General features: G+C 66.3%; 57 protein-coding genes and 2 pseudogenes. 38 read left to right on the plus strand and 21 right to left on the minus strand.

The features are described 5' to 3' along the window. Nucleotides 1–139 precede the first annotated feature (139 nt). The 38 genes and pseudogenes from Q0071_RS19940 to Q0071_RS20115 all read left to right on the plus strand — a co-directional run. Nucleotides 140–898 carry a hypothetical protein gene (locus Q0071_RS19940; protein ID WP_298173904.1) on the plus strand — a complete coding sequence of 253 codons (759 nt, stop codon included), beginning with the start codon at nt 140–142 and terminating at the stop codon, nt 896–898. A gap of 88 nt (nt 899–986) precedes the next feature. Beyond that, entirely contained in the window at nt 987–1,406 is a 420-nt protein-coding gene (locus Q0071_RS19945) for a hypothetical protein (RefSeq protein WP_298173905.1), read from the plus strand. After that, on the plus strand, nt 1,403–1,774 hold the full coding sequence (locus tag Q0071_RS19950) for a hypothetical protein (RefSeq protein ID WP_298173907.1): 372 nt from the start codon (nt 1,403–1,405) through the stop codon (nt 1,772–1,774). Before Q0071_RS19945 ends, Q0071_RS19950 begins: the two co-directional genes overlap by 4 nt. Then, entirely contained in the window at nt 1,771–2,082 is a 312-nt protein-coding gene (locus Q0071_RS19955) for a hypothetical protein (protein ID WP_298173909.1), read from the plus strand. The genes Q0071_RS19950 and Q0071_RS19955 overlap by 4 nt, the downstream gene beginning before the upstream one ends. Before the next feature lie 10 nt (nt 2,083–2,092). Continuing rightward, nucleotides 2,093–2,680 carry a phage protein Gp27 family protein gene (locus tag Q0071_RS19960; protein ID WP_298173911.1) on the plus strand — a complete coding sequence of 196 codons (588 nt, stop codon included), beginning with the start codon at nt 2,093–2,095 and terminating at the stop codon, nt 2,678–2,680. Further along, on the plus strand, nt 2,680–2,958 hold the full coding sequence (locus Q0071_RS19965) for a hypothetical protein (RefSeq protein WP_298173913.1): 279 nt from the start codon (nt 2,680–2,682) through the stop codon (nt 2,956–2,958). Before Q0071_RS19960 ends, Q0071_RS19965 begins: the two co-directional genes overlap by 1 nt. Next, nucleotides 2,955–3,260, plus strand: coding sequence for a hypothetical protein (locus Q0071_RS19970; protein ID WP_298173915.1), 306 nt, complete (start codon nt 2,955–2,957; stop codon nt 3,258–3,260). The genes Q0071_RS19965 and Q0071_RS19970 overlap by 4 nt, the downstream gene beginning before the upstream one ends. Continuing rightward, nucleotides 3,257–3,601, plus strand: coding sequence for a hypothetical protein (locus Q0071_RS19975; protein WP_298173917.1), 345 nt, complete (start codon nt 3,257–3,259; stop codon nt 3,599–3,601). The genes Q0071_RS19970 and Q0071_RS19975 overlap by 4 nt, the downstream gene beginning before the upstream one ends. A gap of 147 nt (nt 3,602–3,748) precedes the next feature. Then, nucleotides 3,749–5,305 (plus strand): hypothetical protein, encoded by a 1,557-nt coding sequence (locus Q0071_RS19980; RefSeq protein ID WP_298173919.1) that lies wholly within the window; start codon nt 3,749–3,751, stop codon nt 5,303–5,305. After that, nucleotides 5,305–7,011, plus strand: a complete 1,707-nt coding sequence (locus Q0071_RS19985) for a DUF935 domain-containing protein (protein ID WP_298173921.1) — start codon at nt 5,305–5,307, stop codon at nt 7,009–7,011. The genes Q0071_RS19980 and Q0071_RS19985 overlap by 1 nt, the downstream gene beginning before the upstream one ends. Before the next feature lie 4 nt (nt 7,012–7,015). Beyond that, nucleotides 7,016–7,573, plus strand: coding sequence for a hypothetical protein (locus Q0071_RS19990; RefSeq protein WP_298173923.1), 558 nt, complete (start codon nt 7,016–7,018; stop codon nt 7,571–7,573). Nucleotides 7,574–7,575: 2 nt separating this feature from the next. Continuing rightward, nucleotides 7,576–9,324 (plus strand): phage minor head protein, encoded by a 1,749-nt coding sequence (locus Q0071_RS19995; protein ID WP_298173925.1) that lies wholly within the window; start codon nt 7,576–7,578, stop codon nt 9,322–9,324. A 210-nt stretch (nt 9,325–9,534) separates the two neighbouring features. Continuing rightward, on the plus strand, nt 9,535–10,623 hold the full coding sequence (locus Q0071_RS20000; RefSeq protein ID WP_298173927.1) for a phage protease: 1,089 nt from the start codon (nt 9,535–9,537) through the stop codon (nt 10,621–10,623). 1 nt (nt 10,624) lies between these two features. Next, nucleotides 10,625–11,035, plus strand: coding sequence for a hypothetical protein (locus Q0071_RS20005; protein WP_298173929.1), 411 nt, complete (start codon nt 10,625–10,627; stop codon nt 11,033–11,035). A gap of 25 nt (nt 11,036–11,060) precedes the next feature. After that, on the plus strand, nt 11,061–11,951 hold the full coding sequence (locus tag Q0071_RS20010) for a Mu-like prophage major head subunit gpT family protein (protein WP_298173930.1): 891 nt from the start codon (nt 11,061–11,063) through the stop codon (nt 11,949–11,951). Then, nucleotides 11,948–12,526, plus strand: coding sequence for a hypothetical protein (locus Q0071_RS20015; RefSeq protein WP_298173932.1), 579 nt, complete (start codon nt 11,948–11,950; stop codon nt 12,524–12,526). The genes Q0071_RS20010 and Q0071_RS20015 overlap by 4 nt, the downstream gene beginning before the upstream one ends. A 70-nt stretch (nt 12,527–12,596) precedes the next feature. Continuing rightward, the gene (locus tag Q0071_RS20020; protein WP_298173934.1) at nt 12,597–13,019 is read left to right on the plus strand and encodes a DUF1320 domain-containing protein; all 423 of its coding nucleotides are present in this window, start codon (nt 12,597–12,599) and stop codon (nt 13,017–13,019) included. Beyond that, entirely contained in the window at nt 13,019–13,525 is a 507-nt protein-coding gene (locus Q0071_RS20025; protein WP_298173935.1) for a phage virion morphogenesis protein, read from the plus strand. The genes Q0071_RS20020 and Q0071_RS20025 overlap by 1 nt, the downstream gene beginning before the upstream one ends. Then, nucleotides 13,522–14,151: a phage protein Gp37 gene (locus tag Q0071_RS20030; RefSeq protein WP_298173937.1), complete on the plus strand. Its 630-nt coding sequence runs from the start codon at nt 13,522–13,524 to the stop codon at nt 14,149–14,151. Before Q0071_RS20025 ends, Q0071_RS20030 begins: the two co-directional genes overlap by 4 nt. Before the next feature lie 79 nt (nt 14,152–14,230). Beyond that, nucleotides 14,231–15,694, plus strand: a complete 1,464-nt coding sequence (locus Q0071_RS20035; protein ID WP_298173940.1) for a phage tail sheath subtilisin-like domain-containing protein — start codon at nt 14,231–14,233, stop codon at nt 15,692–15,694. Between the two features lie 75 nt (nt 15,695–15,769). Then, nucleotides 15,770–16,135 carry a phage tail tube protein gene (locus Q0071_RS20040; RefSeq protein ID WP_298173942.1) on the plus strand — a complete coding sequence of 122 codons (366 nt, stop codon included), beginning with the start codon at nt 15,770–15,772 and terminating at the stop codon, nt 16,133–16,135. Next, nucleotides 16,132–16,446, plus strand: a complete 315-nt coding sequence (locus Q0071_RS20045) for a phage tail assembly protein (RefSeq protein ID WP_298173944.1) — start codon at nt 16,132–16,134, stop codon at nt 16,444–16,446. The genes Q0071_RS20040 and Q0071_RS20045 overlap by 4 nt, the downstream gene beginning before the upstream one ends. 38 nt (nt 16,447–16,484) lie before the next feature. After that, entirely contained in the window at nt 16,485–16,562 is a 78-nt protein-coding gene (locus Q0071_RS22545; RefSeq protein WP_366886863.1) for a hypothetical protein, read from the plus strand. A 3-nt stretch (nt 16,563–16,565) separates the two neighbouring features. Further along, entirely contained in the window at nt 16,566–18,041 is a 1,476-nt protein-coding gene (locus tag Q0071_RS20050; protein WP_298173946.1) for a tape measure protein, read from the plus strand. Beyond that, a complete protein-coding gene (locus Q0071_RS20055) occupies nt 18,038–19,279 on the plus strand; it encodes a DNA circularization N-terminal domain-containing protein (RefSeq protein WP_298173949.1) in 1,242 nt (413 codons plus the stop codon). The genes Q0071_RS20050 and Q0071_RS20055 overlap by 4 nt, the downstream gene beginning before the upstream one ends. Further along, the gene (locus Q0071_RS20060) at nt 19,276–20,343 is read left to right on the plus strand and encodes a phage baseplate assembly protein (protein WP_298173951.1); all 1,068 of its coding nucleotides are present in this window, start codon (nt 19,276–19,278) and stop codon (nt 20,341–20,343) included. Before Q0071_RS20055 ends, Q0071_RS20060 begins: the two co-directional genes overlap by 4 nt. Next, nucleotides 20,340–20,867, plus strand: coding sequence for a phage baseplate assembly protein V (locus Q0071_RS20065; protein ID WP_298173953.1), 528 nt, complete (start codon nt 20,340–20,342; stop codon nt 20,865–20,867). The genes Q0071_RS20060 and Q0071_RS20065 overlap by 4 nt, the downstream gene beginning before the upstream one ends. After that, complete coding sequence (locus Q0071_RS20070) at nt 20,864–21,343, plus strand: phage GP46 family protein (RefSeq protein ID WP_298173955.1); 480 nt, start codon at nt 20,864–20,866, stop codon at nt 21,341–21,343. The genes Q0071_RS20065 and Q0071_RS20070 overlap by 4 nt, the downstream gene beginning before the upstream one ends. Continuing rightward, a complete protein-coding gene (locus tag Q0071_RS20075; RefSeq protein ID WP_298173957.1) occupies nt 21,340–22,389 on the plus strand; it encodes a baseplate J/gp47 family protein in 1,050 nt (349 codons plus the stop codon). Before Q0071_RS20070 ends, Q0071_RS20075 begins: the two co-directional genes overlap by 4 nt. Beyond that, complete coding sequence (locus Q0071_RS20080) at nt 22,386–23,048, plus strand: putative phage tail protein (protein ID WP_298173959.1); 663 nt, start codon at nt 22,386–22,388, stop codon at nt 23,046–23,048. Before Q0071_RS20075 ends, Q0071_RS20080 begins: the two co-directional genes overlap by 4 nt. A gap of 12 nt (nt 23,049–23,060) precedes the next feature. Beyond that, nucleotides 23,061–23,750, plus strand: a complete 690-nt coding sequence (locus Q0071_RS20085) for a hypothetical protein (protein WP_298173961.1) — start codon at nt 23,061–23,063, stop codon at nt 23,748–23,750. Nucleotides 23,751–23,774: 24 nt separating this feature from the next. Then, the gene (locus Q0071_RS20090; RefSeq protein WP_298173963.1) at nt 23,775–24,230 is read left to right on the plus strand and encodes a phage tail assembly chaperone; all 456 of its coding nucleotides are present in this window, start codon (nt 23,775–23,777) and stop codon (nt 24,228–24,230) included. Between the two features lie 141 nt (nt 24,231–24,371). Continuing rightward, nucleotides 24,372–24,521 (plus strand): Com family DNA-binding transcriptional regulator, encoded by a 150-nt coding sequence (locus Q0071_RS22550; protein ID WP_366886852.1) that lies wholly within the window; start codon nt 24,372–24,374, stop codon nt 24,519–24,521. 21 nt (nt 24,522–24,542) lie between these two features. After that, nucleotides 24,543–25,022: pseudogene (locus Q0071_RS22555) on the plus strand (DNA cytosine methyltransferase); the annotation flags it as partial. Between the two features lie 91 nt (nt 25,023–25,113). Continuing rightward, the gene (locus Q0071_RS20100; RefSeq protein WP_298173967.1) at nt 25,114–25,485 is read left to right on the plus strand and encodes a hypothetical protein; all 372 of its coding nucleotides are present in this window, start codon (nt 25,114–25,116) and stop codon (nt 25,483–25,485) included. Further along, nucleotides 25,475–26,269 carry a DNA adenine methylase gene (locus Q0071_RS20105; RefSeq protein WP_298173969.1) on the plus strand — a complete coding sequence of 265 codons (795 nt, stop codon included), beginning with the start codon at nt 25,475–25,477 and terminating at the stop codon, nt 26,267–26,269. The genes Q0071_RS20100 and Q0071_RS20105 overlap by 11 nt, the downstream gene beginning before the upstream one ends. A gap of 9 nt (nt 26,270–26,278) precedes the next feature. Further along, nucleotides 26,279–26,569 carry a hypothetical protein gene (locus Q0071_RS20110; protein ID WP_298173971.1) on the plus strand — a complete coding sequence of 97 codons (291 nt, stop codon included), beginning with the start codon at nt 26,279–26,281 and terminating at the stop codon, nt 26,567–26,569. An 84-nt stretch (nt 26,570–26,653) separates the two neighbouring features. Then, nucleotides 26,654–27,019, plus strand: a pseudogene (locus tag Q0071_RS20115) (ArdC family protein); the annotation flags it as partial. Here Q0071_RS20115 and Q0071_RS20120 read toward each other — a convergent pair. The 21 genes from Q0071_RS20120 to Q0071_RS20220 all read right to left on the minus strand — a co-directional run bounded on the left by Q0071_RS20120 (nt 26,959) and on the right by Q0071_RS20220 (nt 56,524). Continuing rightward, nucleotides 26,959–27,141 (minus strand): hypothetical protein, encoded by a 183-nt coding sequence (locus tag Q0071_RS20120; protein ID WP_298174042.1) that lies wholly within the window; start codon nt 27,139–27,141, stop codon nt 26,959–26,961. The pseudogene Q0071_RS20115 and the gene Q0071_RS20120 overlap by 61 nt on opposite strands. A gap of 31 nt (nt 27,142–27,172) precedes the next feature. Continuing rightward, complete coding sequence (locus Q0071_RS20125; RefSeq protein WP_298174044.1) at nt 27,173–28,003, minus strand: molecular chaperone; 831 nt, start codon at nt 28,001–28,003, stop codon at nt 27,173–27,175. Nucleotides 28,004–28,102: 99 nt separating this feature from the next. After that, the gene (locus Q0071_RS20130; RefSeq protein WP_298173973.1) at nt 28,103–28,606 is read right to left on the minus strand and encodes a DUF4402 domain-containing protein; all 504 of its coding nucleotides are present in this window, start codon (nt 28,604–28,606) and stop codon (nt 28,103–28,105) included. 313 nt (nt 28,607–28,919) lie between these two features. Next, complete coding sequence (locus tag Q0071_RS20135; RefSeq protein WP_298173975.1) at nt 28,920–29,837, minus strand: NAD-dependent epimerase/dehydratase family protein; 918 nt, start codon at nt 29,835–29,837, stop codon at nt 28,920–28,922. A gap of 45 nt (nt 29,838–29,882) precedes the next feature. Beyond that, nucleotides 29,883–30,599 (minus strand): carboxypeptidase-like regulatory domain-containing protein, encoded by a 717-nt coding sequence (locus Q0071_RS20140; protein WP_298173977.1) that lies wholly within the window; start codon nt 30,597–30,599, stop codon nt 29,883–29,885. A gap of 16 nt (nt 30,600–30,615) precedes the next feature. After that, entirely contained in the window at nt 30,616–34,035 is a 3,420-nt protein-coding gene (locus Q0071_RS20145; RefSeq protein ID WP_298173979.1) for a right-handed parallel beta-helix repeat-containing protein, read from the minus strand. Between the two features lies 1 nt (nt 34,036). Next, nucleotides 34,037–36,262 carry a hypothetical protein gene (locus Q0071_RS20150; RefSeq protein WP_298173981.1) on the minus strand — a complete coding sequence of 742 codons (2,226 nt, stop codon included), beginning with the start codon at nt 36,260–36,262 and terminating at the stop codon, nt 34,037–34,039. A gap of 8 nt (nt 36,263–36,270) precedes the next feature. After that, a complete protein-coding gene (locus Q0071_RS20155) occupies nt 36,271–38,607 on the minus strand; it encodes a hypothetical protein (protein WP_298173983.1) in 2,337 nt (778 codons plus the stop codon). After that, a complete protein-coding gene (locus Q0071_RS20160; protein WP_298173985.1) occupies nt 38,607–41,054 on the minus strand; it encodes a baseplate J/gp47 family protein in 2,448 nt (815 codons plus the stop codon). The genes Q0071_RS20155 and Q0071_RS20160 overlap by 1 nt, the downstream gene beginning before the upstream one ends. Next, entirely contained in the window at nt 41,051–41,431 is a 381-nt protein-coding gene (locus Q0071_RS20165) for a GPW/gp25 family protein (RefSeq protein WP_298173987.1), read from the minus strand. Before Q0071_RS20165 ends, Q0071_RS20160 begins: the two co-directional genes overlap by 4 nt. Nucleotides 41,432–41,444: 13 nt before the next feature. After that, on the minus strand, nt 41,445–41,786 hold the full coding sequence (locus Q0071_RS20170) for a hypothetical protein (RefSeq protein WP_298173989.1): 342 nt from the start codon (nt 41,784–41,786) through the stop codon (nt 41,445–41,447). A 12-nt stretch (nt 41,787–41,798) separates the two neighbouring features. Then, nucleotides 41,799–42,362: a phage baseplate assembly protein V gene (locus Q0071_RS20175; RefSeq protein WP_298173991.1), complete on the minus strand. Its 564-nt coding sequence runs from the start codon at nt 42,360–42,362 to the stop codon at nt 41,799–41,801. Between the two features lie 3 nt (nt 42,363–42,365). Continuing rightward, a complete protein-coding gene (locus Q0071_RS20180; protein ID WP_298173993.1) occupies nt 42,366–43,430 on the minus strand; it encodes a contractile injection system protein, VgrG/Pvc8 family in 1,065 nt (354 codons plus the stop codon). A 13-nt stretch (nt 43,431–43,443) separates the two neighbouring features. After that, nucleotides 43,444–43,722 carry a hypothetical protein gene (locus tag Q0071_RS20185; protein WP_298173996.1) on the minus strand — a complete coding sequence of 93 codons (279 nt, stop codon included), beginning with the start codon at nt 43,720–43,722 and terminating at the stop codon, nt 43,444–43,446. Nucleotides 43,723–43,739: 17 nt separating this feature from the next. After that, nucleotides 43,740–44,531 (minus strand): hypothetical protein, encoded by a 792-nt coding sequence (locus tag Q0071_RS20190; protein WP_298173998.1) that lies wholly within the window; start codon nt 44,529–44,531, stop codon nt 43,740–43,742. 4 nt (nt 44,532–44,535) lie between these two features. Beyond that, the gene (locus tag Q0071_RS20195) at nt 44,536–51,294 is read right to left on the minus strand and encodes a DUF4157 domain-containing protein (RefSeq protein WP_298174000.1); all 6,759 of its coding nucleotides are present in this window, start codon (nt 51,292–51,294) and stop codon (nt 44,536–44,538) included. Beyond that, nucleotides 51,291–53,177 (minus strand): ATP-binding protein, encoded by a 1,887-nt coding sequence (locus Q0071_RS20200; protein ID WP_298174002.1) that lies wholly within the window; start codon nt 53,175–53,177, stop codon nt 51,291–51,293. Before Q0071_RS20200 ends, Q0071_RS20195 begins: the two co-directional genes overlap by 4 nt. After that, on the minus strand, nt 53,174–54,469 hold the full coding sequence (locus Q0071_RS20205) for a Pvc16 family protein (RefSeq protein WP_298174004.1): 1,296 nt from the start codon (nt 54,467–54,469) through the stop codon (nt 53,174–53,176). Before Q0071_RS20205 ends, Q0071_RS20200 begins: the two co-directional genes overlap by 4 nt. A 5-nt stretch (nt 54,470–54,474) precedes the next feature. Continuing rightward, a complete protein-coding gene (locus Q0071_RS20210) occupies nt 54,475–55,266 on the minus strand; it encodes a hypothetical protein (protein ID WP_298174006.1) in 792 nt (263 codons plus the stop codon). Then, on the minus strand, nt 55,263–56,027 hold the full coding sequence (locus tag Q0071_RS20215; protein WP_298174007.1) for a hypothetical protein: 765 nt from the start codon (nt 56,025–56,027) through the stop codon (nt 55,263–55,265). Before Q0071_RS20215 ends, Q0071_RS20210 begins: the two co-directional genes overlap by 4 nt. Further along, entirely contained in the window at nt 56,024–56,524 is a 501-nt protein-coding gene (locus Q0071_RS20220) for a phage tail protein (RefSeq protein ID WP_298174010.1), read from the minus strand. Before Q0071_RS20220 ends, Q0071_RS20215 begins: the two co-directional genes overlap by 4 nt. Between the last annotated feature and the right edge of the window lie 4 nt (nt 56,525–56,528).

A 56,528-nucleotide genomic window follows, 5' to 3' on the forward strand; every position in this document is an offset into this window, starting at 1 on the left:
CCTCCGACCTGCTCACCAGCAATACGGACAGTACCAAGACGCACCCCAACGACCTCGGTCACGAGGTGCTGGCATCCTACTTCAACAACGTGATCCGCTCCGTCGTTCTGCGGTCGAACTCCATCTAAAGGACACGAACATGCCCGGTCTTCAGATCAAGATTCCCGGCTCTGGCTCTGCTTTCGCAGGATCAGCCCTTGGCCGTCTGTTCATCCCGCCTGACTTCAACAATTCGCTCTATGCGGGCTACCTGTTCGGCACGGACTATGGTGCCAAAGCTGGTCTCAACGACATCACCGGCTACTCCCGCACTGCGACGCTCGCGTCGGGCGCGATTGGGGCCAAGGGCATCCAGTGCGGCGCTGGCGTTTCGGTCAATCTGCCGTTCCTCGATACCGACCTGTTCAACACCAACGGCGAGGCGACACAGATCGTGATCGCAAGGCTTCCCGCTACGCCGCCGCAGACCCTTCTCTCAGGCTCCTATGCCGCTGCAGCGGGCGGGCGGTTCCTGCTGGTCAACTCCACCGGGACTGGTGCCGCAAGCGCATGGACGAAGGGTGACGCTTCGACGATCAATACCACGACCGGAGCCGATTCGGGCGTGAGCACCGTCGCACGCATGTACGCCTCGGCGCATACACGTACGTCGGCCTTTGCGTACGTAGCCGGCACCGGGCGCTCGAACCTGGTCAACACCGCGACCGGGGCTTCGAACGGCGCGCTGACGGGCCGTCAGATCAGGCTCGGCGACCAATTCGCCGATGGCACCTTCAACAACGGCGCACCGCTGATCCATGGCGCGCTCTACTACAACCGTGCGCTTACGGAGGCCAACCTCGACAGTGTGCGGGCATGGTGGACCGCGATCCTTGCCGGCTACAGCGTGCCGCTGTGATCGCACGCGCAAATCCTGATGGGAAAGCTTTGACCATGAGCACCCTTCTTCTCGGCATGCGCCTCACCACGCGGAATGCGTTCAGCTGATGCTTCATCCAATTTCCTTCGGAAAGTTCTCGGCGGCCTGGTTGTCAGCACTGACGGTTACGTCCGTGGCGGATCCTGCTCCCAGACTTGCGGACGCGTACGTCATCCCGATGGGCGGTGTCGCCGTGCCGCTGGCGACGTGCGCACTCGGCGCACTCGGTGTTGCCCTGGCGCGGCCGCTGGCGCGGAGACAGGAAAACACGTTGCCGCTGCCGCTATTTCTCGTCGTTTCCGCGATCATGCTGCTGACCGTCGAGATCTGGATCATCGACAGCCGGCCGCCAGCGCTCTTCGCGTTCGTCATCGCGATCGGGCTGGGTTTCTCCGGTTTCTCGCTCATCGAGCTCGTGGGCAACCAAGTGCGCGAGTTTGCCGCGCGGCTGATCACATCGTTTACCAACAAGGACCGCACACCATGAGCGAAAGCTGGCTTGAGCTGGCCATCATCGGCTTCATCATCGCGGGCATCGCGGTCGCCATTTTCAAAGGCGGTGCGGCCAACCCGGAAACGACCGGATCACTCGGCAGGCAGGTCCGCGATGTGAAGACCAAGGTCGGCATCCTGACCGGCAAGGTCGACGAAATCGAGCGCCAGGTTGTCGGCCTCGAGAGCTCTTCGGCCAAGACGTTCGACCTGCAGCGAATGGAAAGGGACGTGGGTGAGCTGAAGCGCGAGGTGGGCAACCTGCGCGAGAGCGTCGCGGCCCAGCATGCCGATATCGAGCACACGCGCCGCCAGGTGGACCGGCTCTACGACTTCATCGTTGAAAGGGGCATGAGCAAGTGAGCATCTCCCAGGACTTCTCGGCCGTGCACGATGGCCATGTCCGCCTGGCAATCCTGCGCTTGCTGGATGAGCAGCCGGGCTACTGTGCGAATGACAGCGTGCTTCACGACGCCGTGAATGCCGTCGGCCTCAATGCTACCCGCTCGCAGATCCGTGGCCATATCGAATGGCTGCAGGAACAGCGGCTGGTGAAGTACCAGGCAGCGGGGAGCGGGCTGCTCGTGGTGACGCTGTCCGAGCGCGGCAGCGATGTTGCCAACGGGCGTTCGGTCATTGCGGGCGTGCAGCGCCCCAGCCCGAGCCGCTGAGGCGCCGCGCATGGTCATGTCTCCCGCCGCTGCCAAGGCGCGCCGCAAGCGGACGCCTTCGACGATCGACCGGCTCGATCCGGAGATCCGCGAGCTGATCAGCAAGCTGCGGATCGATCAGGGCTGGACGATCGATGAGATCCGCGAGCAGCTGGTGAAGCTTGGCCAAGGCCATGTCAGCCGCTCGGCGCTGGGGCGGCATGTCCGGTCGATCGAGGATGTCAGCGCGGACCTGCGCGAGACGCGGATCTATGCCGAGGCCATCGCGAAAGAGGCGGGCAATGCGGATCAGAGCAAGATGCTCGATCTCAATTCGCAGCTGCTGCAGGCGAACATGTTCAAGCTGATGCTGGCGGCCAAGGACGGCGAAGGCATCCAGCTGGGGCCGAAGGATGCCAAGGACTTCGCCGACGCGCTGCGCTCGATCGCGCTGACCCGCAAGACGGACATGGACCTGATCGAGAAGGCCGAGAAGCGCGCGGCCGAGAGGGCGACGAAAGAGGCGGCTGAGAAGGCTGTCAGCGCCGCCCGGACCAAGGGCCTGTCGCGCGATACCGTCGAGGCGATCCGCTACGCCGTGCTGGGGAGTGATGGGTGATGGCCCGCAAACCTTCCCAGAAGCTCGTGCGCTTCAAAATGGCGGCGGACGAGGAGATCGTGAGCTTGCTCAAGCAGCTGGCTCCGGTGGGCGACGACGCGGTTCTGTCCAGCCTGATCGGGTGGCGCGATGGGCGCGGCAATCCGCGCCGTGCGCGCGGCGTCTACGACAACGGTTGGATGGTAGAACTCTTCTTCACCCAACCCCGTGACGGGAAAATCAGGCTTTCTTCCTACCGGGTGAACTGGCGCGGCGAGATCAAAGGCAAGGCTGCATGATCGATCCCGACTGCACCGATTGCGTCCACCTGCAGGGCAAGGTCCAGTGCGGCCGCCCTGTGGCCAGCAACTGGAACCCGGCGCGTAACCAGCGTCGGTCGCGCGTCGCAACGTTGATCGCGATGGAGCGCACCGATCGCAAGGTGCTGGGCAGCAAGCGCGTGCGCTGCGGCACCGCCGGCATCTACTTCGAGCCGAAGGTCCCGCCGATCGGCGGCAAGTCCGGCACGGTCATCATCGACGAAGCGGCTAGGTTCGCGCGTGTCCACGACACCAAAGGCGACGGGGACGACGGAGCGTGAGGGCCAGCTTCATCGCCTTCGCTTCGCGCAATGCCCGTCTGCTGATCGGGCTGGGCATCGTGCTGCTGCTTATGTGGGGCCTGCAGCGCTGGGTCGCGGGCGCTGTCGCGGAGGATCGCCTGCAATCCGAAGTCGCCGCGCGCCGGGCGGACAGCGCGGCGGATGACCGCGCCGGCACCGTTGCCGCCACACAGGCCGCCCAGATCGAACAGGAGAACCGCGATGCGAGGGAAGCTGCTGCCGGGTCTGATGATCCTCTCAAGTCTGTCACTGATCGGCTGCGCGCCCAAAAGGCTGGAGATCGCCGCGCCGCCCGCCCAGCTGCTGACTTGCGCCGATGAGCCGCTCGCCCCCGACCTGCCCGGCCGCGATCAGCAGTCCACGCGTGACGCGTTGATGATCGAATACACGCTCGCCCTGCGCTCTGCGTGGGGATCTTGCCATGCGGCTGTGGACGGCGTGCGCGCCTGGGCGGAGGCAGTGCGCAAGTGAAGCTTTCCCCCGAAGACCAGGCGAAACGCGATGCGCTGATCCGGGCGCGCGAGATCCAGGGCGATCGCGCGGCTTCGGAAAGCGCGATCATGCGCCTGCCGAAGGGGGACCTGCTGCTCGGCTACCAGCAGCGCGCGGTGAACATGCTGTTCGCCGGGACCGCGCTGCTGGTGATCGAGAAGTCGCGCCGCATCGGGCTCACCTGGGGAATGGGCGCCTATGCCGCGCTCAAGGCCGCGAGCTCGGTCGAGGCTGGCGGCCAGAACGTCTGGTACATGGGCTACGACAAGGACATGACCCTCGAGTTCATCGAGGTTTGCGCCATGTGGGCCAGGGCGTTCGGCCACGTCGCCGGCGACGTCGAGGAAGAGGAAGTCCTCTACACCGACGACAACGGCAAGGAACAGGGCGTCAAGGCGTTCTCGATCCGCTTTGCTTCCGGCTTCCGGATTACCGCGCTTCCCAGCGTGCCGCGCGCGCTCCGCGGCAAACAGGGCATCGTCATCATTGACGAGGCGGCGTTCCACAAGAACGTCAATGAGGTCATCAAGTCGGCCATGGCGCTGCTGATCTGGGGCGGCCAGGTCGTGGTGATTTCCACGCACGACGGCGTCTCTAACCCGTTCAACGTGCTTCTCGACGAGATCAAGGCGGGTAAGCGCAAGGGCGAAACGCTGAAGATCACTTTCAGCGATGCCATGCAGTCCGGCCTCTACGATCGGGTCAGCCTGGTCGCAAAGACCAAGGGCAACGAGCTGCCGCCCGCGGCCGAGTGGGAAGCCGACATCCGCGCCGCCTATGGCGACGATGCGGGCGAGGAACTCGACTGTGTTCCCAAGATGGGCTCCGGCTCGCTGATCAGCCTCGAGGACATTCTTGCGGCCGAGCACGCCGACTGCGGCATCCCCGAGCTTTACCAGGGCGGGCTCTGCTACATGGGCCGCGACGTGGCGCGCCGGCGCGACGGACAGATCCAGATCGTGGGCGAGCTCCTGGGCGATGTGCTGTGGGAGCGAGACGGCTATCGCGAAGTTGGCCAGACATTCGCGCATCAGGACGCCTGGTTCGACGCGCGCTTTCAGGATCGCCGCATGGTGCAGGCGCGGGTCGACCAGACCGGCATGGGTGAAAAGGTCGTCGAGGATCAGATCCGCAAGCACGGCGCGACACGCGTCGTGGGCGTGCTGCTGACCGGCCCCAATCGTGTGGACCTCGCCCTTGGCCTCGCCCGGCGCTTCCAGCAGCGCAAGATCCGCACGCGCATGGACCCTGTGACGCGCGCCGATCTGATGGCGATCAAAAAGATCGGGTCGGAAGAGTCGGGTGGCATCCGCATCGTCAACGACGGGACCGTCCACGCCGACGAATTCTGGGCCTATGCCCTGATGAGCCAGGCCTGCGACATGGCGGGCGCTCTGTACGAGTACCGCGGCATCAGCGTGGGTGGCCGCTTCGAGGGTGGGCCGAAGCGCGGCCAGCCCGGCTGGGTTCATCCCGACGATATCGGCCGCGAGATGCGCGGTACCCGCTTCGACATTCCGGGAGCTTGGTAATGGCCAGTAATCCGCCGCCGCTGGTCGACCCGTACGGCCGGCCGCTCATCAGCGAGGCGCTCACGCGTGAGATCGCCGCACCTTCGCGCGCCTCGGTCCGGACGATCCAGTCCGGCCATCCGGCACAGGGCCTCGATCCGGGCAAGCTGGCGTCGATCCTGCGCGCGGCCGAGGACGGCAGCGCGATCGCGTACTTCGAGCTCGCCGAGGAAATGGAGGAGAAGGATCTCCACTATCTGTCGGTGCTGGGCACTCGCAAGCGTGCGGTATCGCAGCTGCCGATCGAGGTCGAGCCGGCAGACGACAGTCCCCAGGCCGCAGAGGATGCCAAGCTGGTCGAGGAATGGCTCGACCGCGATCTGCTCGAAAGCGAGCTGTTCGATATCCTGGACGCGATCGGCAAGGGCGTGAGCACGGTCGAGCTGATCTGGCAGACGACGTCATCGATGTGGACGCCGCGGCTGCTCAAATGGCGCGATCCGCGCTGGTTCGAGTTCGACCGGGTAGACGGCGAGACCCTGCTGTTGCGCGGCGGCGAGCAAGGCATCGGCGAGTCCACGCCGCTGCCGGCAGCCAAGTTCATCACGCATTTCCACCCTGCCAAGAGCGGCCTGCCGATCCGCAGCGGCCTCGCTCGCATCGCGGCCTGGGGCTACATGTTCAAGAACTTCGCGATCAAGGACTGGGTGACGTTCCTCGAGGCCTACGGGCATCCTATCCGGATCGGCAAATACGGACCGAATGAGAGCGAGGAAAACAAGAGGATCCTGGAGCGCGCACTCTACCAGCTGGGTTCTGATGCGGCAGCTGCGTTCCCTGAGACGATGTCGGTCGATTTCGTCGATCGCAAGGCTGGTACCGCGCCGAACGATCTCTGGCGCAGCCACGCCGAGTACTTCGACCTGCAGATCAGCAAGGCCGTGCTTGGGCAGACCAACACCACGGACGCACAGTCCGGCGGGCTCGGATCCGGCCAGGCGAATGTGCACAACGATGTGCGCGGCGACATCGAGCGCGCCGACGCCAAGCTGCTGGCTGCAACACTGAACCGCGACCTGGTCGTGCCCCTGGTCATGCTTAACCGCGGCATGCGCGACAAGTATCCGCGCCTCAAGATCGGTCGCCCCGATCCGGTCGACGTCGACAGCATGGTCAAGTCTGCCAGCGCGCTGGCCGAAATGGGCGTGGAGATCGATGCCGAGGAAGTGCGCGAGCGGGCTGGCCTTCCTGGCGGCAAACCGGGGGGTAAGATCCTCATGCCGAACGCCGGGACGAAACCCGATCCGGCACCCTCAGCAGATCGCCCGGCAGCGCCCTCAGGAGCGCCTGCAGGCGCTGACCCCGCCGGAAGTGGCGAAGGTGCGCTCTCAAGGCCTCTTAAACCGGCTGACAGGGCAACTGAAGCCGCACTGCAGAGTGCCACTGGCGGTGCTCGAGGTGGTGGAGCCGATCAGGGTAGCCGAGAGCCGGATGCCATTGCCCTCACGACTGAAGAAGCAATCGGCGACTGGGAGGCTTTGATCAACCCCCTGCTCGACCCGGTCGAGACGCTGATCGCGGACTGCGGCGATCTCGGCGAGTTGCAATCGCGCCTCGCTGAAGCGCTCGGCGAAATGGATGTCAGCGCCTTCGCAGATTTGCTTGCCAAGGGTCAGTTCGCTGCCCGCATCGCCGGGCTGGCAAGCCCACAGCCTGCGGGGGATTGAGCTGGTGGGAGCTTCCAACCTGCGGCAGGCTGACTTTGATCTGGTCTTTGCTTTTGGGAGGTCGGAACCGGCAGCCTATCGCAACGCCTCGGGAGTATCTGCAACCGCTGCAGCGGATACGCCGCGCTTCGATTATGATGCCACACGGGCGGCGCGCGGACTGCTCGTCGGCGCCGGTGTTGAACTTGGCGGCGGCGATCGCGTCCAGCTCGAGCCGGAGATACTGCCGACCGCGCTTTTCGACTTCGTGACGCCGACAGCGTGCGATGCCACGGTGTTCCACTGTTTTGCGCCTGCCGTCGACAATGACGCGGACTGGCTGCCGGTTCGCCGCGCCTGGTACACCCGCAACGCCAAGGCGTGTGTCGATGCCATCGCAGCTCAGGCCGGCCATCATCTGGCGATGGGCGTGGTGGCCGGCTTTCGAACGAACGTGCTGGGGGTAGTCCAGTACCGCGGCTATGCTTGGACAGTCGCTGGCCTGTTGCTCGCCGGAGATGCGGTGATCGCCGACGCGCTCGGCAGGCCGCTGATCTCTAGCGGCGCGAGCAAGCGGAGATAGGCATGTCTGGCGCCGCCGAGCCGCTGCCGCGCCTGGACCCGGCGGAGGCGATCGCGTTCTTCCGCGCAAAGGGTTGGGAGATCGCATTCGACTGGCGTGACGTCTGGGCGGAGGAGAACATCCGCGCCTTCACCGTCGCCAAGGCGATGAGCCGTGATCTGCTCGAAGATATTCGCAGCGCCGTCGACACGGCACTGGCCGAAGGTCAGACGCTGCAGCAATTCGCCAAGGATCTCGCCCCCCGCCTGTTTGCGAAGGGATGGTGGGGCAAGAAGCTCATGACGGACCCAGCGACGGGCGAGCAGAAGGTTGTCCAGCTCGGCAGCCCGGCACGTTTGCGGACGATCTACGAGACGAACCTTCGCACGAGCTACATGGCCGGGCGCTGGCAGCGGATCGAGAAGGGCAAGGCGCTGTTCCCCTTCATCCGCTACGTGTCTGTGCTGGACGGTCGCGAGCGCGAGCAGCACCACGCCTGGCATGGGACGATCCTGCCCGTTGATCATCCGTGGTGGGACACACACTTCCCGCCATGTGGCTGGGGCTGCCGATGTGACGGGCAGCCGGTCAACCGGCGAATTATGGAACGGCGCAAGTGGAAGAGCGAGGCACCGCCCCGGTTCACTCAGCGCAGCTATGTCAACAAGCGCACCGGCGAGGTCACCCAGGTCGAGGCCGGGATCGATCCGGGCTGGGGCTACAACGTGGGCAAGGCGCCGCTTGACGGGCTTGCGCCCGCGCCGCGCTTGGGTGGCGGCATGGGCGAGCTCAACGCCGCCGTCTTCTCGGATGCCGAGTTCGCCCGGGTGAAACCATTTTTCGAAGCCTTTGGTCTCGGCGACAAGGCGGCGGCGATGAGAGGCAAAATCTGGCAGGACGCGACTGGCTGGCCGATGGTGATCTCGCTGGGGCTGCTGCGCGGCCCGACCGGACGCATGGTGAAGCTCAAGTCGGGCGATCTGCGTGCGCTCGAGTCGGCGGCCAGTGTGCTGCTACAGCCGGACAGCATCGCATGGCTCTGGGTCATGGGTGAAGACGGGCGGCCGCTCATGGTCCAGCGCTATGTCGCGCCCGGCGGTGTGGTCGATATCGGCGGGAGCTTCTGGCGCTGGCGGGCGGGCAGTGCCCGCGGGCTTGCGCAGGGCAAGCTGGTCTGGACGGCCGAGCAGGGCGAGATCAACGCTGGGCGCAGCTACAGGCGCGATCGGCGCGGCAGGTTTGCATCGACTGGCGGGAGCGGGAGCGGTCTGGCGCGCGAAGGCCGGGCTGCAGCACGCGTGGCCATGGCCGGTGCGACATCCGGCGCAACGGTCAAGCCATTTGCCACGTTCGAAGTCGGCGTTGTTTCCCGCAAGGCCGGCAAACTCGCCAAGGCATCAGGCATCGATATCGCCGGCAGGTCCATCATGCTCGAGCACCACGCGGCGGTTCACATCATCGAGCGGCACGGCCCGGAGGTTGCCGCGTTCTCTGGCGAGCTGCCGATCACCGGCAAGCTGCTGCTGGATACGCATCGCCTGTTCAACAGTGCCAATCTGATCGAGCCCAGCGGCGTCGGCCGGCTCGGGATGAAGCGACTGAAGGCGTCGATTGCCCATGGCAGCGCAAAGCTCGATCTGATCGCGGACGTTTCGCCCGCAAAGCTGTTCATCGTCTCGCTGCACGAGACCCGGCCGGACGGCAAAAGGCTCAATCGCGAGGCCATGGCCAAGGTGCGCAAGGCGCGGGCCAAGGCTATGCGGAAGGGGTGAGGTTCCGCTGCCTACATGCTCAATGGAGCCCAAGGCCTCACGTCCGAAACGTCGTGCGGAGCATCTTCAATACACCCGCCTCGGTCCCCAATCAACCGGCTTGGCTAAACCGCTGATCTGTGCGTAAGCATGGGGCGCTGCTCCGCGTCGTGACGTCTATGTCGGTCGGCATGTAACGGCGCCGCGCAGGGCCTCGGTACAGCCGGTTTCATGACCCGGCCCGCGCATCCTTCCCTGGCGAACGAAGAGACCGCTCTTGCTTCGATGCAGGAGCTGATCGGCGCCGACGGGCAGGTCAAGCGCGAGTTCCTGGTCCTTCCCTACGGCAATCCCTTCTTCGGCCGCGACGGCCGCGGCCCCTGGATCATGCGCGACAAGGCCCATGCCGAGCGCGTGTTGAACTTCACCCGTCAGACGCTGGGCGGCGTGGACATGATGGTCGATTACGATCACGCCTCCGAGCTGGCAGCCCCCGAGGGCAAGGGTCGCGCCTTGGCTGCGGGCTGGGTCAAAGGCCTCGATATTCGCGATGACGGTATCTGGGCCAGCGTTGACTGGACGCCGCAGGCCGAAGCGGAGCTGGCCTCGCGCCAGTATCGCTACATCAGCCCCTATTTCCGCGTCGACAAGACGTCGCGCGAGGTGACGCGCCTGGTCAACGCCGGCCTCACCAACACCCCGAACCTCGATCTTCCAGCGCTTGCCCACGTGCGGGCCGGCGCGCCTGAAGGAGTAGTCCCTACCATGACCATGATTGCCCTGGCGCCGCTCGTCGCGGCGCTGGCCCTGGCAAGCTCGGCCGGCGAGACGGAAGTCCTCGCCGCGATCGGGAAGCTCAAGGCCGAACGCGATGGCAGCGAAGCTGCCCTCAACGCCGCGCGCACCGTACTCGGCCTTGCCGCCGATGCGGGGAGCGAGGCAGTTCTTGCCGCCGTCCAAGCTGCCAAGGCGGCAAAGCCGGATCCGGCGCAGTTCGTGCCCAAGGCCGGGTACGATCAGCTGCAGGCGCGGCTTGCGCGGCTCGAGGAGGATCGCATCCTCGCCTCGGTCAATGCGGCCGTCGAGGGTGGCAAGCTGCCGCCGGCGATGAAGGAGTGGGCGATCGAGCTCGGCAAGAAGGACGAGGCGTCGCTCAACTCCTACCTCGCCGCCGCCGTGCCGTTCCCGGCCGGGGCGGCGATCACCGGCGAGCCCAAGCCCGTCAAGGGCAAGCTCACCGACGAGGAAAAGGCCATCTGCTCGATGACCGGTGTCTCCGAGGCCGATTACCTCAAAATCCGCGATGAGGAGGGCGCCTGACATGGCAGCACTGACTGAAGGCCGCACCACGGCCAAGCGTGACGGCAACAGCTATGGCCGCGCCGTCGCAGCGGCGAAGAAGATCTACGAGGGCTCGATTGTTTGCCTCTCGGCGACCGGCTTTGCCACCCCTGGCGCAACTGCCACGACCCTGGTGGCCGATGGCCTTGCCACCCAGACGATCGACAACAGCGGCGGCGCGGACGGCGCGGCGATGATCGTCGTCGAAAAGGGCGTATTCCGCTTCGCCAACAGCGCTGCGGGCGACGCCATCACCAGGGCCGAGATCGGCGACGATTGCTACATCGTCGACGATCAGACCGTCGCCAAGACCAATGGCAGCGCCACCCGCTCCATCGCCGGCAAGATCATGGACGTCGATAATCTCGGCGTCTGGGTCAAGTTCGCCTGACGTCGCAGAACAGGACAGCACAGCAATGATCATCACCGGAACCGCCCTGCAGACGCTCGGTCGCAGTTTCAACGCTCTCTATTCCGCCGGCCTTGGCACGGTGCAGGCGCAGCGCGATGCGATCGCCTCCACCGTGCCGAGCACAACCAAGACCAACGAGTATTCCTGGCTCGGAGAACTGCCTGGGATGCGCGAATGGATCGGCGATCGCCAGGTCCAGCAGCTGAAAGGCCACGGCTACTCGATCGACAACCGCGACTTCGAGCACACGATCGAAGTTAAGCGGACCGACATCGAAGACGACAACATCGGCCAGTACAGGATGATGTTCACCGCACAGGGTCGCGCAGCCGCTGCGCACCCGGAGCAGCTCGTGTGGGGTGCGCTGGCCAACGGCCACACCAGCCTGTGCTATGACGGCCAGTACTTCTTCGACACCGACCACCCGGTGCTCGACGTGAATGGCGCCGTTCAGACTGTGTCGAACTCCCTTCCGGGCGGCGGCACGCCCTGGTTTCTGATCGACGACATGCAGCCCGTGAAGCCGATCATCTTCCAGGAACGGCAGAAGATGCGTTGGATCCCGCAGGATGACCCGACGAACCCGGACGTCTTCAAGAAGAACAAGTTCGCCTACGGCATCGATTACCGCGCCAACGTGGGCTACGGCTTCTGGCAGTTCGCAGTGCGGTCTACCGCTACCCTTGACAGTGCGGGCTATGAGGCGGCGCGTGTGGCTCTCGCCAACATGACTGGCGACTATGGCCGCAAGATCGGTGCGCGCGGGCGTCTGCTGGTCGTGCCGGCTTCGCTCGAAGGCGCCGGCGTGCGCCTGCTCAACAACCAGATGAACGCGGCGGGCGCATCCAACGAATGGGCAGGCACCGCTAAGCTGCTCGTGAGTGACTGGCTGTGACCGTCCTCCCTGCCGAAGGTATCATCCTGGTCAAGGCGCTGCAGGCACGGCGGTTCCGGGCTGGGCTGGAGTTCGGCCGCGAGCTTCGCGAACTTGCGGTTGCCGATCTCGGCGAGGGCCTCGAAGGGCTGTCGAAGCTGGTTATGCTCGCCGAGGACCCGTTGCTCGCAGTCACGGTTGTCTTCGGCGACGAGGCGCGGCCTATCGGGCCTGACGAACTTGGCGAACTGCGGGCGGTTATCGAGGCGGAAAAACTCCGCGTCGATCCGGCCAATCCGCCGGAGCCGGTTGCTGACCTGATTACAATACCGGGCGGCGGCACGACCCAAGCCGCTGGCTTGGATGCCGCCGGGCCGCTGTTTGGCGAAGCATCGCCGCCACCGGTTCTGGCCGCCGAACCGCAAAGCGCATCCATGGGAAACGACACCCCGTCGGATGCCCCTGCATCGGATGCTGGGCCGACTATTGCTGATAACCCCGCGAGCGAGAGCCAACCGGCCGGGGAGCAAACCGGCTCCCCGGCCGCCGAGGCCAAGCCGCGGACCAACACAAGGCGCGAAAAGGCCAAAGCCTGACCGCGCTGCCGGGCGGCACCACCAGGCGCGCCGCCCGGCCCCTTTTCTCTACCAGCGAGGAAGCTGAGCCGTGTCCACCTTTGCCACCGTCGCAGACATGCGCGCGCGCTTCGAGGAGCCGGACCTTGTCCAGCTCACCGACGTGGCAGGCGTCGGCGCGGTGGACGAAGAGAAGGTCGAGGCCAAGCTCGCTTCGGCCGATGCGCTGATCATCGGCTACATTGCCGCGCGTTACCGCGACGTGAGCACCTTCGCCGGCAACTCGATCCTGAAGGATGTTGCCTGCGACTATGCCTTCTCACTGCTGTGGAAGACCGACCTCCCCAAATGGGTTGAGGACCGCCGCAAGCTCGCGCTCGATACGCTGAGCCGGATCGCGGCCGGCAGCATCAAGCTCGACCAGGGCACCGAGGAAGCTGAGCCGCGCCCGGGCCAGATCCTGACCAGCGGGCCGGAGCGGCGCTTCACCCGCGACAGCTTGGGCGGCTACTGATGTCCGTCTCATTCCGCGTCACGTCCGAAGGCGGCCTCGCGATCGAGCGCAAGCTTGCCGGCCTGGTCAAGGCCTTCGGCGATCTTGAGCCGCTGATGCAGGGCTTCGGCCTCTATCTCGAGAGCGCGACGATCGACCGCTTCGAAAATGAGCGCGGCCCAGATGGCCAGCGCTGGAAGCCTTCGCTGCGCGCCCGGCAGCAGGGCGGGAAAACCCTCACCGATCGTCCACAGCTGAGGTCCTCGATCACGTCGCAGGCTGGCCCCGACAGTGTCGAGGTCGGTACGAACAAAATCTACGGCGGCATTCACCAGTTCGGCGGCACGATCCGCGCCAAGAACGCCGAGTATCTGACATTCCGTCTTCCGGGCGGACTGGGCGTGCGCCGGGTGAAGTCGGTCACCATGCCGGCGCGGCCGTTCCTTGGCCTTTCGAGCGAGGATGAGAACGAACTGCTTGCGCTGACCGCAGATTACACGCGGCAGCAGCTGGGAGACGGCGCATGATCGGCGCGCTCGAGAACGCCATCATTGGCGCGCTGCGCGCCCAATCCGAAGCTGGCGCGCTGGGCTACCAGTACCGGTTGCTCGATACCTATCCTGACGATTTCGACCAGTATTTCGCCGACAAGAAGGGCTTGCTGCGCGCGCCCGCAGCCTGGTGCACGTTTCTGGCGCTCGATGATTGCCAGGATCTGGGCGACGGCCAGGGCGTGCAAGGCGTTGGCCGGTTTGCCCTGATCCTGGCCGCGCAGAACTTGCGCAACGAGGCTGCAAGCCGCCACGGCGGGCCAGACGGCCAGAGCGAGCCCGGCAGCTATCAGCTAGCTGAGGACGCCGTGCGGATCCTGTCCGACAACTGGCTTGCTGATGATCCGGCGGTGAGGCTGATCCGCCCGCTCTCTGTGGCCGGCATCCGGCTGATCCAGCGCACTGAAATGATGGCGAAGAACAACCTTTCGCTCATGGCTGTCGAGTTGCGCTGCACTTTCCCGCTCGGCCGGTTCACCGGCGACGACGAAGGTTTCGAGCAGCTGCACATTGACTGGGATGTGCCGCCGATCGGGAATGTCGCGCCGCCGCTCCCCGCCGCCCGCGCCGATGCCCGCGACGATATCGCGGTGCCGCAATGAGTAGGCACCTTGAGTTCACCTCCAGTTTCGCCCGGCTGCTGGCCGCCGGCGATGTCGTTTCCGGAAAGAGGAAGACCGCATGATCAGCTTCAACACCATCCCGGCGAGCACTCGCATTCCCGGCCAGATGATCGAGTTCGACGCCAGCCGCGCCGTCTCCGGCATCTCGCCCATCGACAACCGCGTGCTGCTGATCGGCCAGCGCCTTGCCTCCGGCACTACGCCCGCTCTGACTGTGCACGCGATCGCAGATGCCAGCGAGGGCATTACCCGCTTCGGCCGCGGCTCGATGCTCGCCCGGATGATCTCCGTTTATCGCAAGGTCGACCGCTACTCGAAGATCTATGCGATCGCGCTCGATGATATCGGTGGCGGCGCGGCTGCGACGGGGACGATCACGGTAACCGGAACGGCAGCGAACGCCGGCACAATCTCGCTCCTCGTCGCCGGCGTACAGATCGATGTGCCTGTTCCGGCTGCGTCCACCGCAGCCAACGTTGCCACGGCGATCGTTGCGGCGATCACGGCCAATCTTGATCTGCCGGTCACTGCAGCGGCCGCCGCAGGTGTTGTGACCCTGACCTGCCGCCACAAGGGCACTGTCGGCAACGCGATCGACGTGCTGCAGAACTATCTCAGCCGGACGCAGCTTCCCACCGGCATCGCGCTGGCGATCACGGCGATGGCGGGCGGCGCGACTGATCCCGATATCGACGGCGTGTGGCCGGTGATCGGCGACGAACCTTATCGCACGATCGTCTCTGCGCTCAGCGACGCAACCACCTTCGGAAAGATCAAGGCAGAGCTGGACAGCCGGTGGGGCGCACAGCGGATGCTTGAGAGCGTCGCCTATCTGGCGAAGAGCGGGAACACAGCTGCGATGACTGCATTCGGTGCTGCGCGCAACAGCGAGCTGGTGACAATCCTCGGCATCGGGGACAGCCCGACGTGGGAGCCTGAGGCAGCAGCCATCTATGCCGCCGTTTGCGGCTTTTACACTGCGATCGATCCGGCCCGGCCGCTGCAAACGCTGCCGCTCACCGGCCTGATCCCGCCGGTGGAGTCCACACGCTTCAGCCGGGCCCAGCGCGAGCTGCTTCTGGCCGACGGTATCGCAACCTACACGGTAGACAGCGGCGGCACTTGCCGCATCGAGCGTTCGATCACGACGTTCCAGACCGATGGCCTCGGCATTGAAAGTGTCGCTTATCTCGATCTTGAGACGGTAACCACGCTTGCCTATCTGCGCGCCACACTGCGCGCGCGGATCGTGAGCAAGTTCCCGCGGCACAAGCTTGCAGCCGATGGCACCAAGTACGGCGTTGGCCAGGCGATCGTGACGCCGTCGGTCATCCGGATGGAGATCATCGCGCTTGCCCGCGAGTGGGAAGAGGCCGGGCTGGTCGAGAACCTCGATCAGTTCATCGCCGATATCATCGTGGAGCGCGATGAGACCGATGTGAACCGCGTCAACGCGCTCGTGCCGCCCGACATCGTCAACCAGTTCCGGCAGTTCGCAGCCGCAGTCCAGTTTAGGCTTTGAGGCCAGTTCCGCCTCAGAGGCCGCGCAAGCGGCCTCTGAGAGCCTTCTCATCCCACTTTCAGAAAGGCACCCACGATGTCCAATCCCAATCAGGTGGTCGGCCAGGTCTCGCTCAAGATCGATGGCGCCACTTATCCGACCGACGGCTCTTCCAGCATGGAAATCGGCGGCACGATGCGCGAGCCGGTCGAGGGCGACAATGACGCGAGCGCGTTCAAGGAGTCGACCAAGCCCGCCAAATGCGAAGCCAACATCCTCTACAAGAAGGGTGTGAGCCTTTCCGCGCTGCGCGCGATCGACAATGCCACCGTGATCCTGGTGACCGACACCGGCACGACCTGGCTGATGCGCAATGCCTATGTCTCCGACGTGATCACGTGGAGCCAGGACGGCAAGGCGAAGGTCGTCTTCCAAGGCCCGCCGGCGGAGGAAGTGCTGTGAAGGCCCCGATCACCTACACGCTCCAGTACCCGATCGTGCTGAATACGCGCAGTACCGATGGCACCGAGCGGGAAGAGGAACTGCGTTCGGCCGGCGCGACGATCGTGCTGCGCCGGCCGAAGGGCAAGGACATGCGCGTCGTCGACCAGTTCGACGGCCAGGACGTCGCGATCACGCTGGCGCTGATTGGCAAGCTAACCAATCTCGATGCGCAGGAAGTCGAAAACCTGGATGCGGAGGACATGGCCGGCCTGGGGGAGCTTGTCGGCGGCTTCGTGACGCGTGGCCGAAAAACTGGCGGGACCTCCTAGCCGATCTCGCGATCGCGTTCGGCTGGCCGCCTTCGGAGCTGATGGCGCTCACGGCCGACGAACTGGAAATGTGGCTCGGCCAGGCCGAGCGGATTGCCGCAATGCGGGGAGGCTGACCGATGTCCCTCAAGTTCTCGATGATGCTGCAGGCGATCGACCGGGTGACCGGTCCGGCGAAGCGCATCCAGAACTCGATGAAGGGCATCGGCCGGCAGGCAAAGGAAATGGCGCGCGACGTCGGCCGCGTCGGGCGGGAGGCATCGCAGATCACGCGGCTCGACCGGGCATCGCGAGCGCTGGTCGGTGCGATCGGCGCCGCCGGCCGGGCGGCGAAGCACTTCGCGGGCAAAGCGGGTCTCGGCAGCTGGGGCGATGCGGCCGAGCTGGCAGGGTTCGGTATCGGACGGCTGGTCAAGAAGGTCGGCGGCTTTGCGCTGGACGCCGCGAAATGGGCGGGCGCTGCCGGCATCGGTGCGGTTACGTTCTCGCTCTATGATCTGTTTAGGACTGCAGGTGAGTTTGAGGCATTTCAATCCCAATTGAACCGTGAGTTCGGGTCGATCGCCAAAGGTAAAGCGGCGATGGACTGGATCAATAAGTTCGCCTTCGACACACCGTACGAGCTTGATCAGGTGACGGAGTCGTTCCTCCGGCTGCGGAGCTACGGCATCGATGCCATGGACGGCTCGCTGCGTAGTGCGGGCGATGCTGCATCGGGAATGAATACGGACCTGATGTCAGGGGTCGAAGCGCTGGCCGACGCGATGACCGGTGAGTACGAGCGTTTGAAAGGTTTCGGGATCACCGCCAGCCAACAGGGCAAGAAAGTGCGGTTGAGCTGGAACAAAGACGGCAAGGCTATGTCTATGGGCGTAGCCAAGAATGCGCTCGACATGAAGAAGGCGATAACCGGGATCTGGGACTCCAAATTCGGCGGGGCCATGGTCAGGCAGAGCACTACCTTCTTCGGGATCATCTCCAACCTCAAGGGTGCTTGGACCAATTTCCTTGTCATGGTCGCACAGGCCGGTGTGTTCGACATCGTCAAGGGAAAGCTTCAACAGCTCCTTGATTGGGTCAGCAAGCTTGCCGCTGATGGCACCCTGCAGAAGTGGGCAAAGCAGATTTCAGACTGGCTGGAGGTTGCCGTCCAGAAAGCAGACGATTTCGTGAACAAAACCGACTGGAATTATGTGCTTGGCCAGATCGAGCAGATCGCAACGGCGGCAAGCCTTCTTGCTGACGCGGTGATCACGATCGCACAGTATAGCGGCAAAATAGGCTCCGTTCTCAATTTTGGGCACCAGATTGACGATTGGCTTTGGAGCTTCACCAAGGATAAGCCCGCAAACGCCACATCATCTGCGCCGGCCGCGCCGCCCAGGCTCAACCGTCCCTCGCCACTCCATCAGGGTGCTAGTGGCTACTCGAAAAAGGATTTCGAAGCCGCGCCACCCGTGAAGGTGGGCGGCGCGGTCAAGGTCGAGCTGGTGGCGCCGAGCGGGTGGAGCGTGCGCACGCGCGAAATGAAGTCTGACAATCCCCAGGTGCCGGTGCTGCTGCAGTACGGCCGCTCGATGGGAGGCGCAAAGTGACTTGGCGCGATGAATACCAGGCGGGCTCGTTCCGCGGCGTCGCCTTCCGGACGCAGTCGCATGAGCGCAGCGGCGGTCGACGCAACGCCGTGTTCGAGATGCCCGGCCGTGATGAGCCGTTGGTCGAGGACCTTGGCCGCAGAGCGCGCCAGTTCTCGCTCGAGTTCCATGTGATCGGCAGCGACTATCGGTCGCGGCGCGACGCCCTGATCGATGCGCTCGAGGCGGAAGGGCCGGGTCTGCTCGTGCATCCCTGGCATGGCCAGATCATGGTCGCGGTGATGGACTACCGATCGTCCGAAAGCACGCAGGACGGCGGCATGTGCTGGTTCACGGTGACCTTTCAGGAGGCCGGCATCGAGGTGTCCGCTCCGATCGCGGTCGAGAGCGGCCAGCTCGGTGTTGCAGAGGCGGACAAGGTCGTGGCGGACATCCCCGGCCGGCTGGCCGGCTCGTTCTCGATCGAGGATGCCGCGGCCTTCGTGGAAGACGCATCGGCCTCGCTGGTGACAGGCATGGCACAGGTGACGCAGATCGCGGCCAGCCTGCAGGGCGGCGTTGGCCCAGCTCTTCGCGCATTCGAGGCTGGCCTTTCGCTTCTGCCGGCGAACATGCAGGGCCTGATGCGTGCGCCGCTTTCGCTCGGGCTTTCGATCGTCGGCCTGGTCTCGACCGTCTCCGTGCTCAGCACCTCGCCGCGCCGCAAGATCGCGGCTCTGACGATCATGCTCGACTGGGTACCGTTGGGGCTGAACACGTTCGCGCCCACCGGCAACCGCAAACGCGAGGCTGCGAACCGCGATGCGCTGCTGGCTGCGTTCCGCCTCACCACAGCGGCCGAGCTGGCGCGCGCAGTCTCCGCCAGCAGCTTTGCGAGCTATGAGGATGCGGTCACCGTGCGCGATGCCGTGACGACGCGGCTCGACGTGCTGGCGATCGCGGCAGCCGATGCCGGCGACGATGCTACCGCTGCGGCCTTTGACGGACTTCGCCGCGCGGTGACGCGTGATATCGCAGTGCGCGGCTCCAACCTGGCGCGTACCTATGGCGTGCTCCTGCCGCAGAGCGAGCCGGCGTTGCGGCTTGCCAACCGCGTCTATGGCCGCATCGGCGTGGAGGATCGGGCGGCCGAGCTGGTGGCGCGAAATGCGGTTCTCCATCCAGGCTTCCTGCCGGTCGGCGTGGAGCTGCAGCTTCTGACAGCTGATTCGGCACGCCCGGATGCGGTGGCACCATGAGTGCCCGGTTCGACCGCCTGGCGCGCCATGACGTGACGCTCTGGCTGGATGGCCAGGGATGGTCCGGGTGGACCAATGTCAGCATCGAGCGCGGGATCGATACGGTCGCCGGCGGCTTCGCCGTAAGCTTCACCGACAAGGTCCGCACCGGCGATCGGGCGTGGTTCGTTTCAGCCGGAATGGCCTGCAAGGTGACGCTTGGCGAAGAGACGCTTGTGACAGGGTATCTCGATAGCGTGAGCCGCGCGATCGACAGCGAGAGCGTAACGATCAATCTTCGCGGGCGGGACAAATCGGCCGATCTGGTAGACTGTTCCGCTCTTAACGCACCCGGCATGTGGCGCGGCCAGAAGCTCGAGGCGATAGCCCGCGAGATCGCGGCACCGTTCGGGATCGATATCGTCGTGACTGGTGACACCGGGAAGCCATTCACCCGCTTTGCGCTCCAGCAGGGAGAAACCGGCTGGGCCGCCATCGAACGCATGGCCAGCTACCGCGGCCTGATCGCCTGGTCGACGGGGGATGGTTCGATCAGGATCGGCAATCCGGACAGCGGCGATGTTTCGGGACAGATCGTCGGCGGTGTCAACGTGATCTCGGCGGAGTGCGATCAGGACCATGCCGAGCGGTTCTCGGTCTACCTTACGAAGGGGCAGGCATCCGGCGATGACAACCGTCATGGCCGCGCAGTGGCCCAAGTCAAAGCCGAGGCCCGCGATCCCGGCATTGCCCGCTATCGGCCCATGCTGATCGTGGCGGAGGAGCAGGCCGACACGGCCAATCTGCGCGAGCGTGCTGCATGGGAAGCCCAGACGCGTGCGGCGCGCAGCCTCCAGCGGCGCGTGACCGTTCCGGGCTGGTTTGCGGCGAATGACGGGTCTGGTCCGGCCTGGCGGCCGGGCGCGCGGGCTTATGTCCGCATCCCATGGTGCAACGTCGACGAAACCTTGTTGATCGAGCGGGTGCGCCTGGTCCGCGATAGCGAGGCAGGCACCACTTCAGAGCTGACGCTGGTTCCACCCGAAGCCTGGGCGAAGCTTGCCGAGCCGGAGCCGAAACAATGAACCTCGCCGACCAGATGCGGCGGGTCATGGCGCCGATCGAGGGCCGCGTTCGGCTGATGCTGGCGCGCGCGATCGTCAATCTGGTCTCGGATGCGGCGCAGGCACAGGAGCTGCAGATCGATTTGCTTGCCGACGAGACACATGACGCGGTGGAGCGCCTGCAGGATTATGGCTTCACGAGCGTGCCGCACGCCGGTGCCGAAGCCCTTGTGGCGTTCGTCGGCGGCCTTCGCAGCCACGGTGTGGTCATCGCCGTGGCGGACCGGCGTTATCGCCTGCGCAGCCTCCAAGCCGGTGAAGTCGCGCTCTACGATGACCTCGGCAATGTGGTGAAGCTCGGCCGCGAAGAACTGTTTATCGAGGCGGTGGCCAAGGTGCGTGTCATCGCGCCGATCGCGGTAATCGAAGCGGATGACGTCCGGCTCGGCGGGGACGGCGGCGCAGCAGTCGCTCGTGTGGGCGACGATGTGAACCTGACAACGGGCAAGATCATCAGCGGCAGCGCGAAGGTGACATCGGCATGATCGATCTCGCTCTTGAATGGGATAAAGAAGCGTCGATCGCCGATCTCGTACTGAGCGGCGGAACGCTGCAGACGCATTCTGGCCTTCGCTCGGCCATCCTGATCTCGCTGTTCTCGGATGCACGCGCAAACGAGACGGCGACCCTGCCCGAAGAGGGCGGCGATCGCGGAGGCTGGTGGGGCGATGACTTCGGCGGGGATGTCAGCTCCGGCGCTGCGGATCGTGATTATCGCAACACGCTGGGATCGCGCCTCTGGCTGCTGCGCCGATCGAAAGCCATGCAACAGGTCCTTCGGGACGCGCGCCAGCATGTGCAGGACGCGCTTGGCTGGCTGATCCGCGACGGCATCACCAGCGCGATTTCCGTCGAGGTCGAAGCACAGGGTGAACGCCTCGCGATCGCTGTCACGCTCGATCGACCGACCGGCCCTGCACGGGAGCGCTACGACTTCACCTGGGAGGCATCCGTATCATGACGCTGGTCCGTCCGACCCTTTCTGCCCTGATCGAGCGCGCCCGTTCCGACATCGAGTCGCGTTTGCCCGGGGCTGACAGCCGACTGCGCCATTCGGTGCTCGACGTCCTTGCCCGGGTCCACGCCGGCGCGGCGGCAGGGCTATATGGCTACCTTGCCAATGTCGCCGAGCAGCTGATGCCCGACACGGCATCGAGCGAGTTTCTGGTCCGCCACTGTGCGGTGTGGGGCCTTCGGCGCAAGGCGGCAGTCGCGGCGGTCATTTCGGCCACTGCCACTGGGACGAACGGCTCGGTCATCCCAGCAGGCACGCAAGTGGCGCGGAGCGACGGCGCGATCTACTCAGCGACGGAAGCCGCGATAATCAGCGGCGGGACAGCCATGATCACGCTGCAGGCGTTGGATGCGGGGCTTGACGGCAACGTTACCGGCGGGACCGTTCTCACGCTGGCGGCGCCAACTGCTGGCATCAACGCCACAGTCACCGTCGTGGCGACAACGAAGGCAGGAGCCGAAGAGGAAGACGACGAAGCTCTGCGAGCGCGCCTGCTGCAGCGGATCCGCACGCCCCCGAAAGGGGGCACGGCATCCGACTATGTAGGCTGGGCGCTGGAGCAGGCCGGTGTGACGCGCGCATGGTGCTACCCGGGGTGGCTGGGTGCCGGGACCGTAGGGGTGACATTCGTCATGGATGGCCGTGTCGATCCGGTACCGCTCGCTGCCGACGTGCTGGCGGTCCAGCAGGCCCTTGATCAGCTTCGGCCCGTGACCGTAGCTCTCACGGTCTTTTCGCCGATGACGCTACCGGTGAACTTCACGATCGCCGCGACGCCGCCCACGCTGGCTGTCCAGACGGCGATCGCGGCCGAGTTGCAGGACTTCTTCCGGCGCGAGGCCGAGCCGGACGGCACCATCTATCTCAGCCGCATCAACGAGGCGATCAGCCAAGCCGAGGGTGAGTTCAGCCATATGCTCAGCGCTCCGGCTGGCGACATCATTTCAAGCCCGGGTGTTCTGCCCGTGCTTGGGAGCATCGCGTTCGCATGAGCGGCGAAATGATCTATCCGCGCGGATCGAGCGCCTACTTCGAGCAGCTCCGAGCTCTGCTGCCGCGCGGCTCGGCGTGGATTGCCGATGCCGGGACGACGCTCGGCAAGCTCCTTTCCGGCCTGTCGATCGAGCTGGCCCGTATCGATTCGCGCGGCGTCGATCTGATCGAGGAAGCCGATCCGCGCACCGCCTACGAGCTTCTGCCGGATTGGGAGCGCGTTGCCGGCCTGCCGGATACGTGCACCGGCGCGCCCGAGACTGCACGTGAGCGACAAGCCGCGCTGCACCAAAAGCTCACATCGACCGGCGGCCAGACAATCTCCTATTTTATCGAACTGGCCGCCAAGGCGGGCTTCCTGATCGAGATCGATGAACACCGGCCTGCCGCCATCGGGGTAGCCTGCGATGCCGAACTCTATGGCGATGACTGGGCGTTTGCCTGGACCGTCCGTGTTCTCCCTTTCAACGGAACGCAGCAAGGGGAATTGCCCGTTGCGGTCGCGGAGGCCGGAGACCCGGTCGGGATCCCGCTCCGCGGCTGGGGTGCGCTCGATCTAGAGTGCCTGATCGGACGCGCGCGCCCAGCCCATACCACAGTCCTGTTTGCCTACGAGGTCGAGCCAGAGCCGGCCCTGTGGTTCGATTTCACGCGATGAGAAGGATTTGACATGCACCGCATCGACACATTGGGGAGCGTTGAAGGAAAGTTCGACGAAGGCAATCCCGCCACTGGCCAGCGCGCTACGCGGATCTCGGCGGACTGGATGAACGACGTCCAAGAGGCGCTCTGCTACGTCATTGAACAGCAGGGCATCACGCTGGAAAAGGGCGATGAAACCCAGCTTCGTGCGGCCATACTCGACCTGATTTCCGGTGTGATCGGCGCGGGTGGCGGGGCTGTCCCGACTACGCGACAGGTCAATACGTCGGGGCTTGCCACTGGCGGCGGAGACCTCGCGGCGAACCGGACGATAAACGTACCGAAGTCGAGTTCGGCCGAAATCACCGCGGGATCGGTCGACACCAAGGCGATCACGCCCGCCGGCCTGTCAGCGGCTTTCGCAGGCGTGACCGGGTTGAACGGCTATGTACCGCTTCCGGGCGGATGGTTGCTGCAGTGGGGCTACCTTCGCGGGGCCTATAGCGAGGGCAGTGTGGCCGTGACCTTCCCGACGACCTTCCCGACCGCATGCTACGCGGCGATCCCGGTTGCGGTGAACCTGCCCGCCAACAATTCGTATGACGTGTGGTGCCAAGGGGTGAGCAAGTCGCCGAGCGGCGCCAGCTTCTATTTCAACTTCGACGGGGACGCGACGAACTCGATCAGCGGCCTCGACTACATCGCGATCGGCAAGTGATCGCCACAACACGGAGATTTGGACATGGGTAAGTTCTGGAGTGCTGGCGCAGGCGGCTTCTTTGATGAAGACATTCACGGCGCAAAGCTGATCGCAGCTCCGCAGACCGCACGTGAGATCAAGGCGGGCAAGCGACCCAAGATGGTGCCCAACCCGGATTGCATCATCCCGACCGACGCTGTGGCGATCAGCGTTCAGACTTACAACCGACTGCTGGATGAGCAGTCCGCCGGGCTTGAGATCGTCGACCTCGGCAATGGCCCACTCGCACGAACACGCGAGCTGGATCCGGAAACGCGCCAGACCATGCGGCAACGGCAGCGTGATCGGCTGCTCGCCGCCAGCGATTGGACCCAGCTCGGCGACACACTGGTCGATGAACCTCAGCTCAAGTCCGCTTGGGCTGCCTATCGGCAGGCGCTGCGCGATCTCGACATGGATGCCGAGGATTGGCCTGCAGCGCCTGTGGCGGCTGACTGAAGAATGTGCCGCTCCTTAACGGGGGCGGCCGAGGCGGTAGCAACGCCTCGAACCGCGAGCTGTAACTCGCACCTTGGGGCTGGCGCGCCAGCCCTTCAGCTCCCCCGGCCGTCACGGCGGAGCATGGATAGGTGCTCGAAGATGAAGGAGTCGTTTAGGTGCGGCGCTTGCAACGCGCTGCTTTTCAAGGCAGATAATGGAGCGCTGGCGGGCACGATCGAAATCAAGTGCCGGCGGTGCCGCCAGATCAATCAATTGAGGCCTGTGAGCCCTCCGAGAGCGCGAGACTGAGCGCCGACGGAGACCTCTCTTGTGGTTGTTCATTCCCGAGATGCCGGCCACCTCGCCGGAAGCATCAATGGCTTATCCCTCTGCGCTGGTTACGGCGGTCTCGAGCTCGGTCTCGCGATCGCCGAGCCCGCCTATCGCACTGTCTGTTTCGTCGAACGGGAAGCCCACGCTGCGGCCACTCTCGTGGCCAGGATGGAAGACCAAGCCCTGGATCACGCGCCTGTCTGGGGCGATCTCAGATCCTTCGACGGCAAGCCTTGGCGCGGCAAGGTTCATATCCTCACTGCCGGATATCCCTGCCAGCCGTTCAGCAGCGCGGGCAAGCGACGGGGCAAGGCCGACCCTCGGCACCTGTGGCCCGAAGTCGAGCGGATCATCGACGAAGTCCGTCCTGGCGCTGTCTTTGTCGAGAACGTCGAGGGGCACATCGATCTGGGACTTGCCGATGTCGTCGGAGGGCTTCGCCGCCTGGGCTACAGCGCAAAAGCGGGCCTGTTTACGGCGCGAGAAGTGGGCGCTCGCCATAGGCGTCGCCGCCTCTTCATCCTGGCCTACGCCGACGGCTTCGGACGCTGGCTACATGCCAGATGTGATGATCGGAGCGGGCGATCTTGTGATCGGCAAGCCATTCGACAAGGCGCCGACCAGCTCGGGCCAGTTCTCGCTGACCAATGCGGCGCGGGCCTGGACGAAGACATGGGCAGCGCTGACCGGCATGGGCTGGAAACCGGTGCCAATGCCCCGCTCTTCGCCCCAGGTCCGGGTGAGCTTCAGGTTTGGCACCGGCTCCTATATCGGCGGCCTGATTTCCAACCCGCGCTTCTTCGAACACGTGATGGGATGGCCGATCGGGTGGACCGCACCAGGGGAGCCGGTAACGGAGTTTGCAGCCTGGCTGCAGCGCTCGCGTACCGAACTCTCAAGGCTGATTTCGCTGCGGGAGGGCGTGAGCCATGACGCTTGAGTCCATCAAACCGGTGAAGCCGGTGGCGCCCTGGCAGGGCGGCAAGCGCGCGCTGGCCAGCCGTCTTGCGGAGAGCATCGCGGCGACGCCTCATGTCCGCTATGTGGAGCCCTTCGTCGGCATGGGCGGGGTATTCTTCCGACGCCGGCGTCGGCCGCAGATGGAGGTGATCAACGATATCAACAGCGATGTCGTGACGCTGTTCCGGATCTTGCAGCGGCACTACCAACAGTTCCTCGACGTACTCAAATGGCAGGTGTGTAGCCGCGCCGAGTTCGAGCGGCTGACCCGCGTCGATCCCGACACGCTGACCGATCTGGAACGCGCCGCACGCTTCCTCTACCTGCAGCGCGCAGCGTTCGGCGGGAAGGTGGCAAAGCAGACGTTCGGGATCGACTTCCAGCAGGGCGCGCGGTTCGATCTGACCAAGATCGTGCCTATGCTCGAGGACGTGCACGAGCGGCTCTGCGGCGTGGTGATCGAGCGCATGCCATTCGCCGCTTGTATCGCCCGCTATGACAGCCGGCCAGGGACGCTGTTCTACCTCGATCCGCCCTACTGGGGCTGCACCGACGACTATGGTCTTGGGCTGTTCTCAGAGGCTGATTTTGAGGTTCTGAGAGGGCTCTTAGCAGGGCTTCAGGGGCGCTTTATCCTGTCGCTCAATGACACGCCCGAGGTGCGGCGGCTGTTCGCTGGATTCGACATCGAGGAGGTCTCGTTGCACTATGGCGTCGGGGGTGGGCAGCGGCCCGCTAAAGAGGTGATCATCACCGGCCCGTGAAAGGGGGCGATGTTGGAACTGGAGCATTTGGCAGCCATCCTGACAAGGAAGCTGCACGTCGATATTCCGGGTCTGCAGCAAGTCGTGCTCGCAGCCGTTCTCGAAGCTCATCGCCGGTCAGATATTCCTAGCCAGCGTGCAGAGCACGTTGTCGTCGGCATCATCGATGCACTTGCCCACCGAGGGACACCCGTTGAAGACTATGTCGATAGCCGAGCTAGGCAAAGCTGGGAGAGGGATCTTCGCACCGCTTACCTAGAGGCATTTCGTCGCGCTTCACGCCCGGATACGATCTATTGAGTGCTCCAGAATGTCTTGTCCGGAACTCCAGAACCTCTTGTCGCGCTTCAAGCGCCCACGGGGATACCGTTCAGGAGATGTACCATGACCAAGTACCGTCCCCGCGAAGGCAGCGCACTCTCGCCTGCGGCCCGCATTACCCAGGAAATCATTGCCTGGCTCGAAGCCGGAACCAAGCCATGGGTGCAGCCCTGGCGGGGTGTTCCCGTCTCGCGGCCCTTGCGGGCCTGCGGCATCCCTTACCGCGGCATGAATTGCTTCTGGCTCTGGATGGTCGCCGACATGTGCGGCTATGCTTCGCCGTTCTGGATGACCTATCGCCAAGCGAAGGAGCTTGGCGGCCAGGTCCGCAAGGGCGCCAAAGCGACCATCGCGATCTTTTACAAGAGCTACACCAAGGAGGTGGAGGCACCGGATACCGGCGAGAAGACCGACGAGGCGCGGCGGGTGCCGGTTACCCGCGCCGGTTCGGTGCCGAACAGATCGTCAAAGACCTTGTCGCTGTCCTGCGACTGGGCGTGCGCCGGGGCGGCCAGCAGCAGTGCTGCCAGCAAAGCGAAGAGAAATCGCATGGCCCCGCACCGGTCGCTCGTTCCAGTCGGTTCAGAGCTGGACGCGGCGCGTGGCGATCAGCCCCGGCGCCTTGGGATCGGACGAGACGTAGTCGATGCGCACGTCATGGCCGATCAGCTTGGCCCTGATGTCCGCCGGCAGCGGCAGCATCACGTCGCGGTCGGTGTTGGGGGTATAGATGGCGATACCGCGCACGCTGTAGACCGGGTTGGCCTCGCCGGCGATCGTCAGCCGCAGGTCGCCATAAGTCGAACGCGTGCCGGCGCGGGTCAGCTTCACGACGAGCATGTTGTCGCCCTCGCGGGAAAGCGCCGCATTGTCGACCGTCGCGGTGGCGTCGAGCGTACCGATCCGCACGATGACCGGGATGGTGACCGAGCGTACGGCGATGAGCTGGATCGACAGCGAGCCGTCGTTGGCGTCTTCGGCGGGCGCGGCCGTTGCCGTTCCGACATTGGTCGGCGCAGCCATGAGCCGCAGATGGCTGCGATATTCGCCCGGAGCGAGGCCTGCTGGCGGCGTGACCGACACGCGCAGCGACTGGCGGGCGCCGGGCTCGAGGATAACGCGGCGCGGTGAGAAGCGGATCATGTCGGCGGCGAACAGCTCGCCAGTGCGGGTGTCGGTGGCGGTTTCCAGCGCACCGTCGCGGCGCATGCGGCGGTTTTCGACATCGATGCGGTAGGCGGTCTGGGCGTCGCTCTTGTTGACCAGGATCAGTTCGGTGCTGCGTTCGGCACCGGCGAGGACGACGCGGCTCGGCGCGACCATCAGCTGGGCGGCGGCAGGCGTCGGCAGCGATTGAACGGCGAGCGCCGCAAGCAACGGCGCGATGCGCGCAAAGCGGGTAGAAAAGTACATGGCAGGGGACTTTCCTTGGATGGGGCAGGCGCGGCTGGACCGGGTCGGAGCCCGGAGCGCCTTGCGGGCGATCCGGGCTCCTTCCCCTGCCAGAGACGATTACTGGTATTCGACGGCGACGACGAAGCGGCCGGTGTACTTGCCGGCGGCCTGGCGGACACCAACGTCGAGCGTGCCGCCGACGGTGAAGCTGTCTGCGCCCTTGACGAGACGGCCGTTGTCCTTCGAACCCGTGAAGTCGAACACCTTCATGCCATCACCCTTCTCGTTGGTGATCTCGATGCCGCCCGGAAGCGAGATCGTGTAGACGGCGTCGGCTTCGCCCTTCACGTCGAAAGAAGCGGCGGTGTGGTCGGCGGTCAGGCAGGTCAGCGCAGCGCCGCACTTCTTGTCACCGGCGGGGGTCACGACGACCTTGTCACCCTGCGTCAGCGACGGAGCGATGGTGCCGAAGTACAGCGACGAGGTGTTGGCGATTTCGAGCGGGGCGATGATCTTCGCACCGGCGCCGGCTTCGGCGGTGACGGGCGCAGCGTTGGCAGCGGTCGCGCCAGCAATGGCGAGGACAGTGCCGAGAGCGAGGGGCGAGATGAAGTTGCGCATTCGTGTTCTGCGTTAAAGTTGCCATCTGGCAGAAACGAGCGTCGGAACCGTTCCGGCTCTGCCCCCTGCTTTTCAAAGAGCGTGCTAAGTGGGATTTCGCGGGAGAAACGCGCAGAAAAGCGCCATGCTATTCAGAATAGCTGCTGGTTTTTCGCCAAACTGCAAAAATGAACTTTGCAAACTGCGAGGACGCTGCAGCTTGCGAAGCGCTGACGTCGAAGTCAGTGGCATGGATACGCAAAAGCGTCTGGCTGATGCTGCCAGGGCTGCCGGTCGGCGCTTTGCCTTCTGATCCGGCCCGTTTCGCCGGCCTTCACAACGCGGCGAGCGCGCTGGCAACGAGGAGAGCCAGGTCGCCATCATGCGCAAAACCGGCGCGCTCGGCCGCCGGGGTTTCTAGCGGGGGCTGCGTGCCGAACATGGCTTCGAGCGCTATGTCAGGCTCCCAGGAAACGAGGTTCGGCTCTACGCCGCATTGCCGCGCGATTTCGGCGGCAAGATCGCCCATCGCGATGCGCAGTGCCGGCAGCGTGACCGCACGCGTCGGCGGCAGGAGCGCGGCATCCAGCGCCAGGGCGTGGACGAGGTTCGCGGCGCAGCACGTGATCGACTGCGCCCAGATCGTGGCTCCGGCGGAGACCGGGCAGATGAAGGACTCGCCTGCCTTCAGCGCATGGAACAGGTCGCTGATGAACGCCGATTTGAGGCCCGAGGGGCCTTTGGGGCGCGCGAGAATGCCGGGGAGGCGCACGGTTACCCCATCGATCAGGCCGCGATTGGAGAACATCGCCACCGCCTGCTCCATCATCGCCTTGTGCCCGCCATAGATCATCTTCGGGACAAGCGGGGTCGCATCATCGACATGCGCGGGCAGGGGATCGCCGAAGACCGCGATCGAACTGGCAAAGACCACGCGCGGGCGCCCGCCCGTCTCCGCCACTTCGAGCAGCAGATCGTACATCGCATCGACATTGATCCGGCGCGAGGCAGCGGGATCGGCCTCCGCCGCGCCGCCGGGCACCGTGGCGAGGTGGATCAGGGCCTTGCAGCCATCCGCCAGCGCGGCGGCGCGAATTGCGGCATCACCCAGATCGCCGGCAATGGCGCGGGCGCCAGCTGGAATGTCGCCCGCTGCGGTATCGATGCCCACCACCCCATGGCCCGCCGCAAGAAGCTGCCGGACGAGCGCTCGCCCGACAAAACCGCCTGCACCTGTTACCACGATCGTCATGTCCGGCCTGCTCCTCGCGAAAAATGCTGCGAGACGCATGCCACATCATCGGAACTGGTGCGCACCGGATTCCGCTGCGCGCATGTCGAGCAGGGGATAGAAACGGAACTCGGCGCCTCTGCCCGTGAAGCTTGGCGGCGCGGGATCGTGGAATACGACGGTTCCGGCTGAGTCCAGCACTTCGACATCGAGCCGGGCGGAAGCCTCCGTGTAAGTGGCGCCGACCACCGAGTAAGTGTCGTCTTCGGTCACGTGCATGGCGCGATAGTCGTTCACTGCATCGAACTCGAAGCGAAAGTAGCCGCCCGCATCGGTCTTGGCCGTGCGCCGCGCGATCTGCGCCAAGCGCGGATCGGTGGTGCCGTCTCCAACGATCCGGACCACATGATCCGGCGCAGGCTCGCCATCGGCATCGAGGACATAGCCGTGGAATATGGGCTTGCTGCCAAGGCCCTCGGCAAGCTGACCGGCGAGCCTGGCAAAGCTTGCCACCTCGCGTTGCAGATCGTGGGCGCGACGGGCCCGCTGCTCGGCGAGCGAGGCTGCGGTCTCGTCGCTCTCGGTTGCTGCCAGCCGCTTTGCTTCGCGCCGCTGCGACTGGGCGAGGCCGGTGATCAGCGCCTCCTGCAATTGCAGCATCTGCGGGGCAATGCGGGCAATCTGGCCGAACACGCTGTCGATCGCTGCCTGCTGGTCTGCGGCGGTATGGCGGGGGCCGGATTGCGAAAAGGCCTTCATGCTCTCGGCGTTGAAACGCGCCATGATCGTTCTCCGGTGGTCAGGGTTGGGGCATGAACGCCTTCTTGGCGCCCGTCGCGAGGTGGCTTTCGATGCCGTGATCGTCGCCGCACAGTTCCTTGCAGAAGGCGGTGCCGAGCACGAGGTTGTGCGCAACCGCCCGTTCGATGCCGTTCGCCTTGAGGCAATGGGTCGATTGGTTGCTGTCGGCCGTATTGAGGATCCCGAAGCTGAGCACCGAGAAGAACGCGCGGCCCCAGGTTTCTGCGAGGCGGTTGTCGCTGGTGCGCACCGACGATCCGGCGGCGACCAGACCGGCCACGGCAACGCGGCCATCGACATGGTATTCGAACTGGTTGTCGCAAGCGGAGACATCATCGAGCGAGAGCAGCAGGACCGAACTCAGGTCCGCGCCCTTGGGTGCCGAGCGCATCAGGAAGCTCACCTGATTATCATTGAACGCCAGCTTGCCCGTGGGCAGGCGCGGCCAGATGCCCTTGGTGAAGACGCCAAGCCGCGCCACGGTGCAAGCATCGACGCCGAGGTTGTAGCCCATCGCTTCGGCCACCTTGAGCACGGCCGCGAGCAGCAGGCCGAGCGTCCATTCGCGGCTTACGCCGAAGTTGGCGACGAGAACCGTGCGGGCCATCGGGTCGGTGACCTTCTCGGCCATGGCTTCGCTGAGGAAGCGGTTGTCGGTGATCGCCATCGGCCCGGCGCCGAGCAGGAACAGGGCCCGGCCGAGCGGTTGTTCGACCTGATTGCCGTGGATGCGCAGCTGGCCACCAGCTTGGCGAGCGCGCGCTGCGCCTTCGGCCATCATTGCCTTTGCATGGCCGTACCTGGCCGTGCCGGGCAGATTGAGCGTGAGCGCGAGCCAGACGTGAATGCCCGCGCGGATGCCCTCCTGCGCCGCTTCGGCGGGCTCCTCGCCGGGCACGCCGTTGGAGCGGATCACGTTGCGTTCGATCGTGAGGCCATCGGCCACCAGCACGAACACCCCGCAGACCGGCGTGAGCCAGTCCCGGCCGTTGTGTTCGATCACATTGCCTTCGATCACCAGATCGGTGGTCAGCGCGAGCGATATGCCGCCATAGCCGAGAAACAGGATCATCGCCGATTTCGGCTGGGCGACCGTGTGGCGCAGGCAGTGGGCGATGCGGTTCCCGGCAATCCTGAGATCGTGAACAGTGACCAGTTCAAGGCCGGTCTTCAGGCTGAACCCGAAGAAGCGGACCACCGCGATCCCGTTTGCGCCGTGCCGAGCAATCACGTTGTCGGCAATCTCGATCTCGTAGAGGTCACCCGCCGATACGAAGCGCACGGGGCCATCGCCGTTGTCCGGCGGGACGCTGCTGTCAGTGGGATCGCAGGGGGCGCAGGGGTCTTCCAGGTCGATATCGGGAATGTCGGAACCATCCGGGTACTGCTCGTCGATCCGACGGATGCTGCCGAGCGTGATGCCGTTGCCCATTCCGCCAACGATGACGTTACCGCGCACCAGCACGTTGACGCTACCGCCGCCGAGCTGGATGCCGCCGCGCGCCGCATCGGCGTCCTCGGCCCGGTCCGGCGCGGCGCGCTTGTGGAAGATCCGCTCGAGCGCAGCGGGGAGCGGTTCGATGATGTTGTCCTCGATCTCGATCGCCTTGCCTTCGGCATAGACGGCGGTCCAGGGCGAGAAGTCCTCACGCGCATCGCGGAACTGGATCAGGCAATCAGCAAGGCGCACCGCCTTGCTGGAGCGCACCGCGACCACGGGGCCGTTGCCGCCTTCGAGTGCCAGCGCTTCAACGCAGATGTCTTCGCTGCGGGTGATGGTCACCGCAGTCGATTTGTCACCGGTTTCATCGGGCGCGACGATGCGCGAGCGCGGGCCGCAGCCGTGGATGGTCACGTTGTGCAGGCCGTCGATCACCACGGCCTCGCGGAATGTGCCGGGCAGCACGCAGACGGCCCCGCCAGCGGGCGGCAAGGACGCAAGCGCGGCGGCAATCGTATCGAACATGCCGAAGCTCTCGATCCCGTCGCCGACGGTGACCGTGCAGCAGCCGCGAATGCGGGTGAGCGGCAGGAACGGCGGGCGGCAATCGTCGATCAGCACGCCGGTTGCGCTGCCGGCGGCCGAGCCGGTCCATTCGATGAGGCCCAGCGGCGCGCGGTAGCGCCGGATGCCGTTCGGCGCCGCGCCGCTCGGCAGCGCCAGTTGCCACGGCACGATCGCGGCAGGGGCCGCCAGGCGGGCCCCGATGATCCAATGATCACCGGGGCGCAGCGGCGCGCCATTGAAGGTCACGCTAAGGCCGGTGTTGCCAAGCTTGGTGGTCGCGACGGGAATCGCGGCGGGCGAGGCAAGGTCGTCGCCCCGGTCCCACACGCGCACATAGAGGAAGTCGTCGTCGGGATCGGCTGGATCGTTGAACTGCGCCTTGTCGCCGCGTCCGGTCCAGTTGGCAAAGCCTTCGGAGGCGAGCAGCGGGGTGTCGATCTCGAAGGTCTGATTATCAGGATCGTAGCTGACGAGGACCTTGCACAAGTGCCCGGCCACTTCGGACACGCGCTCGCCGTTGGGCAGGGCGGCGGACCACGGCAGCAGCTCGACGACCATGTCCTTCAGCGGCCAGTGCGCCGCATCGCGCGGCAGGGTCAGCAGCTTGAGCAGGACGTTCTGCCCGCCCTTTGCGGAGATCTTCGCGCGGTAGAGCGGGGCGGCATTGTTGTAGCCCCAGGTGTAGTGGCCGGCATCGACCATCTGGACGCGGATGGCCTGATTTTCCGCGCCGAGATAGCCGCCCGGCTGCGGCGGGGAGCACAGATCGCCGACGGTGACCGGCGCGGTGAAGCCCACGGTCAGCGTTGCCGTCGTAGTCATCTCCATGTCGGGGGCGATGGTGCCCATTGGCGCGAAGCTGGCGAGCGCGGCGGCCCAGGCAGCGGGGCAGGCGGTGCCGGTTACACCGGACATGACGTGGACCCGGCGCATCGTGCGCCAGCGCGCGGAGGTATCGGGTCCGCCGAGCGCGACTTCGAACAGTTCGCTGTCTTCCACCGCGGTGACCGGCTGCTGCCAGGCTTCGATCCAAACGAGATCGGTGCGTTTGACGCCCGGTGCGGGCGGCACGGGGGCGGCGGCCTTGTCGAAGTTGAGCCAGTCCTTCTGCTCGAGAAAATGCTCGCTTCCCGCAGTTTCGAGCCGCAATCCGCCGAGGTAGAGCTCGCCCGGGGTCAGCGTGAAATCGAGCTTGCCGCCGCTGACCGCAAAGCCCGCAGGGAGGAAGCCGGCACCCGGCGCGCCATAGGCTCCGATGGCGTGGATGCGGGTGCGCCGCAGCTCCTCCGCTTCGATCGACGAGGCTTCGTTGAAATCGTCATCGGTCAGCACGCGGCCTTGCTGATGGCGGACCCCTGCGTACTGCTTGCGCTGGTCCCCCAGCTGCCGCGACAGGTCGATGGTCGACATCTCAGTTCTCCACGATCACGGCCGGCAACCGGCCAAAGGGCATGTATTCGTCGATCTTGGCGCGCAGGCCATCGAGCCGGACGGGGCGGCGCTCACCTGCCCAGGCGCCGATTTCGCACTGCTCCTCCGATCCGCGCTGGATCTGCGCCGGCGCGTTGGGCGAAAGCTCAGCGTAGGCGGGATTGCCAAACCGGCGCGAGGCGAACAGGCGCTGGAGATCGGCCACTTCGTGCGATTCATAAGGGTGCGGCACGCGCGAGCCCGGCCCCCGCGCGGAGAAGCGGAAGCAGCCGGACTGGAGATCGGTGACATCGGCGCGGGCGGCGATCAGGACATTGGTGGCATCGAGCTTTTCGACATCGAGCGCGAGGGCATTGATCGCCGCGCCGATCACCGTGCAGTTGGTCATGGTCACCGCTGTGCGCGGGGCGACAATTCCGGTGGCGCCGGTCTGGCCGGCATCGATGATGCAATTACGCAGGATCAGCCGGTCGAGCGAGGCACCCGCGCCGCTGAGGACAATGCCGGGGAGAATGCAGTTCTCGATGACAAGTTCATCGAGGGTGCCGGCCACGACGAGGCCGCATGGCAGGATCGCGCCCCCGCCGCCGTCGATACCGCCGGGATCAAGCGTGCAGAACCGTAGCGAGACCCTTGCGTAGGAACCCTCGAGCCGCAGCTGGCCCGAAAGCGCGCCGATCCACAGGCCGTCGATCACCAGCGCGCGGTTGTTGCCCGCCGCGCCGAGCCTCCAGTCGGCGGCGAGGCGCACATAGGGCCTCTCCTGCTCGCGCGCGCGGATCGTGAGGTCGGTGATGGCGGGCTGATTGGGCGGATTGTCGAAGGTCGTGCTGTCGGACAGTTCGAGCACCCCGCTGGTCGGCACCCCGGCGGCGGTTGCACGCTGGGCCCAGAGCGCAGTCGCCGCAGTCCGCGCGGTGCGCCGGGCGAAGGCACCCGCACCGATCGGCGCGCTCATGCCGGTGGTATAGCGCGCGCGCAGGTCTGTGGGCGGCGCGGCGCCGGGATCGAACAGCATGCGCCCGCGCGCCGGATCGAACAGCAGATCGATTCCGGCAGGCGCGCTGCGGTTCCAGTCGCTGAGGTCAGCCGCGCGCATGGCCGCGCGCGGGACGGGCGCGGCGCCCTTGATGCCGAGCGACACCGCATCGTTGAGGACCACTGCGCCGCTGTCATCCGTCAGCGTAAGCGCAAGGATCTGCGCGAAGACGCCTGCGCCGGTCAGTACTGTGCCCTGCGGCAAGCCTGCGAGCACGCGCTGCAGCCCCGCGCGCGTGGCAAAGCGCTGTCCTGCGATCTGGCCAAGACTTTTGGCGCAGGCGCGGCGGGTGGCCTGACTGGCGATCAGCGCGGTGCTGCGGACCCACCCGATGACGGCATCGCCGATTTCGAAGGTTTCCTCGTTGTAGAGGCGGCAGTCGATCACGCGGGGGAGCTCGCCCTCGGCTGCGGTGCGCCAGGCGCTCCAGTCCGTTCGCGCCAGCCCGCGGGCGAACAGCGGCACATCGCGTCCGCTGGGGTCGAAGCTGTAGCCATCGCGGGTGGCGGCAAGGTTCTTGACGAGCCGGGGCGTGACATTGCGGAATTCGACGAGCGTCAGCCGGTGCAGGTGAAAGCCCAGCACGGGGATGCCGCGCAGGCCAAGCCGATCGTGCGGACGGCGCATTTCCGGGGTGTAGTGGAATTCATCGAAGGCACCGCCGGTGAGCAGCGCGCCGCGCACCGAGCGCAGATCGGCAAGGCCGCCTTCGGGCGTGCCGGTCACCCTGCCGGGCGCTGCGGGACCATCAAGGCCATGCCGATTGCGGGCAAGGCGGCGGAATTCCTCGACCAGCTTGGCATCCCACCCGGCGATATCGTCGCAGAGTTGCTCCAGCACCGCGAGGGTGCCTTTGCGGCGGCGGTAGTAGATCGTCTTGGCGACATCGCTGCGCCGCCCGCGCGGATTGAGTGCGGAGACCAGCCGCGCGGCGACCAGCTCGGCGATGTAGGGCACCGCCCAGTCGTCTGCGAGTTCGACGAAAATATCGTCCCACAAGCGGTCCTGGCTGCGCTTCATCACCGCCGCCTGGCTGGCGAAGGCCCGCAGCAGCGCGCGCAGGGCCGAACCGCCTTCGGTCTCGTCCGCCTCGCGGATAGCGGGGGGCACCCAGTCCCACAGCCGCTCGGTGTAGTATTCGCGGTAGAAGTCGCGTGCGGTTCCCATGTCGAGCCCTATCCTGCCAGCCGGCCGTTGACGCGCACGCCGCCGCCCGCAAAATCGAAATAGGCCCCTGCGGCGGGCACGCGCGCGACATCGCCAAACGGGGTTCCATCGAAGCTCAGCGCGCGCAGGGCGGTGACGCCGGGAACTTCCATGATCGCCTTGATCACCACACTGGCGAACAGCGTGCTGTCCGGTCCCAGCCGCTCGGGCCGCAGCAGACCGCCGGTGCCGGGGAGGCCCGCCGGGGCGAACAGCGCCTTGCCGACCGCATCGGCAATCGCATCGGCCACGTAGTCCGGCGAGACCGCGATATCGACTTCGAGCCGGGCGGATTGGGCGGCGGCACTGATCACGGTGATCGGCGCATCGTTTTCCGCGAGCGCGCGCAGCGCCGCGCGGATCGGCGCGGCAAGCTGCGGATCGCCGATGTAGCGCACCACGGCGGCCGGGCGTTGGCCAGTCTTGTCCCACGCCCACACCGCGCGGGCCGCGCGCACGCCCGATGTCTGCGCCGCAGCCGCCGCGATATCGACGAGCGAGATCGCACGCCCGAGGAGGAGCGCCGAGGCCGGGCCGCGCGTGCGGATCTCACCAGCGGCTTCAGCATCGGCGCCGCCGAACGCGGGCAGGACGTTGCGCACCGAGCGCAATTTTGCAATCGGCCGGGCAAGCTGCTTCACCGAATCTGCGGGCGGCACCGCCGATCCGGTGCCGAAGCGATAGTCGGCCATCACTTGCGCGCCCGTCGGCAAGCGCATCGCGCCGCCGAAGTCGATATCGGTCTCGCCATCCGCATCGTGCCGCACGACGTAGACCTGTGCGTCGGCGGGTTGGCCGTAGAAGCTCTCGACCTCGCGCCACGCCACCCCGCCGACATGGATGACCAAAGTGCTGACCCGCCCGGCGGCGTTGGCGGCGGCAAGGTAAGTCAGCGGCTTCTTCTTTAGCCGGAAGCTCTGGAGCGGCAGAGCGGCGTTGCCTGTGCCGATCACCTCGCCGTGAACGCTCTCGCCCCGCGTGGCGAGGAAGGTATTGCCATAAAGCGTCACCGGCTGGACGAGCTGCTGCGGCCAGACCGGCGTATCGGACAGAGTGGCCGAGTGCGAGGCCGCATCGAGCGTGCCGCTGGTGACCACAGCCTCGCCGTGCGTATCTTCGAGCGCCAGGTGAGTGACCGCCATGCGCGGCGGATCGACGAGACCGGGCATGTGGACCGGATCGCCGCTGGCGAGCGTATCCTTGTGCGGCGCATGGAGCGTGGCGGCATCGGCCATGGCATAGTGGACCACCAGCCCCGGCAGATCGGCTTCTGCATAGGGGAGGGCGCTGTCGAGCGTGATCGTGGTTGTGCCCGCCTTGACGGCAGGGCTGACGAGCGTGCTCACCTTGTTGGCGCTATCGGTCAGCGTGCTGGTCAATCCGGCCAGCACGGTGAACTGTGCCTCGCCGACGCTGACCACGCGGCGTGCCGTGATGATGCCCCCGGCCTCGAACGCAACGATATCGCCGGCCTGGATCGGCACGCGCGCCTCAAGCGCCAGCGTCGCGCCCGCAAGCACTGCCGGATCGCCCGAAACTGCAGCGTGCTTCCAAACCCCGCAGCGCGCGCCGCCGCGCAGCAGCCGGGTGTTGGCAAAAGTCGCGCCAGTAGGCGGCGTCACCGCGGCGGCAAACTCCACGAAAGTGACCGCGCGGCGGATGCGCAAGGCCATCGCGGCGGTTTGGGCTATGCGGGCGGCGACCAGTCCGCCGGGGGCCGCGATGACTACCAGCTTGCCGCTGCCCGCGCGCAGCGAGCTTGCTACAACGGGCAGGCCGGTGAGCGGTGAGGGCAGGGCGATTGCCGGAACGCGGTCGACTGCGAGCCGGTTGATGCGCGGTTCGACCGTTTCGGACTGCTGCGCCTCGAACACTTGCGGCGGGCTGCCTGCGAATGCGCCCGAGCGGAATGCCGTGCCTTGCGGGATGGTGACGGGGCGCACGCCGTCAGCCTGCGCCGAGAGCCAGACCGATGCGCCCAGACCGGGGCGGGGCTTGTAGCCGAGCAGACCGATCAGCGCCCGCACCTGCGCCGGATCGCTGGCGGTGCCGAGATAAGCGGCATTGCAGGTCTGCATGTCGTAGAAGCTGGTGACGTCGCCCATGTAGGCGAACATTTCGGTGAGCATGACGCCGAAATCGGCGCGGTCACGCGCGCGCCATGCATCGAGCAGCGGTTCGCGGCCGACCGCGCCGAGCAGCGACGTCCGCCAGTCCGCGAAGGTGCCGATGGCGCGCGGGATCGCCGAAAGGCCTGCAGCACTGCCCAAGCTGGTGCAATCGTGGGTGTCACAGGTGCAGGCCATCAGGCGCCCCCTTCCATGATCAGCCGCACCGCGCCGCGTTCGGGCAGCGCGCGGCTGTTGGTCACGCGGACGAGCTCGCTCAGCCCAACTGGCAGCGTGAGTTCGTCAAAGCTGCGCCATTCGAAATAGCCGGGGCGGCGCACGCGCATCGCCTCAACCCCGCGGACGCCGGGAACGCCGTGCAGCGCGGCTATCAGCGCCGCGCGCGAGAGCGGCATGCCGAAGGTGAAGTTGTCCGGATCGAAGAAGCCGCCGCCCTGACCCGCCGTGCCGAACAGTGCGGCGAGCGCCGCTTCCTCCACCTCGCCGCGATAGGCATTGGCGGCAACGCAGAGCCGGATTTCGAGATCGAAATCGGCGTAGCGCGGTTCCATCAGCTTGACCTCGCGCCCTGCCTGCCGGGCGCGGTTGAGCAGGAGCATGAGATTTTTGCGCAAACCTGCTGAAACGATGGTGGTTTCGTGCGGATCGGGCGTCACGAAGATCGTCGGCCAGCTGCCAGTCCAACGGCTTGTCGCGCCTGCTTTCTGGATGGCGGGATCGCGCTCGGCGATGCGCGCATAGTCGTCCGGTTGGACCGCACGGTGGGTGATCGCACGGAATGCCTGCGGGGCGTTGGTGCGGATGGCCTGCGCGGTTTCGGGATCGCGCCCGCCAGTGCCGGCCAGCGGATTGTTGACCGAGAGCACGCCGGCAACCGCGATGGGCAGCACGGTCAGCGTATCGGGCGCAACATTGCCCCGGCTGCCGTTGCCGAGGCGGTAGCGGACGGTGAAGCGGCTTCCCGCTGCCGGAGACATGCCGAATTCGCCATCACCGAAGCGCAGGGTCGTGCCTTCGCCGGTGGCATAGTCGATCAGTTCGGTGACCTTGCCGAAGCGTTCGAAGCCGACGACGCGGCGGTAGAGCCCGTCTTCGAGCGTGAACAGCGGGTCGTCGGGCTCCGCCGTGGTTTCGCCGACCAGACTGGGCCGCCATTCCCACTCCGCCTTCTCGTCTTCGCACAGCACTTGCACTTCAGGCCGGAGGACACCGGACTTGTCCGCTTGCCACACCAAGGGCGTCTCGTCCGATCCGGCCAGAGAAAACAACGTCTTGACCCTCGCCGCCAGATCGGCGGCGCTGCCCGGATCGGGATAGCAGACGGTGCTATCAGGCCCGACCCGCTCGACCGCCATCGGCAGGCGGGCGTCGGGATCGGCTGGATCATCGGGCGGGCCGATGCGGAAGCGTGTCTCGTGGTAGGCACCCGCGGTGGCGGGCAGGAGATTGGCGCGCAGCACCAGCGTTTCGAGATCGAGATCGAACGGCGCGGGCGTTTCGAGCTCGAGCCGGGTGATCGGCGCAGCGGTCAGCGGATCGACTTCGTCGCGCGCGTCCTTCAGCCGCACCACCAGCCGGCGCTCAGGGATGTCGGGTGAGGGCGGGCGCGTCAGCAGCAGCACCCAGCGGCCCTTCGGATCGATGGCATTATCGGGCTGCAGCTCGGTCTCGTGCGCGCCGGTGATGCTCAGTTCGGTCGTGCCGGCGAGGAGGCAGGTGTCGTTCTCGTCCCAGATATAGGCGGGAATTTCGTTGCGCGCGGGGGCGATCGCAAACTTCGCAGGCGCCTTGGGCGGCAATGCGATCGGGCGATCGGCGAGCCCTCGGCCGATCTCGAACACCAGCTGGCGCTGCGCATCGGTGATCGCGGTGCCCGCATCGACAAAGCCTGCGGCCGAGGCCTGAACGTCGATCCACGCAAATGCGCCCGCTCCGTCGTCGAGCGGATAGTCGACCAGCCGGGCGAGGTGGCGCAGCGAACGGCGCTGGCTGGCCTGATCGAGCCGTCCTTCGCGATTGAGCCGGTCGTTGGCATAGGCGAACTCGTCGCCCAACGCAGCCGTCAGTTCGAGCACCATCATGCCGATATCGGCTTCGAGGCGGTCCTGCCACTCGGGGTAGCGCTGCGCGGCAAAGTCGGTCAGCGCGCGGCGGAAGCTCCAGAAATCGCGCGCGCGGTAGTCGACCGGGAAATCGATGCGCTCGTCCGTCGGGCAGGGGCGCGGCTCCGTTTCGCAATCGAGATCGCTGTCGCAGGCGGCCTTGAAGCTGAAGCGGACGTTGTTGAAGTAAGGGTCGAGGGCCGGACTGTCGATGCGCAGGCGGTAGTCGCCGAACCCGCCGGGCATGGCGGTGAGGAACTGGAGCACGGCGCGGCCATCGACCGGCGGCGGGAGCGGGGAGGCGCTCTGGAGCACCGGCACGCGCGCCGGATCGACGGCGCCGATCGCCTCGATGTGAATGTCGTCCACCGGCAGCGCGGCCAGTTGCGCGGCCACTGCGGCAGGCAGTACATCATGCTGAAGGAACACCGTCAGCACGGTCTGCGAGGGTGAAACCGCGATGAAATCGATGCCCGTCAGCGTGGTCGAGGCACGCAGGAGATCGGCGCGGTCGATGCTCATGGCGTCACCCGCAAGTTGAGATAGCGGCGCTGGCCGAGCACTTTCACGCCGTAGCCGATGCGCACCAGGAGCGCGGCATCATCGGCGCGGACGGTGACTTCGGTGACGGTGATCACATCGCCCAGCCACTTTGTCAGCGCCTGGTAGATCGTGGCCTGCGCCAGGGTTGCCGCCACTTCGCCGCCCGGCGCAAAGACCATGCGCTTCACTCCGCAGCCGAAATCGGGGCGGTTGATCCGCTCGCCCGGCGCGGTGAGCAGCACCTGCATGACGAGCTGTTCGACATGCGCATCGAAGCTCTGCTCCTGCGCGAGCCGCCCGCGCGCGGGATCGACTGCCAGCGGATAATGCAGACTGGTGAACGGCGGCTCTGCCATCAGGCGTTCCTCCTCATGATCCGCTCGCGCGTGGCTGGACGGCGACGACAGAAACCGGCCCCTGCGGCACCTGATCGCCGGCAAGGCAGAGGCCGACGCTGTCCTGCGCAAGGGTTGGTTGGCCGCCGACGGTGGTGCGGAGGTTGACCGTGATCCACTGCACCGTGAGGCACGGATGCGGCACGGTGCCCACACCGACCGGGATCTGGAACGGGCAGCCGGCAATGGTGAACACGTCGCTCGCCAGCGCGAGCGGCGCCCCGGCCTTGGCGCGGGTGTTGGCGGAGGCGACCGCGACAGAGCCGCCGTGCGGGCATTGCAGCGTCGAGGCGGTGGTAAGTAGGGGTTGTGCCATGCGCTGGTGCCCTCACATCACACTGAACGCGCCGGAATTGACCGACACGCCGCTATCGCTGACCTCGACCTTGCCCACACTTCCTGCGGACTGCGAGACGACGCCTTCCGCGCCCACGCTGTGGGTGGCCTGGCCAGCCTCGGTCACGACCTTGTCGCTCCAGGTCGTGCTCGCCTCGGTGTTGTTCTTGAGCACGACTTCGCCGGAGCTGTCATCGATGGTGAGGCTGACGGACTCTGTGACGATCAGCTTGATATCGGGCGAGGTGGCGGCTTGCGGCAGCTGGTCCTTCGACCAGTAACAGCCAGTCCAGATCGGGCGGGAAACCTTGCCGCCTTCAAATTCGACCCAGACCCCGGCCCCCACCGGCGGAATGAAATACATGCCGACACCCGGCCCCGCATAAGGCACGCAGGGCATCGCCCAGACGCTGGCGTCCCCCAGCACGGCAGGGCAGGATACCTGCATACGCCCGCAGTTTTCCGGGTCCTGATTGTCGATCACGATGCCGGCATACTTGCCCCAGACGTGGTCGCTGTGGGCTTGCTGGAACGCGATGAAGGGATCGGTCAGCATGGGTCAGTTCCAGCCGTTGCGCACCAGCGTCACCGTCATCAGGTGATCGTTGGCATCGATGGAATGGGCAACGCGGGCGACGAGGTATTTGCCTGAATGCCGTTTGCCGGCACCGTGCAGCTCGGCGACGGTGTGGGCCCGCACGACCTTTTTGAGCCGCCGTTCGCGCACCGCCAGCGTGGCAGTCACGAACCAGCCTTCCTCGATCAGCGCGGCTTCGCTGCGGGCGATGAGATCGCCGGCATCGTCCACCGGATGGGTCAGCCGGGCGCGGCGCGGGCTGGTGACGATATCCGCAAGCGCCTTTGCCGCCATCGGCGCGAGCGGCGAGCGATCGACGCTGCCGTCCATGTCGGCGGCGGCGAAGATATCGCGGCCCGCAGCATCGGTGGCGACGACGCGCTCGGCATCCCACTCGATCACGGCATCGTCGATGTTGCGCTCGCTGCCCGCCAGGTTGAACACCACCGCCGGGGCCTGATCGACCGGCGGGCGGACGACATTTGCAGATGCGAGCGTGGTCTTCGGATCGTAGGTGATCCAGAACCAGCAGCCGTTGCGGCGGGCGAGGCGGCGCAGCAGGTGCAGATCGGATTCGCGCTGGACGAGCGCGTTTTTGGTCTCGTCGTGTACCACGCTGGTCGGGAGCACGATGCGATCCGGCGCGATGCCGGCCTTGCCCAGCAGTTCCAGGATCGCGCCGTCATCGGTGGTCGAAGGCCAGACCTTGACGGTCACCTCGCGCGCCATCGCGATGGTGGCATCGCCGCCAACGACATCGAGCGTCGACCCATCGCCGCCGGTAACAACCGAGAGGCGCTGGCGGGTCACCGGGCCGCGCACCAGGATCGCGGTGGTGCCGCCATCGACGACGCGCACGGCAAGCTCGGCCTCCGGCCCCAGCCGGTCCTCGCTGACAAGTTGCAGATCGCCGTCTTCAATCGCGATGTCGTAGGACAGGACGAATGTCGTGCTCGCGCCGACTGCTTCCACGACTTCGACCCGATCCGGCTGGACGAAGCCGGGATCGCTGGTGCCGCCGGGCAGTACTTCGCATCCGAGTGCCACGCGCGCATCACTCCTACCGCTTGACCGGAATCTTGACTTCGCGAAGCTCGCTCAGGGCCTCGGCCGTCATCGTGTCGTTGATCTCGCCAAGCCGCCAGAAGCCGGCCGGGTCGCTCAGGTAGAGCGCGGCGAGATGATCGGGCCGCTCGCCCTGCCGCCTGAGGTGCCGCCCGCGCAGCGCCTGCGCGGGGGGCGGGGCGGGGGGCACGGCTTCGACCGTTCGGCCGCGCGCATCGGTGGTGAGCACCGTGGGCAGATCGGCATAGCGGCTCTTGGGATCGAACAGGGTCATGATCGCGCTCCGGCCTGTTAGAGTGGCAACATGCCGACGATGGATTCGACGGCATTGGCGAGGTTCGCGGTGGCGAGGACTTCCTTCTGGCCACGCGTGAACTTGTAGCAGGCGACTGCCAGCGCGGCGGCGGCGCCGGTTGCCGGATCGCCGGTGACCTGCACCAGATCGTCCTCGGTCAGCACCTGCACGCCGATCGTCGCCTTCGCGCGGATCGGGTAGAGCGTCGGCGAGAACGCCTGCTCGTCGATCGATAGCGACTTGATCCGCACCGGTACGATGCGCCCGGGCCCCCAGAAGAACAGCACGATCGGCGCGTCGCGGCGTTCGAGCGCGGGCTCGAGACTGGCACCGCCGCCCACTTCGATCCCGCCCGCGCCGATCGAGACGCTGACCGAGCCGAGCAGATTGCCGAGCAGGCTGTCGCCGGGCGGGTACATCAGCATCTCGATCGCCGCGAGCCGGTCCGCGACCCCTGCCAGCAAGGCCACGGGATGGCTCTCGGGCGTCTCCAGCGCGTCGGTCGCATCGACCTCAAGGACCAGCGAGAAGGTCTCCTGCGGGTCGTAGGGCTGCGAAAGCGCGATCTGGCTGTCGCGGTAGGCCTTGACCTCGGCCTCGTTGGTGAGAACGCCGTCCTTGCGCTCTTCGTAGACCCGCTTGGCCGGGGGCTGCCACGGGGTGAGCGAGCGCGTCAGCGTTTCAGGATTGTACTGGAACATGATGATGTTGGGCAGCGGCACCAGCATCGGTGCGCCGAAGTAGATCAGGGCTCCCTTGAGCAGCAGCGGGCCGTTCGGATAGGTCATCGCATCACCGCCTTTCGAAGCCGAATGCGGCGGATTCGAACGCGGCGACTTGCGCTTTCTTGACTTCTTTCAAGACATCCGAGCTGACGGACTCGGGCTTGTAGGCCGGCGGCACGGTGGCGCCGGTCTTCTTGCCCGAGGCATTCACCAGCGAGTTGTAATAATCGATCTCGTGCTTATCGAGCGCGGTCTTGAGCTTGGTGTTCATGTGATCCTGCATCCAGGTGTAGGACTTGCACGCGGCAGTGAAGATCGCGGTGCTGAGCTCGGCATCGGTCACCGGCTTGCCCTTGACCTTGGGCAGATCACCCTTGGCGAAGGTCTTGCCCGCGCGCTGGGCGGCGAGGGCCTGCAGGCCGTTCTTGTCGGCAACGGCGGCGGCATGATCGCCGAGGAAGGTGCGGAACTTGCCGTGGATCGCCGCGCCCTGCGACGGCCCTGCGTTCGGCAGGTCGTCTGGCTCCACCGAAACGTGGACGTTGCCGAGCGTGTGGGCGTGCACGGAAAGCAGGATCGTGGGCATGTTCGGCCCGCGGTCGCCGCTGTCGTTCGCGGCCACCCGGATCCCGTCGGTGGCCCCCGGCGCATTGCCGATGGTCGCGACCCGTCCGTCCGAGGCGGCCTTGATGTTGGGATAGAGCCCGAGCGAATGCGGGAAAGGCTGATGCCGGTCCTTGGTGTTCACCAGATATTCGATGAGCAGATACTGCACGGTGTGGTGCGAGGCCCGATCGGTGCCCTTCTGCTGGTCCGGATTGTCCTTCTGGCCATACGTGCCGAGCCGCAGCCCGATCTGGCCATAGTCCTTGCCGCCGTGAACCGTGCGCTTGCCGGGCTTGGTATCGGTGTATTCGGCCCATGTTGGCACGGCATCGCCCGGCAGATCGCGCGTCGGCGGCGGATTGACATAGGCCTCGGCGAGCGTCTTTGCTTTGCTGCCAAGCGTCAGCGCCTTGCCTTTCTTGCCGCTCGTGGTGGTGAAGATACCCGGCCCCGGCTGCAGGCCCTGCAATGCCAGCCGCGTCTTGGCCTGATAGATCGCCCGCTTCGCACCGGCCTTGGGGAAAGTCGCGTCGATCACGTCATCCCACAGCTTGGCGGTGCCGCCGATCATCGGCAGGTGGAGGTAGGTGACCGCAAAGGTCTTGAACGGATCGTCGAGCGTGATCGTGTCGCGCTTCCTGCCGTCGGGCCCGGGCTGCTTGGTGGTGTTGAACTCGATATCGACCGAAACGCCGGTGACGCCGAAGAAGAACTCTTCGAGCAGGGTTTCGAGCCGGCCGACGTTGAGGATCGGCGCGGTTTCGGTCTTGGCCTTTGCCGTGCCCGCGTCGGACTTGATCTTCACGTCCTGCAAGGCGCCGCCGAGCAGGTGAGGAATGCCATCGGCGACATCCTGCTTCCGGTTCGTCAGAATGTATTCGCGGATCGCTTCGGCGGCGGCGTCAAACGGATCCTTGAAGGTAATGCGAGATCCGGCCGAGCCCTTGGGGCCGAGCGCTTCGGTCAGCTTTTCGGACAATGTCGCGCGCAGCCCCGGCGCGGCCTTGTTGACGTCGGCAGCGCGTGGGGGCGTCTTTTTCAGCGTGGCCGCGTTTTCCTCCAGCGAGGTGGAATCGCCCAGCTTCAGGAAGAACTTCTCGGCAATATCGGTGAGGCTTGGCGCGATGCCCGCGCCGTGGCTGACCGGGCGCGGCGCCGGGGCCGGATCGCGCGACGCTTGCGCAAGGCGATCGGCCTGGCGTTCGGCCCCGCGATCGACCCGCCAGCGCGCCGGGCCGGAGCCGGCACTGCCGGAGACCGGCTGTGCCGAATGGCGCGTGCCGAGCGGGCGCGGCCCGGTCTGCTGCAGCACGTGCGCGAGTTCGTGATGGAGCACATCGCGCCCGCCGCCGCCGCCGGTCGTCACTGCGCTATCGAGATAGACATGGCTGCCGCTGGTCGCCGCGCGCGCCCCCGATGCCCTGAGGCTGCTATCGACCGCGCCGCCCTGATGCACCCGCACATGCGCGAAATCGTGGCCATAGCCGCGCTGCGCCGCCGCGCGATCGCCCGCGCCCAGGGCCGCGCCGCGGCCGGCGGGAAGCTGCGGCGGTGCAGGCGGCATGGCCGCCCCGTCCGCAAGCTTGGGCGCAACGTCGCCGGTCACGAACGATGTCGCCAGATCGGGAACGGTCAGCTTGGGGATCGATTTCAGGAACGGCACGCGGATCAGCAGGTCGTGCCATTCGTCGGTGATTTCCTGCCCCGCGAGCTTGAGATAGGGATCGAGCGAGGCCTTGACGTAGTCGCGCCAGAGAATGTTGGGATCGATGCTGGCCTTGCGCATCTCGTCGGCAACGGTCTTGAACAGTTCGTCATAGACCTTGCGCATCGGCGTCGCGTTGACGACGCTGCGAACGAGCTGGATCGGCTTGCGGTACTTGAGCGGCAGGTGGTCGATGACGAAATTGAGGACCATCTCGATGATCGCCTCGAGCGGCACCAGTTCGCTCGGCAGCTCGAAGTTCGCCAGCCCCTCGATGATGCCGTCGAAGCGCTGGTAGACCGCCTTGAATTCCTCCAGCGCATCGGCGGCCTTGTCGATGCCGAATTCCTTCAGCGAGACGCCTTCGAGCCGGTAGAGGTTGCGCGCGATCACGCGCATGATCAGCGCGGCCCAGGGTGAGCCCTGAATGCCCAGCTCCACCTTGTGCATCGCAAAGCTGGTGTACTGGTGCATCGTCTCGGCCCCATGGACGAGCTTGCTCCCGCCGCCGAGGAGGCCTTCGACGACCCGCTTGATCGAGCTGTCCTTGGCCTCGTCGCCCGAATTGGCCTTGCCCTTGAGCACGCCCATCCGGCCGGCGAGGGCCATCGCCCCCTCGATCGCAGCAAAGGTCGGCGGCGTCGGGTCGCCCAGCACCAGCCAGCCCCAGAGCACTTCGCGCGAGAGGTCCTGGCTGATCTGGCCGGCCAGCTTCTCGAACAGCGGGCCGACATCGCCGTTGAGGACCGACTTGATCATCGCATATTCGCCGCTGCCCCAGAATTGCAGGATCGATCCGGTGATCTCGGCGGCGGCAAGGGCTTCGGAAACGCCCGGTACTTCGGCAAATGCGATCTGGATGGCCAGCGTCAGCATGCTGGCGCCCTCGGTCAGGACTTCGCCGAGGATCTCGAGATTGCGCAGGGTGATATGCAGATCGAGCGCGTAGCCGAGTTCGGACAGCAGCTGCGTATCGTCGGACCAGATCTCCTTCTGCTCGGTCTTGCCGGTGCGGTTGTCGGTGCGCATGATCGTCACCAGATGCACGCGCGGGTCGCCGGGTTTGTTGGCCTTGCCGTTGATGGTGAGGTTGCGCGTGCCGATTGCCTCGCGCTCCCATTCGACGACCGAGGGCACCCCCAGCATTTCCGGTTCGTAAGTGAAGGTCTCGTGCACCGTGATCAGCTGGTAGACCGCGTTGCCGGCATCGAAGGATTCGCCGGCCCCGTCGGGCGAACCATCGGAGCCCTTGAGCACGAAGCCGCGACCGGCGATGCGCAGAACGTTCTCGCTCTTGAGCCCCTGAACGACGACGGAATCGGCCTGATGCTCCTTGACCGTCGCGGCAAATTCGCCCGCCAGCGTGCGCAGGATGCGGACGCGGCGGTCGAGGTCCTCGGCCGGGAAAGTCAATTCCAGCTTTTCGAGGAGCTGCGCGTTGGCGGGGTTACCGGCGAAGGCGGCGGCACCATCGATATGGCGATGGAGCGGCATGATGATGTCGAACCGGTCGGTGCCCGCGATGCGGATGCTTTCGCCGATCACGGTCGAGGAGCCGAGTTTGCGCGTGAGCACCGGCGCGAGTTCGAGCATCAACGCGGTCATCTGCAGCTTCTGTTCGGCACTGGTCGAAGGCTGGACGTTGCCGGCGAAGATCTGCGTCAGCTCCAGCGCGCGGCGCGGAGCGTCGAAGAAGGCGTTCGGGTCCTTGAGCAGGGATTTTTGCACTCGCTCCCATTGCGCGGCGATCAGCGGCCCGACGTAGCGGCGCTCGATATTGGTCGCCCGGCGCAGCGGCCCGGCAAGCGAGGCCAGATCGCTGCGCATCTGGCTGAGGACGGCGGCATTCGCGGCGGTGCGGTCGGATGTCAGCCTGGCGAGCGCGATCAGCCATAATCTGGGGCCGCCCTCGAAGCTGTCTGGCCAGCCGAGCACGGTGCCCTTGTCGGTGACCAGATCGGGCACGCCGGGTAGATTGGCGAGGGTCTCGGCCAGATCGCCAAGTCCGCCGATGACCCATCCTGTGTACCCATCGAGATGGGCTTCGTAGAGAAGCGGCGCGACATAGAGTTCGTCGGGTTTGAGTGTGCTGGTCAATGCCTCGACCACCGGATGGTCGCGTTCGGGCGCCTTCCCCTGTTTGCGCACCAGCAGTTCGGGCACGCGCTTGCGGTCCTCGCCGGGCCGCACGAAGAGGATCGTCGATTCCTTGGGCACCCGATAGCGGGCCGGGACCTTGAAGAGATCTTCCGTCGCGCCCAGCGCGATATTGACGACAGGCGTGTGGCGGATCGAACCATCGGGCAGCACCGTGTTGACGCCCGCCTGATCCTTCAGTGCCGCCTGCAGCTGGGTGAGCAGAGTGCCGTAGTAGGCCGAGTAGACAAGCTCGATCATCGCCGCGCCGGACACCGGGAAGCCCTTGATCTCGCCGGGCGGGAAGTCCTTCGCGAATTCCGCCAGCGTGGCCGGCACGGGCTTGAACGGCTCCAGCAGCGCGACATAGCTGCGCGTGACGCCGGCCTGTTCGGCCAGATAATCGGCAAAGATCGCCTTGGTGAGGCGATCATACCAGAACAGGCTGGCCGTATCGAAAAACAGCTCAAGCGTGCGGCGATAGCCGAGCGCCGCCTCATCCTGCTGGCGGATCCGCGCGGTCTCGTCTGCGGCCGTTTCGGGCGTTTTTGCTGCCTGCAGCAAGCGGCTTTCCAGCCGGTAGAGGCTGAGCAGCAGGATGCCGTAGACCATGTCGTCGGTGACAGCTGCAGCCACGTCGCGGGCCGGATCGGCGCTCTGGGGATCAATCGCGGGTAGCTCGCGCAGGTCGAGCGACTTTTCCCGCGCAGCGAAAGCGCCGTCTATGGCGAAGGTCACCTGCGCAACGGCGGCGGCGGCAGCCTTGCGGTTGCGCGCCAGCGCCGTGCCGGAGGGCAGGCCGCCGTTTTCGAGCCGGGCCGCAATTCCCAGCGCTGCCATCAGCCCGGGTTCGACTTTCGCGAGCCCCTTGATCGACCCGACGCGCGCGCGGATCGCCTTGCGCAGGGCGTCCGCCATGATCACCTGTTCCTCGGCGGCTCCGGGCTGCGGAGTGTCCGAAGCCGCGGTCGCGGCTTCGATCCGCCGCCATGCCTCGGCCGAGCGCGCCGCAATCGGGGCGATGCGCGCCCCGGCATCGGCAGCGATGGCGATGACTTCGGGCTCGACTTTCGCATTGCGGGCGAGGTTGGCGAGGCCGTCCTTGTCCGCATAGATCTCCATGACCCGGCGCTTGAGCTTGAACCGTTCGAGCGGATCCTTTGAGCCTTTGAGCAGCGTTTCGATGGCGCCGAATGTCTGGAGACGCACGGTATCGAACGCCGCGAGCGCCCGGAGCGCGACAGCGGTGCGCTCGTGCGGCATGAGCGGGTTGTAGAGCAGTGCCTCGGCGATGGCGGCACCGATTGTCTCGTCGAACTTGCCGGCCGGATCGAGGTTCTGGCCGACGCGGCCGAGCCCGTAGAAATCGTTTCGCGCCACCGCGACGACAGCGGCGGGGTAGTATTTCTTCGCCACGGGGTGCCTGGTCAGTTCGGCGATGACCCACGAAGCATTGGCCGGGCGCGTCGCATCGTAAAACGACCAGCTGCCGAACGCTGTGACTGTGGGGGGCTTGTCGCCAGCCATTGCGGCGGCATCTGAATTGGCGCCGAGCGCCTTGAAGCAATCGCGGTAAAGCGCGCCGAATGCGGCTCGGTCGGCAAGCTTTGCGCGTTCGCGCAGGGCGGCGAGGGCGGCATCGCTGTCCTGCCCATCGATGGCCGCGCGGATTGCGGCGATATCTTCCTTCATCGCGGCATCAGGTTCGGTCGCGAGATGGCGGTCGAGCACGGCAATGCCGCTGGCCGTGCCGGTCGCCGCGCTCAGCAGTTCGAGCTTGGCAAAGCGGGTGCCGATATCGATCCCGCCGGCCAGCTTGGCCGCCTTGCTGCGCACTTCGTCGTTGAGCGCCTCGTCCGCCGCATTCGCAGGCCCCGGCGCGCACTGGACCGGCCCGCTGCCGAAGAGAGGCTGTGCCGCCAGTAGACCGCGCGCATCGCGCCGCCCGGTCTGCTGCAGCACATGGGTGATCTCGTGGCCGATCAGCGCGCGTCCGGCAGGGGCGCCCGGATCGAAGCGGCCGGGTGCGAAGTAGATCGCCGTTCCGCTGGCAAAGGCGCTGGCGCCGAGCGCGGAAACCGCAGACCCGGCGGCGGCATCGCGGTGGATGCGCACGGCCCGCAGGTCCGCTGCAAAGGCGGCTTCCAGCGAGCCGAGCAAGGCGGGCTCAAGCGGCGCGCCCACGCTTCCGGGCGCGGTGAAGCTAGCAGCCGGAGCCGCAGACAGCCCGCGCGAAAGACCGCCTTCGCCGCGCGCATAGCCCGCACCGCGCTGGTCGGCCTGCCGCTCGTGCGCGGTGCGATGGCGCAGCGCCAAGGCTGGTCGTGGCGGCGCGCCGTGGCCGCTGGTGCGGCGCGGGGAGCGGGCAGGCGCGGTCATCCCGGCTCACCCAGCGCCGCGGCAAGATCGCGGTCCGAGAGGCTGACCCCTTCCTTGCCAAGTTCGCGCGCCAGCATTTCGCCGAGCAGGCGTGCCGTGGGCGGCGAGCCTGTGCGCCGCGCGCTGAAGGCCGCCGAAAGCGCGGCATTCTTGATCAGCGCCCCGCTCGCCTCGATCTCGGCCACGCGAGCAAGTTGCGGATCGAGCTTGCGGGCCTGCGCGCGCGGAAACAGCGCGGCAATCGCCTTGCGCCAGATTTCCGCACGCGCTGGCGCATCCGGCGCGTGGAAATCGACGATGTGGCGGATACGGCGCAAGAAGGCGCTGTCGATGTTGGCCTTGAGGTTGGTCGCCAGAATGACGATGCCGGGATAGGCCTCCAGCGCGGTCATCAGCACGCTGCTGTCGTAATTGGCGAAGCGATCGTTGGCGTTGTGCACGTCTTCGACTCGCTTGGCATAGAGCGCGTCGGCCTCGTCGAAGAACAGCACTGAACGCTGCGCAGCGCGCGAGCCGAGGAGCTGCTGGAGGTGCTGCGCGGTCTCGCCCACCCATTTGCTGACGACCGCAGAGAGATCGACCGCGAGCAGATCGAGCCCGAGATCGGCGGCAATCACGTTGGCGGCCATTGTCTTGCCGGTGCCGGGAGGCCCCGCAAACAGGGCCACGAGGCCGCGGCCATAGGGAAACAGCCGCGCCGCTGCCGGTTCGGCCCAGAGCCGCAGCCGTTCGCGCGCTTCAAAGGTCACTTCCTCGAGCCGGGCGCGGGTCGCATCGCGCAGCACGAGATCGTCCCAGCTGAAGGCGGCATCAATGCGCCGCGTCAGCGGGCCGCATTCCCCGCGCAGATGGTCGCGCAGGGCGAGACTGGCGGCGGCGGCGCTGACCGGGCGGGTGGCGGCCACACTGGCGATCTGCCCGATCGACGCATCGTGGCACAGCGCCAGATCGGCAAGTTTTTCCGCAGGCCACTTCGCGCTTTGCGGCAGCAGCATGCGCCACAGCCTTTCGCGCTCGGCCGGGCCGGGTGCGGCGGGAACCACATCGCGATCATCGAAATCCGGATCGGCGGGGAGCGGCGAGCCGCCGCCATGAACGATCTGCACCGGATAGCAGGCAACGCCGGAGGGCGCGGCGAGGTCCGCATCGGTGGCGGCGAAGAACGGGACGCAGCCATCGAGGAAGGCCTGCCGGTGCAGGCGCACGGCGGCTTCGTCTGCTGCGGCAAGAGCGCCGGCATCGACGGCAAGCACCGGCAAACCGATCCGCCGGCCGAGCGCGGCGGCAAACCAGCGCGCTGCCAGCCGGTCTTCGGTGACGAGGCGGATGCGCGTGCGCCGCCCCGCGTGGAGGCCCGCGCGCAGGTTGCTCGCGATGGTATCGAGCGGCCACTCGGCAAGTTCCGGCCCGAGCGGAAGGATCTGCGCCCGCCCGGCGAGCGCCCGGTCGAGCTCATGATCGCCGCCGAGCCACGCGAGAATGGCGGGGTCCAGCGAAAGCGCCGCGCCGCCATCGACCAGCGGATGTTCCTGCACCAGCCGCCACAGCAGCAAGGGCGAGCCGCTTGGCAGGCGCGGCCTCAGCGGGTGGCCGAACAGGCTGCTGACGAGGAGGACGGTGACGTGCCCCGACGATGCCTCGCGCGCCACCAGCGCGGCCCGCAGTGCGGGGTCGCAGGCGGCGGTCCAGAGCACGGCGAGGATATCGCGCTCCAGCGGATCGAGCACGAAGAGGTCTGCCAGCCGGTTCAGCCGTCCCTCCGGCAGAGGCTGCGGGACAGACGCCCCATCGAGCGCGGCAAGCACCCGGTCCTGCTCATGAAGGCGCTCGCCCACGGGATCGACCGCGTTTGCTTCAGCATCGCCGACTGGCCGGACCGTCATGGCACGGTCTCCCACCAGGGGCCGGATTCGGCCGAACGGACGATGAGCCGGATCGGCAGGACACTGCCGGGCACAGCGCTGGCGGGAAAGCGAAAGCGCAGGGTCGTCGTCGCGGCGGCGGGCGAGGAGGGCGTGTGGAACTGCCCGGGCCCTGGCGGTGAAGTCGCGCTGCGGGTCAGCCGTTCGGCGCCGGCAAAGACCATGAGGTCGCCGTCTGCCAGCAGGTGCGGCTGGAACCGGTCGACCTTGATCGTCCGCACTGTGCCGCCCGTCACGGACAGGATGGCGGGTGCGATCGCGAAGCCGATCTGGTTCGAGACCGCATCGAAATCGCGCTGCGATCCATCGGGCAGGGTTTTGCGCGCCGTGGTGCGGACCATCGCGCCATAGATCCCCGGCAGCACCGCAGTGCCGCTCGCGGTGGGCTGGACATCCACGCTCAGCACCGAACCATCGGTTGCCAGTTTCCACGCGGCATCGACGGCCACCGGATCGCTCCAGCCGCGGTGCGTGAGCAGCAGCGCCGTGCTGTCGCCCTTGAGATCGGCACCAGAGATCGCAAGCCGTCCGCCATAGGGCACCGACGCCGGCGACATGTCGATCCGCCGCGCCTCCGTCTCACCCGGGGGCGTGAATTCGAGCGTGTTGGTCACCGCATCGATGCGCGGTTCGCCGCGTACGAAGGTGTGGACGCCGACCATGAGCACGCGGCTGCTGCGGGTCGTGGTTTCCTCAGGCTCGAGCAGGGTGGCGGCGACTTCGTAGTAGGCGGCAAGGCGCACCGGACCCGTGCCCGCCTGCCAATACTGCGCAGCCTCGGTCGCTTCGGTCGGCCGCAGGGTGGCGCGCAGCATGTTGCGGCGGCCGCGCATGCCGGTCGGCATCACCAACACCGGGCCGCTTTTCCCGACAACGATGGTCGTGTCGTCGATCTTCGCGGTGTCGCGCAGGGTCTTGAGCGCAAGACCCATCATCAGCTGGTCGGCGAGCGCCCTGAGGTTGGCATCGGCAATGTTGGAGCGCGGGGTGAGCACATAGGACAGCGTCAGCCCCATCGGCTTCAGCCGCAGCGGATTGTCGCCGCTTGCGGGCCAGTCCTGCGCCACTGTGTGGGCAGCCTCGCGCACATGGTAGAGATAAAAGCTGAGCGCGTGCGCACCGTTCACCGCATCGGGCGGACCGGCTGAGACATTGAGTGTGGCCGATCCGGGCCAGACGGGAAAGGCCGGCAGCCGCTCGCTGAGCAGCGTGGTGAAGCAGCGCGTGACGAGGCTGAGATCGAGCAGCGCCATGGCGATCAGCCTTGTCCGATCCCGAAGCGCAGGATGCCGAGGCTGTGGGCCAGATCGCTGCGCGGCGCGGCGGCCGAGGCGACGGCGACGACGCGGGCAGTGCCTGCAGTCTCGATGGGCGACGGAGCAGGCTTGCGAGCGGCTTCATCCTTTAATGGATGGGCTTTGGGTTCTGCCACCGAGGCAGGGCGCGCGGCGGCTGCGGAAGGGGCTCGCGGCAGAGGGGCTGCCGGAGGCTTTGGCGGAACCAGCGCGCGCGCAGGCTGTTGCGGGGCAGGCGGCGCGGGCGGTGCCAATGGGGTGACGCGCATGGTCGGGGCGTTGGCAGGCGCGGCTTGCTGGCCAGCCTGCGCCGGCTGCGTAGTGGGCATATCCGGGCCTGCTGTGTGCGCGGGCGATCGCGTGATGCGCGGTGCGATCTGGTTGAAGAACGCATCAGCCATGGCCAGCGGATCGGGCGAGGCAACCGATTGCGCGGCGGCGGCTTGTGTTGCAGCTGGCGCATCCGGTGCCACTGCCGGGGCGCGGGGTGTGGCGCTCTCGGGCAGAAGCGACACCGGCAGGCTTGGCCTGAGCGGCGATGCAGGCGGATCAGACAACTGCGCCATCGGCTCGTCTGCCCGGACAGCTGTGCGGTGCTCAAGCGGAAAGGCGACAGCGGCTGGCGGTCTGGCTGCAACCGGCGGCGCCTCCTCAGGCAGCCAGGCGGCGACTTGCGCAAAGGGATCGAACAGCGCTTCGCCGCCTGACCGCGGCACGGCTGCCGCGCGGCTGAGCAGGCGCTCGCGGTAGTTCATGCGCCGCCCCCCAGCCGGAGCGCAAAGGCGCGCCGCACGCCGCGCGGCAGGCCAAGGATTTCGGAAAGCCCCCAGTGGTAGCCGCTGGCAAGCTCGTGCACCTCGCCGAGAACCGCCTCGCGTTCGTCCAGCAGGCGCTGGAGGGTGAAAGTCTGGATATCGAACCGCGCCAGCGCCGGATGGCCGCACTCGGCGCAAGGGGCCTCGAGATCGACATCGAGCAGCGGCGCCAATGCATCGAGCCGTTCGTCGAGATCGGTGAGGCCATCGCCGTGATCGCCAAGCATGGCGGCGGCGAGCAGCGCCAGACCGGCCTGATGCCCGCCCAGCGCCGCGGCATCCTCCTCCTCCGCATCCGGCAGGTGGATGACCGCACCAGTCCTATCCTGAACCGTACGCAGGGCGATCACGGTGCCGGGCGCGCGGTTGCTTTCGATCTGTTGCTGCAGTTCGGAGAGCGTGAACGAGAGATCGTAGGGCGCCGCGCAAGCGGGGCATTCGAGCGAAGAGACGATGCGATCACCCCACAGCCCCCGGTGCAGCACCGCCAGCAGCCTGTCGCGGTCGCTGGCTGAAAGCGCGGCAACGGCACCCGGCGGATCGGCCAGCCGGGCAAGCAGCCGGGCTGCCGCGCGCGTGTCGATGCCATCGAGCGAGAGTTCGTCGTGGCCGGTCGGCTCACGCAGGTGAAGAGTTTGCGATTCCGGAAAGCTGGCGCGTGGGATCACGCGCTCGGCCCACGCGAGCGCGCCCACGGTCATGTCTCGGCAGGTTCGGCAACATCGAGATCGCGCACCCAGCCTTCGTTCTGGATGACGATGTGTTCGAACGCCACGGCATGCCCGTTGGCATCGAGCTCGGGCAGGGCCTGATACTCGGAAACCCAGCAGCGGAAGACCTTGTAGGTCTTGGCGATCACCCCCTGCTCGTTGAGCAGTTCGATGAGGATATCCTTGCGAAAGCCCTTGAGCGTCTGAACGATGCCGCCTTCGACCGTGTAGACCTTGTTCGCCCAGTCCTCGAATTCGAGATCGTGGGTGACTCCGCGCTCTAGTGTGATCGGCTCGAATTTCCAGACCGAGGGCGAATGGCGCGAGGTGCTGGCATCGCCGCCTTCGCGGTGGGACACGATCTCGGTGCTGCGCTTGAGCGCGGAGACCTTCGATACCCCCGCGACATAGCGGCCATCCCATTTCACACGGAATTTCATGTTCTTGTAGGGATCGAACCGGTGGGTATTTACGGGAAACTGGACCATTGAA

This window comes from Novosphingobium sp., from assembly GCF_027486195.1.
In the GTDB taxonomy this organism is placed as follows: Bacteria; Pseudomonadota; Alphaproteobacteria; order Sphingomonadales; family Sphingomonadaceae; genus Novosphingobium.

Coding starts and splice junctions, on each gene's coding strand:
- Q0071_RS20120 (WP_298174042.1), bottom strand. CDS start 27,141: ATGCGATTTCTCTTCGCTTTGCTGGCAGCACTGCTGCTGGCCGCCCCG.
- Q0071_RS19960 (WP_298173911.1), top strand. CDS start 2,093: ATGGTCATGTCTCCCGCCGCTGCCAAGGCGCGCCGCAAGCGGACGCCT.
- Q0071_RS20210 (WP_298174006.1), bottom strand. CDS start 55,266: ATGAACTACCGCGAGCGCCTGCTCAGCCGCGCGGCAGCCGTGCCGCGG.
- Q0071_RS20085 (WP_298173961.1), top strand. CDS start 23,061: ATGCACCGCATCGACACATTGGGGAGCGTTGAAGGAAAGTTCGACGAA.
- Q0071_RS20220 (WP_298174010.1), bottom strand. CDS start 56,524: ATGGTCCAGTTTCCCGTAAATACCCACCGGTTCGATCCCTACAAGAAC.
- Q0071_RS20185 (WP_298173996.1), bottom strand. CDS start 43,722: ATGACCCTGTTCGATCCCAAGAGCCGCTATGCCGATCTGCCCACGGTG.
- Q0071_RS20170 (WP_298173989.1), bottom strand. CDS start 41,786: ATGGCACAACCCCTACTTACCACCGCCTCGACGCTGCAATGCCCGCAC.
- Q0071_RS20025 (WP_298173935.1), top strand. CDS start 13,019: ATGTCCGTCTCATTCCGCGTCACGTCCGAAGGCGGCCTCGCGATCGAG.
- Q0071_RS20000 (WP_298173927.1), top strand. CDS start 9,535: ATGACCCGGCCCGCGCATCCTTCCCTGGCGAACGAAGAGACCGCTCTT.
- Q0071_RS20005 (WP_298173929.1), top strand. CDS start 10,625: ATGGCAGCACTGACTGAAGGCCGCACCACGGCCAAGCGTGACGGCAAC.
- Q0071_RS20135 (WP_298173975.1), bottom strand. CDS start 29,837: ATGACGATCGTGGTAACAGGTGCAGGCGGTTTTGTCGGGCGAGCGCTC.
- Q0071_RS20010 (WP_298173930.1), top strand. CDS start 11,061: ATGATCATCACCGGAACCGCCCTGCAGACGCTCGGTCGCAGTTTCAAC.
- Q0071_RS19940 (WP_298173904.1), top strand. CDS start 140: ATGCCCGGTCTTCAGATCAAGATTCCCGGCTCTGGCTCTGCTTTCGCA.
- Q0071_RS20100 (WP_298173967.1), top strand. CDS start 25,114: ATGATCGGAGCGGGCGATCTTGTGATCGGCAAGCCATTCGACAAGGCG.
- Q0071_RS20030 (WP_298173937.1), top strand. CDS start 13,522: ATGATCGGCGCGCTCGAGAACGCCATCATTGGCGCGCTGCGCGCCCAA.
- Q0071_RS20140 (WP_298173977.1), bottom strand. CDS start 30,599: ATGGCGCGTTTCAACGCCGAGAGCATGAAGGCCTTTTCGCAATCCGGC.
- Q0071_RS20110 (WP_298173971.1), top strand. CDS start 26,279: ATGTTGGAACTGGAGCATTTGGCAGCCATCCTGACAAGGAAGCTGCAC.
- Q0071_RS22550 (WP_366886852.1), top strand. CDS start 24,372: ATGAAGGAGTCGTTTAGGTGCGGCGCTTGCAACGCGCTGCTTTTCAAG.
- Q0071_RS20130 (WP_298173973.1), bottom strand. CDS start 28,606: ATGCGCAACTTCATCTCGCCCCTCGCTCTCGGCACTGTCCTCGCCATT.
- Q0071_RS20105 (WP_298173969.1), top strand. CDS start 25,475: ATGACGCTTGAGTCCATCAAACCGGTGAAGCCGGTGGCGCCCTGGCAG.
- Q0071_RS19995 (WP_298173925.1), top strand. CDS start 7,576: ATGTCTGGCGCCGCCGAGCCGCTGCCGCGCCTGGACCCGGCGGAGGCG.
- Q0071_RS20090 (WP_298173963.1), top strand. CDS start 23,775: ATGGGTAAGTTCTGGAGTGCTGGCGCAGGCGGCTTCTTTGATGAAGAC.
- Q0071_RS20080 (WP_298173959.1), top strand. CDS start 22,386: ATGAGCGGCGAAATGATCTATCCGCGCGGATCGAGCGCCTACTTCGAG.
- Q0071_RS20195 (WP_298174000.1), bottom strand. CDS start 51,294: ATGACCGCGCCTGCCCGCTCCCCGCGCCGCACCAGCGGCCACGGCGCG.
- Q0071_RS20040 (WP_298173942.1), top strand. CDS start 15,770: ATGTCCAATCCCAATCAGGTGGTCGGCCAGGTCTCGCTCAAGATCGAT.
- Q0071_RS19950 (WP_298173907.1), top strand. CDS start 1,403: ATGAGCGAAAGCTGGCTTGAGCTGGCCATCATCGGCTTCATCATCGCG.
- Q0071_RS20075 (WP_298173957.1), top strand. CDS start 21,340: ATGACGCTGGTCCGTCCGACCCTTTCTGCCCTGATCGAGCGCGCCCGT.
- Q0071_RS20160 (WP_298173985.1), bottom strand. CDS start 41,054: ATGAGCATCGACCGCGCCGATCTCCTGCGTGCCTCGACCACGCTGACG.
- Q0071_RS20165 (WP_298173987.1), bottom strand. CDS start 41,431: ATGGCAGAGCCGCCGTTCACCAGTCTGCATTATCCGCTGGCAGTCGAT.
- Q0071_RS20215 (WP_298174007.1), bottom strand. CDS start 56,027: ATGACCGTGGGCGCGCTCGCGTGGGCCGAGCGCGTGATCCCACGCGCC.
- Q0071_RS20070 (WP_298173955.1), top strand. CDS start 20,864: ATGATCGATCTCGCTCTTGAATGGGATAAAGAAGCGTCGATCGCCGAT.
- Q0071_RS20190 (WP_298173998.1), bottom strand. CDS start 44,531: ATGACCTATCCGAACGGCCCGCTGCTGCTCAAGGGAGCCCTGATCTAC.
- Q0071_RS20175 (WP_298173991.1), bottom strand. CDS start 42,362: ATGCTGACCGATCCCTTCATCGCGTTCCAGCAAGCCCACAGCGACCAC.
- Q0071_RS19985 (WP_298173921.1), top strand. CDS start 5,305: ATGGCCAGTAATCCGCCGCCGCTGGTCGACCCGTACGGCCGGCCGCTC.
- Q0071_RS20145 (WP_298173979.1), bottom strand. CDS start 34,035: ATGTCGACCATCGACCTGTCGCGGCAGCTGGGGGACCAGCGCAAGCAG.
- Q0071_RS20200 (WP_298174002.1), bottom strand. CDS start 53,177: ATGACGGTCCGGCCAGTCGGCGATGCTGAAGCAAACGCGGTCGATCCC.
- Q0071_RS19970 (WP_298173915.1), top strand. CDS start 2,955: ATGATCGATCCCGACTGCACCGATTGCGTCCACCTGCAGGGCAAGGTC.
- Q0071_RS19945 (WP_298173905.1), top strand. CDS start 987: ATGCTTCATCCAATTTCCTTCGGAAAGTTCTCGGCGGCCTGGTTGTCA.
- Q0071_RS20035 (WP_298173940.1), top strand. CDS start 14,231: ATGATCAGCTTCAACACCATCCCGGCGAGCACTCGCATTCCCGGCCAG.
- Q0071_RS20125 (WP_298174044.1), bottom strand. CDS start 28,003: ATGTACTTTTCTACCCGCTTTGCGCGCATCGCGCCGTTGCTTGCGGCG.
- Q0071_RS20150 (WP_298173981.1), bottom strand. CDS start 36,262: ATGGGAACCGCACGCGACTTCTACCGCGAATACTACACCGAGCGGCTG.
- Q0071_RS20065 (WP_298173953.1), top strand. CDS start 20,340: ATGAACCTCGCCGACCAGATGCGGCGGGTCATGGCGCCGATCGAGGGC.
- Q0071_RS19965 (WP_298173913.1), top strand. CDS start 2,680: ATGGCCCGCAAACCTTCCCAGAAGCTCGTGCGCTTCAAAATGGCGGCG.
- Q0071_RS20060 (WP_298173951.1), top strand. CDS start 19,276: ATGAGTGCCCGGTTCGACCGCCTGGCGCGCCATGACGTGACGCTCTGG.
- Q0071_RS20205 (WP_298174004.1), bottom strand. CDS start 54,469: ATGGCGCTGCTCGATCTCAGCCTCGTCACGCGCTGCTTCACCACGCTG.
- Q0071_RS20050 (WP_298173946.1), top strand. CDS start 16,566: ATGTCCCTCAAGTTCTCGATGATGCTGCAGGCGATCGACCGGGTGACC.
- Q0071_RS20155 (WP_298173983.1), bottom strand. CDS start 38,607: ATGGCCTGCACCTGTGACACCCACGATTGCACCAGCTTGGGCAGTGCT.